Raw genomic sequence first — 43,602 nt, 5'->3', positions numbered from 1 at the left:
GCTCTGGCCGGCAGACAGCTGTACCCTGACAATCCCGAAGCCCGCCTGACCCCTGTTGAGGTCAACCATTTCATTTATACAGCCGGCGGTCTTATCTCGTATGCCGCTTCTGCCGCAGACAACCACGAACGGCTGCTCGCCGGCGCTTTCCGTGTTTCCGGGCTGACCGCCTTTCATCAGAAGCTGGCGGACAATCTCCGGCAGCTTGCGGCAGCGGTCGAAGCGGAAAAAGAGCTGCTGCAGGGCGGAGGATTACAGTATTGGCTATCCAAGCAAATGAAAACCGGCCATTCTTCGAAAAATTCTGCTAACAACCAAAAATAGTCATAGATTCAAATAAAATGCTATGATATGCTTACGGGGTAATCTAATCATATCGGGGAAGGGTGATTGTTGTGTCAGAGGCAATTCTTAAGAATCAAGTGATTCAGAAGGCATGGGAGGATCCAGGTTTCAAACAGAAGCTGCTTGTAAATCCGAAGGAAGCCATCAGGGAAGCACTAGGTATTGATCTGCCCGACCATATTACGCTCAAAACGGTAGAGGAAGGCTCTAATGAGTTCTACCTGGTCATTCCGCCAAGTCCGTCCTCCGGTGTTATGAAGACGGATGTCACCCTCCTCGGTTCCTGGTAAGCATACAACACGTTTCAGACTTCACAGGGAGCCTGAACCTTCCGGAGGCTTTGCCAGCGGCAAAGTCGTGACGGATTCGGTTCCGGCTCCCTTTTGGCTTTCGAAGCGGACCTCGCCCGCCATGGCTTCAATAATCCGGAAGGTTACCATCAGGCCAAGGCCCGTCCCCTTCGTTTTATTGGAGAAGTACGGCTCGCCGAGCCGGTTCAGCACCTCGCTGTCCATCCCCTCCCCGTCATCCTGAATGTGAATATACACATAATCGCCGACACCATAAGCAATCATATGGATTGTACCCTCATCCCCCAGTGATTCAATGCTGTTCTTAATAATATTAATGAATGCCTGCTTGAACTTGGAGGAGTTGCCCTTTACCCACAGGCCTTCTCCGGCCTCCATAATCATTTTGCCCCCGTTCAGATGGCACAGCGGCAGCATAATACTCTCGATGTGCTTGAATTCCTCCCGGACATTAAGGATCGAGACCTGCTCGAATTCCGGCTTGGCAAAGGTAAGGAAATCCGTGATGATATTGGCCGCACGGTCCAGCTCACTGAGCGCCATTGATAAGTACTGCTCTTCACTCCCGCTTGCTTTCTCACTGAGAAGCTGAAGGAATCCTCTTGTCACCTGCAGCGGATTGCGCACCTCATGAGCTACTGATGCGGCAAGTTCGCTGATAATCTCCATCTTCTCGGAACGCTGCAGCTCGTTGTTAAACAGCTCCAGTTCCTGAGAATACCGGACTACCTGCCGGTGGTTCAAAGCCAGCCTGCGGCCCAGAATAACAATCAGCGAGAGAATGAATACAACGAGCGCCCATTTCCAGTAGAACAGATCATAATCACCATTTTTGATATAATACCAGACCAGCTCCGCCACACCAGTCAGGGCGGCGGTACCGAAGCCGACGGCAAAGATAATCGCATCCTTATTTTTTTTGAGCGAAAAGAGAATTACACAGGCAATCAGCAGAATAAACTGGGCAATCATAATGAAGCCGATTACAGTTGTCGAAACAAAATAGTATCCTTCCACAAAACGGTTGTCTGCCAGCGTATTAACAATCAGGAACATCATGCAGAACAGGGAATAGGCTGTCTGAAAAATGCGGAACCGCCGGATGATGGAAAAACGGCCGCTCCCGAAAATCCGCTCAAATAAAAACGTAAGCGCAGGCAGCAGAGACAGCAGCCCCAGATCGAGAAAGATCACACTCAGCGCTCCGTAAGAGCTGTAAAAAGTATAAATGAAGGGCGAATAGGTAATCGCCAGCACCCCGGTAGCCGCAATGACGACCGATAATGAAGCCGCGATGTTAAAATGCTCCCTGTCCAGAAAAAAACCGCACATGAACAGTACCAGCGCCACAAAAATAAAGGAGCCGCCGAGAATGACGTCGATCAGTCCGTTTTTAACGTATTTGCGGATCAGCTCACTATGCTCGCCGACTTCAATAATGTCCTTGACTCCGATCCGCTCCTGCAGTGTCGAAGTCCAGATATACATCGTTTTACCGTTATCTTCGCCTGTAAGCGGTATGAGCAGGGAATAATTATCCTTGATATAGCTGCGGTCGGCCTCCAGAACAAGCCGGTCCTCCACAAATACTTTGATGTGCAGAGCATAGAGCTTTTCGATGTAAACAGCAGGCGACGCGTAGTGTGAGTCCGGCAGCTCAATCCGGGTCCAGGCTGAAGAGATTCCGTCCGGAAGATCGCCTGCCGGCTTGGCTTTTCCGCTGCTGAACCAGTCTACCTGGCTCCCGACCGGAAGCTCAAGTCCTGTATCCCCCGTCCGGCTGCCCCACTGCATCTGCCACTCTGTAATTTCATTTGCGGGATAACGGCCTTCCCCGGAGGCTGACAGCGACCCGAACGTCATTAGAAGAAGCAGCAGCATCGCTGTTATATGTACACTTTTACCAATCAAGCGCATGCAAGCACCCCAAAAGAAAGTAGTAGTATTGCAGGAATCACAGCTAGTATTTCGCCCAGCACTGCCCTTATCCCTTCAAAAAAAACGGATTTCATTTCTATTTATTGTGATCAGCTGGTAATTTTACCACAACCTCGGTCCCCTGGCCCTTTTTACTATAGAAATGGATCGCCCCGTTCATTGCTTCGATGATCCGGAAGGAGACCATCAGGCCGAGGCCTGTTCCCTTGGTCTTATTCGAATAGAAGGGCTCCCCCAGCCTGGCCAGCTCGCTCAGCTTCATGCCTTCGCCGTTATCCACCACACTGATGATAATATGCTGGCCCGACTTCCAGGCCGATACTTTGATCAGACCGTCTTCCTGCAGCGCTTCCACGCTGTTCTTAATCAGATTAATAAAAGCCTGCTTGAACTTGGCGGGACTGCCCAGCACAAAAAGCTCGTCCTGCAGATGCAGTTCAATGGTTCCGCCCTGCAGATTAGCCAGCGGCACCAGAATACCTGCAACATGCCGCAGCTCGCCGGACACCTCAAATACGTCAACCTCTTCCATCCCAGGCTTGGCAAAGGTAAGAAAGTCAGTAATGATCACGGAGGCCCGGTCCAGCTCCTGCATCGCCATATTCAGATATTCCTTCTCTTTGCTGGCGGATCGTTCACCCAGAATCTGCAGGAACCCGCGCGTCACCTGCAGCGGATTGCGTACTTCGTGGGCTACAGAAGCGGCGAGCTCACTGATGATCTCCATTTTTTCGGAGCGCTGGGCGGCATTATTGAACTGCTCCAGTTCCCGCGAATAGCTCAGCGCCTGCTCATAATTTCTGGTAAAGCCGCGGCCGAGAATGACGATCAGCGAGAGAATGAATCCAACCACGCCCCATTTCCACCAATAGAGATGAAACGGGCTGCTGGACGAGAAATACAGCACCAGCTCGCTGAGCGAAATGACCGCAAACAGCGCGAAGCCGCTTGAAAAAATCACAGCATCCTTATTCCCTCTGTAGGCATAGACAACCGCCAGCCCCAGCAGATAGAGCAGCTGTATGATCATCAGTATCCCTGTGACATTGACCGTCAAAAACGTATACAGATTGTCCAGCCGGTATGACAGCAGCGTGTTCAGCAAGAGGAACAGCAGGCAGAAAACTGAAAAACCGAGCTGTATATTACGGAAGCGGACCAGGTGCCCTCCTCTTCCCGGTCCAAAAATCTGTTCAAAATATAAGGTAAAGGCAGGCAGCAGCATAAATAAAGCCACGTCAAAGACAGATTCGGTCAGATGCTCCCGGCTGCCCATAATAAGTGCAAGAAAAGGGGAGTATGTGATAAACAGAACCCCGAATGCAAAGATTACAACCACCAGCCAGTACCCGCCGGAGAACATCTTTATCTTCACAAAAAACAAACAGGCCAGCAGGACAACCGCCATAAACATCAGCGAAGTCCCCAGGATCACATCCACTAAATCCTGCTGGATATAGAGATTCATCAGTCCGTCATAATGACCTAATCTGATCTGTCCGCCTACCCCGAATCCTCTGTCTCCGCCGGTACTCCACAGATACAGCGGCCCGTCGCCCTGAGTGTCTGAGATAGGAATAAGCACCTTGCTGCCGTTAAAATTAACTGTCTGTCTGGAATCATAGATAAGCCCGTTATTACGATAGGCTTTCAGGGTGGTTCCGTATACTTTATCAATAAGCAGCGCTGTATACTCCTCAGTCTCCGGTATGTCAAAACGCAGCCAGACTGCATCCGCACCGGCGGGCGGCAGCGGCCTGTCTGAATCTGCTGATAACTTCAGCCATTCCTCTTCCGGGGCAGCAGCGGCTGTTTCCTCTCCCGGATATGCCCATTTTTGTTCCCAGTTAAGCAGAACCCTATCCTGCCCGCTGCTCCGCCCGGCAGCAAATCCTGCAATCACCAGAATGGTCAAGAGCAGAAGCATGAACAGGACGGCCACTCTTTTTGGTGATGCCAGCTTCATTTTGACTCCTCAATAAATCATAAGTTGGATTTTATTAGTTCGTATGATTCTTATTTTCGACAACCTTCGCACTTTCCCTGCCTATATTGGCAAATTCCCGCGAAATCCCCGTTTTTATTTCACCGGCGGTTAATCGCGCTGGATAATGATTATATTAAGAAGGCTATATATTAGAAGGCGCAGATTCGCAGCCGTTTAATCGGGTATAGAACTACTATAGAACAGGGCAAGGAGGTCCGGCAATGAGTGAACAGAAGAAATCCGGCGCCGGCAGAGAACCGGATGCAGATAATCTTGTGACTGAACGCGATATTGATGAGGACTTTGGCCTCTTCCAGGAGGGATCATATCCGGGTGCACTGCCGGAGGAGGACCAGGAAGCAGCCATTAATCACGCTGTGCCCGATGAGGGACAGACTAAAGCTTAAAGGAGCTGAACGGCTATGGGTAATGAGTTCAATAAAACTGAAGCCGATTTTGCATATGAGCGTTATCAAAAAATGGGCGGCGTCACTCCAGAGCAGGATATTCCGCTGGATGAGTTGCGTCCGCTGGGTACTATTACCGAACAGGGCATCAGCGGTGTTACACTCGACACGGAGCGCCAGCCGCTGGAATCAGCGCTTGCCAGCCACGAGCCCGTTCACGAGAGACCCGTTGATTTTGTTGACGGTATAGCAGACGTTGGCTCAGATCCGGCGCTTGAAGGTGATTCCATCCTGGCCGCAGACATCGGGGCCAATGAGCCTGAGCCGGCACTTGGACGCAGGGCCGACCGCAACGCCGGCGTTATTGCCTCTTCTGCCCCGCAGCGTGATGAGCTGCTGGAATCCGATGCGGTTTTTGCTGCCGGAGCAGCCGGATTAACCGGCAGCGTTATCGATTATGCCGACGATGAGGAAGCTTATGGGGATGACGGGGAGCAGCCGCTGGAGGATATTCCCGATGCGGACGAGCTGCAGCCCGGTACAGCAGTAGACCCGGCAGCCCCTCCTGTCGATGCGATGCCAGGTACAGATGTGCTGAACGGCTCCACCGGTGAAGAGGATTAATGAATGTGTAAAAGGCCAAAAGCAATTCCGGAGATGATCCTCCGGTGCTTTTGGCCTTTTTTTGTTATCGGATATAGAGCTTATAAAGGGCCTGCCGCTTCCGCATCCGCGGGCCCACCGTGAGAACGCGCTTCGCTGACCTTGGCTTCCAGCTTGCGGACCTTAACGAGCAGTGCAGCCACAAGCAGGATCAGCCCGTTGACGACGAACACCCAGCGGATCGGGATAAAAGCGCCCAGCAGACCGCCGATAATCGGACCGGCCATGGTTGCCAGCTGTGAGGCTGCCTGATTCAGGCCGAAGGCCCGGCCGCGGAAGCCCGGTTCAATGGTCTGGACGATCATGGCATTGACTGACGGAAGCACCCCGGCGTAGAACAGGCCGTAGGCAAACCGCAGAATGGCAAACTCCACATAGCCGGAGACGAAATATTGCAGGATGTTGCCGATTCCTCCGCCGATAAGGCCGATGAACAATATGAATCCGAAGCCCTTACGGCTGCCGATCCTGCCCCATTGCGGTGCCATTATTACCGTCGCTATGCCGACTGCCGAGAAAACAATCCCCGAGCTTAGCGAGGCCGTATTTCTGGAAATCCCCATATCGAGCAGATAAATCGGCAGCAGCGGCTCCAGAATCATTACAGAGAATGTACTAATGCCGGCTAAAAAGAGCAGTGTAATAAAAGCTTTATTCTTGGCCGCCTCACGGATGTCATCACTGACGCGCGACCTCGGTGCAGACCGGTTAAAATTCTCTTCCTTGGCGAAAAAGGTGGCAATCAGCGCGGAGACAAGCACGATCACCGCCGAGAACAGAAAGGCGCTGCGGTTGCTCGAATAATAGCTGACCACGCCGCCGATCAGCGGGCCGATAATGCTGCCGGTCGCTCCTGCCGTAGACATGATACTGAGTGCATAGCCGGTCTTCTCTTCCGGCGTATTGGTCGCTACCATAGCAATCGCCGCCGGAACGAATCCCGCCAGCAGCCCCTGCAGCACCCGGACAACCAGAAATACATATGGATCATGCACAAAATAATTGATTAAATAAAGCGCAGCCAGACTGAAGCCCGAGCGGATCAGCATCGGCTTGCGCCCGTATTTGTCGGCCAGCGATCCCCAGTAAGGCGAAATCAGCGCACTGGCCAGAAAGGTAATCCCAAAGCTTACGCCCGACCAGATCTCCAGATGGCTGGTTACGCCGAGCTGGTCACTAAGAAAAATCGAGAGGAACGGAATCGAGATCGAATAGGCGGTACTGCAGAAGAACACACCGATCCAGAGCACAATCAGATTCCGCTTCCATGAAAATGCCAAGCTAACCACCGTCCCTTCTGTTATTCCCTGAAGCCTCTACCATATTAAACCTATTTTTCCGCCCTGCCAAACTCTATCTGCATCAAGTCTTTGCATCAGCCGGGACAAACCATGTATGATGAAGGTTGAATTCACCAGAATAACCAAGATAAAAAGGAGAGATTTATAACGTGAAGCGCACAAGAAAAGTACCCGTTATCCTGCTGCTGATGATGACCCTGCTGATGGTTTTTGCAGCAGGCTGCGGCAATTCGGCTACCAATAATGCAGGTAATGCCGGTGGTAACCAGGCCAGCCCTGCTACGCAGGCTCCAACCGAAGGTGTTCCTTCAGCTACAGCCAGCCATCCGGTTGTTACTATTGAAATGGATAACGGCGGCATCATTAAGGCCGAGCTGTATCCTGAGGTTGCCCCGAATACCGTTAACAACTTTATCTCGCTGATTCAAAAGGGCTTCTACGACGGAACGATCTTCCACCGCGTTATCCCCGGATTTATGATTCAGGGCGGTGATCCGGAAGGTTCCGGGATGGGCGGTCCGGATTATAGCATTGCCGGCGAATTCCTGGCGAACGGCTTCACCAATAACCTTCAGCATACCGAAGGCGTTCTCTCTATGGCCAGAGGCCAGGATGTGAACTCCGCCGGCTCGCAGTTCTTCATCATGGCTGCCGATTACCCGAGCCTCGACGGCAGCTACGCCGCCTTCGGTAAGGTGACAGAAGGCATGGATGTAGTTCAGGCTATCGTCAGCCTGCCGCGCAACAGCTCTGACCGGCCGGATACGCCGCCGGTAATGAGTAAGATTACAGTGGACACACTGGGTGTTACTTACCCGGAGCCTGACAAAGCGGAATAATCTCCCTTTAGCCGGCGCAACTTACTTGTACAGCATAGAAGCCCGTCTCCCGAACAGTTCAGGAGACGGGCTTCTTCTAATTGCAGCTATCTTCTGCTGATGGCATGATGGGGATTACGCAGGAAGGTGCTGCGGCTTCTGCGCAGCAATTCAATCCGCTCTTCCGCCAGGCGGTCTGCCGCCACGTAAGCCGGAATTCCGTTCGTGCGGGAAATCTCCAGGACGCGTGTAATGCTGCCGTATATCTTGGCGATCTGCTTGAAGGCGCGATCCTTATTATAACCATTCAGCTCATCAGCAATGTTGATGACGCCACCGGCATTAATGACATAATCCGGAGCATAGACAATCCCCAGCTCATGCAGGGCATCCCCGTGGCGGGGCTCCTTAAGCTGGTTGTTGGCTGCACCGGCTACTACCTTTGCCTTAAGCAGCGGCAACGACTCATCATTGATGGTTGCTCCAAGCGCACAAGGTGCATAAATATCGCAGTCCACACTGATAATATCAGCCGGATCAACAGCTCTGGCCCCATAGGCCTCCACCGCACGGGCTACCGCATCCTTGTTAATATCGGTTACGATCAGCTCCGCGCCTTCCTCATGCAGGTACTTGCACAGTGTAAAAGAAACATTGCCTACACCCTGTACAGCAACCTTTCTGCCGGCCAGTGAATCACTGCCGAAGGCCGCTTTGGCTGCCGCCTTCATTCCCTGATATACCCCAAAGGCCGTAGCAGGCGACGGATTGCCGGAGGAACCATAGGTAGCAGAAATTCCGGTTACGTAATCAGTCTCCTGATGAATAATATCCATATCTGTCTCAGTAGTCCCAACATCCTCAGCCGTGATGTAACGTCCGTTAAGTCCTTGTATGTATCGTCCGAAGGCGCGGAACATTGCCTCATTTTTGTCCTTTTTCGGGTCGCCGATGATGACTGTTTTCCCGCCGCCCAGGTTTAGCCCGGCCACCGCATTCTTGTAGGTCATTCCTTTGGCAAGCCGGAGCGCATCTATCACCGCTGCTTCCTCATTCGCATACGTCCACATTCTTGTCCCGCCCAGCGCAGGCCCTAGTGTTGTGTCATGAATTGCAATGATTGCCTTTAATCCCGATGCCTTGTCCTGGCAAAATAAAAGCTCCTCGTAATCGTCCCGCTCCATTGCTGCAAACAATTCCATTATGACCATTTCTCCTGTCTTATCGCATTATGCGTGTTACGTTTCATAACAAAGCTAGTACAGACAACTTTTATTGTCAAGTTCATTTGTCCCTTTTGTTGGGAAATTCTATAAATCAACGCCGATAACGCACATATAACTCACGTTAAATGTCATTAATATAAGTTAACTAAATACATGTATTTAAAAAAGAGGCGTATTCACGCCCCTATTCCCAGTAAGCATCCGGCCGGTATTCAATTTCCGACTGTACAACAATACTTAGACATCCCGAAGCCTCGTTATATTGGACGGGATTATCCCCGACATAATACCAATGCTTGATTACCGGCCCCTCCGCCGGCTCCTCGAAGCGGAATACGTTCAGCTCGGAGCTTAGTTCCACCACGGCCGTTCCTTGGGCAGATGATACACCGTAAATCTTAATCAGTGTCAGCTCTCCCTCCGGATCAAAAGAATAAGTCAGCCCGTCAGTACTGCTGACCAGCATCCGCCCTGTTACCGAGTGCTTCACCAGTACCCTTTCCTGCTGCTGCATTTCCGGCTCCCTCCTTCAACATATAATGGTGCAGAACGGGTTATTACAGCTCTGATTACGGCAGATCAATAACCATGACCAGAACATCTTCCTCTGCCGCCAGCAACAATTCATGTACCTCTTCAATGCGGGCCGAATCCCCCGGCTGCAGGACCTGCTGATCCGGCAGCTGAAGCCGGCCTTCAATCAGATAAATAAAGCAACGCCGCCCTGCTTCCTGACGGAACGCTAATTCCCGGCCTGACACGGCCCGGCCCAGATAGATCGTCATATCCTGGGCGATGTCTACAATCTCCGGTCCATGCTCCGGCGCCACTACGGGCAGCAACCTGCCCTCAAGCTTAGCCGGATCAAACCTACCGGTTGTATAGGAAGGGGCCGTACCGCGGTTACGCGGCATGAACCACAGCTGCAGCAGCCGCACAGGCTCTGTATCCGAAGGGTTATGCTCGGTATGGATCGCTCCGGTTCCTGCCGACATCCGCTGGACGCCGCCAAACTCTGTCTCCGCCACATTGCCCAGATTGTCCTCATGGCGCAGCCTGCCGGACAATACGATGGAGACAATCTCCATGTCGCTGTGCGGATGGGCTCCGAAGCCTCTGCCCGGCGCAATCGTGTCATCATTACAGACCCGCATCGGGCCAAAGGCGGTGTTATCCGGATCATAGAAATCCCCGAACGAGAAGCTGTGGCTGCCCTTCAGCCAGCCGTGATCGAACTGATGCGCGGATGCCGCAGAATAAACCTTGATCATAAGCGTCCCCTCCTGATTGTCTGGTGAATTCGGGTTAGTCCAAGTTATACTGCACAATTCTTTCCTGCAGGCATTAACAATAATATAGCAGAAACTACGGGAAACCAAAAATAGCGGCAGCCGCCGGAGCTGTTGACGGGCCAGGTGTGGCGTGGCAGCTGATGGCAGCGGACTTGGCGCCATAGATGAAAGTAGCGTAGTAAACTCCAACAATGCCGGCCTCCAACGGTCCAATAAAAAAAGGAGCAGCCAGCTTACGCCTTCTGCTCCTTTCCTTGATCCACAGGGACCTCCGCGTACCCGGCGGTTACCTGCCTTACAGGCGCCACCGTTCACCGCTCTCCTGCTGCTGAATATCCTTATCCTTCAAACCCATTCCACCGGGTCACTTCCTCCAGCGGCAGCCTGGCTGTAGAGCGCCCTTCTGCCGCCGCCTTGCCGAGGGAGATCAGCATCACGGGCTCATAACGTTCAGAAATGCTGAACAGCTCGCGTAATTTATCAGGAATAAAACCGCCCATAGGCACAGTATCATATCCCCTTGCTTTGGCTGCAAGCATCAGCTGCATGGAGACCAGGCCGCCGTCGACCAGGGCAATTTCCTTGAGCTTCTGAACCGGCATAGCGGAATAGCCGTCTTTGCTGCGCTTAGCCATTGCTGCACCTATCTCTGCAGTAACGTATCCGGCTGCCTCAGCGTACTCATATATTTTCTCCGCATTGCGGTAAGCTTCGATATCCCCGATAACGGCAATTGTAACAGACGCATCGACAACCTGCTGCTGGTTATAGGCAATTGGCAACAGCTGCTGCTTAAGCTCCTGATCCGTAATCACAATAAAGCGCCAAGGCTGCAGGTTGGATGAGGACGGGGCCAGAATGGCTTCCCCGAGAATTTCTTTAATTTCCTCATCGGAAATTTTCCAGGACGGGTCATATTTCCGTACCGAATGCCGTTCCCGGATCACCTTACTAAACTCTACTTCTGTTCTCAGTTCTGCTGTCATTATCTAACTCCTCCTCTTCCTAATCCGGTTAATCGTATTCTGTGTATATAAAAGCACAGTTAACTGTAATTAATTACGCACAGTATAATTCACAAAAAAGCATCCTGTCAACAACCAGACTTGCGCACCATATCGGCGAGCGAATATTTTTCCAGCACAGCCATCATACTGCGGTCCATTTCCGCAAAAATATCGCTGCAGGCGTCTATCATCCGCTCCCCAAGCGCATTACCGCACATCGGGTCGTTCCCCGCTTTGCTGCACACTTCGCCCGCTTCAAGCGCCTGATAGATTTCGGCAAGCGTCAGCTCTTCAGGATCACGGTTTAGCCCGTATCCGCCGTCCCGGCCTTCTTTGGTCACCAGAATCTGCGCACGCGTCAGTTTGGCCATCGTCTTTCTCAGCAGCGTCGCCTCGGAGGAGAGCAGCTCGGCCATTTCACAGCTTGAACAGGTATCGCCTTTACGAGCCAGAACCACGAGCGCCTGCAGCACCAGTCCGAAGGATTTATGTTGAACAGCCCCGCTGCTGCTTATTTTTGTCATGCCAGTGCTCCTTTCTGACACATTGTTGTAGGTTAAGTATAGAACGCAGAACCCTTTTTAGCAAAAAGAAAGCCCCTGCCGGATTTCATCACTGCTCCCGGACAGAGGCTTACTGCTTATACATATAAATAGTCAGCTATATTAACCGTTAAGCTTGTTAAAAAAAGACTACAGCTTGGCGATCGTTTCAGTCAGCACAGGGACAATCTGTGATTTGCGGGATACAACGCCTCTAAGCAGCGCTTTGTTGTCATCCAGCTTCACATTGTACGCCTGCTCTACCGCTCCGGCAACACGGCCGAGTGCCAGACCAACGGAGTCGTTATTCAAAATATCAGTTACCACGAACAGGAACAGGTCCAGTTCTTTTTCAGCAATAATGGCTGTTAGAGCTGCTTCCAGCTCCGCCTGCTTGGAGAGAACATCGTTCACATCAACTGCGTTGACTTGGGCGATTTCTACCTTGTAGGCTCCCATTTTGAATTCTTTGGCATCCAGGGTGATCAGTTGGGCAATGCTCTTGTCGCTGAGGTCAGCTCCTGCTTTGAGCATAGCCAGGCCGTATTCCTCTGCGTTTACGCCGGCGATTTCAGCCAGCTCACGCGCAGCAGCTACATCCTGCTCGGTGCAGGTCGGCGATTTGAACAGCAGGGAATCGGAAATGATTGCGGACAGCATCAGGCCGGCGATTTCTTTGGAAATCGCTACACCGTTTTCTTTGTACAGCTTGTTCAGGATAGTCGCGGTACAGCCTACCGGCTCAGCACGATAGTACAGCGGGTGCGCTGTTTCGAAGTTGGCGATCCGGTGGTGGTCGATTACCTCAACTACACGGACCTGCTCAATTCCGTCTGCGCTCTGCTGGCGTTCGTTATGGTCAACCAGAATCACCTGAGCGGCTTCTCCGGCAATATTTCCTACGAGACGGGGTGCAGCCACGCCGAATTGATCCAGCGCAAACTGAGTTTCCCCGCTTACTTCTCCCAGACGTACCGCTTCAGCATCCCAGCCCAGTTCTTTCTTCAGTGCCGCATAGGCAATTGCTGAACAGATTGTATCCGTATCCGGATTTTTGTGTCCAAAGACGAGTGTTTTTTCCATTTCCAATCTCCTTACTTTGTTTTTTGTGAATAATATACCATACATTGATAGGGACAAGCCAGAGACCGGCCCGGAAGATTGGAGTGGAACAAGCCGGTCAGACTGATGCGGACAACCCGCAGGCTAGATCCCTTTAATTACGGCCATCGGTTTGCACTTGGCTACAACATCGGCCAGGCCGGCTCCCGTAATGCTGTCGATAATCTGGTCAACATCCTTGTAAGCCTGCGGACATTCATCGAGGATGGTGTCCAGAGAACGGTGATTAACAGTAATCTCCTCATCCGTGCCTACCCGCAGCGACTGGCTGAATTCGTCCACAGTCACTGCAAGGCGGGTTGCTCTTCTGGAGCGCACCCGGCCGGCTCCGTGGCAGATGGAATAAAAGTTCTTCAAGCCCTCCTCGCGGCCGAGCATAATGTACGAAGAGGTACCCATGGAGCCGGGAATGAGCGCCGGGTGTCCCGTCGCCTTGTATACCGGCGTGTTCAGGAAATGCCCCGGCGGCAGCGCACGGGTTGCCCCTTTACGGTGAACCAGCATCGGCTGCCCGCGGTGGAATTCTTTTAGCGCATAGTTATGCATCAGGTCATACAGCACCGGCATTTCGAACTGCGGACCATACAGGCCGCGGAAGGCCTCCTGCACCCCGTATGCAATCATATGCCGGTTCGCTACGGCAAAATTCAGTGCAGAATACATCAGGTTCAGATACGCCTGGCCTTCACGGCTGCTGATCGGCGCATAGTTCAGATTCGGGTCAGGGTTGGTTACTCCCCACAGATGCATCGCTTCCTTAATTGTCTTCGTGTGCTCCCGTCCAACCATCGCCCCCCAGGCACGCGAGCCGGAGTGGATCATCACCACAACACCGCCGTCATACAGGCCCCACTGCGCTGCCAGCTCCCTGTGCTCCTCAGCGATTTCCAGATACTGAATCTCACAAAAATGATTACCGCTTCCCAGCGTCCCGAGCTGGCCATGGGCGTTTTTACGGATTTTGGGCGGCAGCTGCTCCAGCGCGGCATGATCATAACGGAAGTTACTTTCCTCCACATGGGTGATCCATTGCTGAGAGGGGATATATTTCTCCGGCAGACCGTTAAGGCCGTTTCGCACAACCTCCATAATATCGATGTCGGCGTAGTTACTGTTGACGCGCTCATTGGTCGGCACATATTGTTCAATGGCTTCGATCAGTCTGCGGCGGACCTCCTTGTCCTGTAAATCCCGCTTATGCAGCGGCGTTGTGTGCACACGCATCCCGCAGCCGATATCCACACCGACAATCGAAGGCGAGACCATCCCGTCCTTCATGTTCCACACCGCCGTCGTGCCGATGCAGGTTCCCACGCCGACATGCGCATCCGGAGTATAGCCCATATATTTATTGCGCGGAATCCGCAGATTGTTGTCAGCCATCTCAAATACTTTGTCTTCAAATGACTCGTAAATCTCCTGATTGGCAAAGACATGCAGCTGCCCGTGCGGGAGCTCCAGCTCATAGTGGTTGCTGCCGTGCGATTTCATATTCACTTCCATTATTACTCCTCCTATGTGCTTGTTATATAAAAAAGCTGCCGGTCTGCGCTGTCTCTGCTTCCGCCTGTACATAAACAGGCAGCATCGAAACTTGCACAATCCGGCAGTTCTATCCGTTGTCCCGGTACTGCAGCACGGCTATGCCGTGTTTCAGTTAATGCAGACTATTCCTAAACCTCTGCTCCTTGTGAGAGGGAGAAAGGGGGAGTTGACGGGATGAGACGGATTGCTGCCGGATGGATAAAGCCTGCCCTCCCTCCTCGCCGTTTGGGTGCGGCGAAAAGTGCGGGTACAGGGTTAGCTTAGGATCTATTGCCGGGATTAGGGCTTGCGCTGATTGCGGAGCCGTATCTTGTTCCAGATCACAACCTGTAACCGACTGTATACCACGCACTGCTTCCTGCTCTATGTTCGGCTCTATGTTCTGCTCGTTCCGTCTCAATACTGTACTCATTACTCTCTCTCCTTTCAGGGAATAGGGGATTAAGACGCCGCTGCGCCACGGATTAAAGGGATTTTTCCCTTTCCTTTCATCGTTTGGCTCGCCTGGCACTCAACATTTAGTAACAACAAAAAGGCTGCGTAACGCCGCCTTCCTCTCCGCCCTGTACTTAAGGAAAAAGAGAAAGGCTGCGATGCACGCAGCCTGAGATCCCGGTTATTGCGCCATAGATACTTCGGCAGAATCAAAGCCGCCTGATCCAAGGCAAGGGAGTGCTGCGTGAAACCTGAGTATCCTCAGTGTAGGAGTCAACTGCCTGACGTTCATAAGGTATAACCGACTCTAGTCCGAAGTATTGATTCATTCGTTCATCCCTGTTCAGCGTCAGCATTGTTCCTGTTCCTCCCTAAGCCGTCTTCGGCGAAATTTGTAGCCAGCTTACCATGTATTCCCAGACATTGTCAACCGCCAGAATAACTAGTTCTGCCGGCCTCTCATTCCCTTCATCTAGTAGCGCCCCCTTTAGCCCCGTCCGATTCCATACTTCGGCATTTCACGGCTTGTCTTAGGCAGCGGATCCGGAACGGCCAGGCAATCCAGCGGCTCATTATCTCCGAACAGCCCGGGATTCCCGGCCAGCATTCCGCTAAGGATGGCTGTAGTCTCCGCTGCACCGCAGATCATAACAGGGGAATTTCCAAATTCTCCCTTGCGCAGTGCTCCGCCTTGCTCCAGCACATGCTCCACCTTCCAGAAATGCTGTGACCATGACAGCCCGCAGTGCCTGCGCGAAGGTACGGCGATTTCTTGTCCATCCGGTGTAACGGTGTACAGCTGCTCCGGTTCATCGGTCATCCGCCCGGGAATGTCCAGCCATTCCTCAATGCCGTGAATGAACGTATTACGCCGCAGATCCACGCCCAGCAGCATGATTTCCGCCTTCCGGTCCAGCAGCTTGCCGTAAGCAGATCCGCGGGCACACGGAGTATCCCACCGGTGATCTCCAGCGGTAAAATCTTCAGCGTCCCGGCCCAAAGCAGCCACAGAATGGGTAGGATGCCATGAACGTACGACGCCTGGACGCTTCCGGAACAATTCCGGCAGAACACCGACACAGGACGGTGAGTCCTGTACAGTGAAACGCGGGTTGGCTGCATTAATATAAGACCAGGTATGCGTAGGGAGGACAAGCAGCCCGTCCTGCATGTATTCGGAAAGAACATTCAGCACAGTATCTGCGCCCCCCTCCACAGGTCCGATACTCTTTAATGAAGAATGGACCAGCAGCGTTCCTTGGGGATTAAGATTAAGCTCCTTCAGCTGTTTGAGGAGACTGTCTTTCGTATGCATTGGCTTACTCTCCTTTTCGCGATCATTCACATTCCTCCGCGGCTTTTTGCAAACTCCGCTTGCAATCCTCTTAGTTTACTATTAAAATTATAGTTACTTAAATAAATTCACCACATAGACTACACATAAATTTACCGTTACCTTACCACAATATTTCATCACAGCTTCACCACACATTTCCCGAGGAGGTTATACCATGAGTTTAACATTAAAAGGCCTTCACCATGTATCCGCCATTACGGCCCGGGCGCCGGAAAACTATAAATTCTACACTGAAGTGCTGGGACTGCGGCTGATCAAAAAAACAGTCAACCAGGACGACATCTCCGTCTATCACTTGTTCTACGGTGACGAAGCCGGCAATCCCGGCACCGAGCTGACCTTCTTCGAGCTTCCCAATGCCGGACGCAACCGGGACGGCAATAACAGCATCTCCGCACTGTCGCTGCGCGTATCGAATGACAAAGCACTGGATTACTGGAAGGAACGGTTCACAGCCTTAAACGTGGACCATGACGCCGAAACCGCTGAACGCGGCGGCCGTCTTACACTCGGCTTCCGCGACCATGAAGGCCAGCGGTTCATGCTGGTCTCTGACCAGCATAACCAGGGTGTTGCCGGCGGCACTCCCTGGCCGGCCAGTCCGGTTCCGGCGGAATACGGCATCACCGGCCTTGGACCGGCTCACCTGACTGTCGAAGACGCCGAGCCTACAACGCTTGTCCTGCAGGATCTGCTCGGCTTCCGCCGCAAAGGCAGCTATCCTTCACCGGTGGCCGGACAGCCGGACATTGTCGTATTCGAGACCGGTGAAGGCGGCTCCGGCGCTGAAGTGCATCTGGAGGAGCGCAGCGATCTGCCCCAGGAGCGTCTGGGCCGCGGCGGCGTGCATCACGTCGCCTTCCGGGTAGACAATGAGACGGAGCTGAAGCTATGGATTGAGCGTATCCGCAGCGTGCAGCTGCCCAATTCCGGCTTTGTGGACCGTTTCTACTTCCGTTCCCTGTATTTCCGTGAGCCCAACGGCATTTTGTTCGAGCTGGCTACGGACGGACCGGGCTTTGCCACCGACGAGCCGCTGGAGCATCTCGGCGAATCGCTTGCCCTTCCCCCGTTTCTGGAAGCAAAACGGGAGCAGATCGAAGCTCATCTCAAGCCGCTGGATACGCGGCAGCAATCATAACCCCGGCCTGGCCTGCATACAGCAGTCCCTGCCCATACGAAACAGCTGCGTTCCATACCGGAACGCAGCTGTTTGGCTTGGCGGTCAGCTCTCTGACCAGGTGATGGTGAAGATATTGAAGCCGGGGCGCGCAGTGGACGGCTTGCCGGTAATCGAGACCGGGCTTGTGCCGCCCAGCCGGCCGGTAATCTTGACTGTTGTCGCCGACACCGTCTGCGAGGCATTGTCCAGCCGTTTGATTTTGACATATTCATTATATACAAAACCCATCGTCTCCAGCGATTCCTGGGTCGAATAGCTGAAGGCTGCCTTCTTGACGCCGTCAGCATCCGTGTCCAGTGTCGTTGCTATGATAGCATCGCCCGGTATCGGAAAGTCCTGCGGCAGATTGGCCGGGCGCACCGTGCTCTCTACAGGCGCCGCAGCGCCTGAACCGGCACCTGTGCCTGTACCGCTGCCTGTGCCTGCAGAAGCTCCCGCTTCCGCACCGCTGCCGATCCGTACTTTGTAATTCACCGCATCATACGTAATCGGCACATCCAGCGCATCGGCTACCGAGCGGATCGGCAGATACGTCAGGCCCTCGTAGGTAATCGGCCTGAGCGTTTTACCGTTGCCGTCTCTCAGCCAGTATGGCGTGCCGTCCACAACCACTCCAATGCTGTTGTTCAAATAGGCTTTAATCTCCTGGAGCTTGGCTCCGGCGTATACACCGGCTGACCCGGTCAGTGCCATTCCTGCGGCAACTGCCGCTATCAGCCATTTTTTATTCATTTTCATAATTAGAATCCTCTCCCGTCTATTAGGATGATAGAGCAAGAAACGCTGCGTCTTAACCTATTTACCACCGGAAGAAGCTCTCCAACCTGATATCAGGCTTAATTAACGTACAATATCCAGCAGCTGCGCCAGCTCACGGATTTCATAGGTCGGCCCCGCAGCGGTGCTGTTAGCCTTTGCCAGTGGATTGAACCAGCACGTATCAATGCCGTAATCCATACCGCCCCGGATATCAGAGGTCAGCGAATCACCGACGATCAGCACCCTGCTCTTATCGGACAGGCCAAGCTTGTCAAAGGCATAATCGAAAATTCCGGCCGCAGGCTTCTGATAACCCGCCTCCTCCGAAATAATGATCTGCTCAAAGGTATCCGCCAGCGGCGAGCCCTTGATTCTTGACAGCTGCACATCCTTAATCCCGTTCGTAATAATCGCCAGCCTGCAGCCCTCAAGCGCCCCGCACAGCTCAGCCGCCCCCTGGATCAGGAATGTGCCTTCACCCAGAAAACGCAGGTATGCCTCGCTGAACTCCTCCGGATTATACTGCAGATTATGCTGTGTAAACAGCCGGTTGAACCGCTCTACACGCAGCGCCGCCGAGGTAACCTTCCCCGCTTCCAGATCTGCCCACAGTGCCCGGTTAATCTCCTGATAGCTGGCAGCATATTCCTCCGCCCCCGCCGGCAGCCCGAAGTGGGTGAACACCTTCAGAAACGCCTGCCCTTCAGCCATTCCATAGTCAAACAGCGTATCGTCCGCATCAAACAGAATTACATCGTATTTCATCAGCAACCTCCAAATTTTATGTATAATCGACAAGGTAACACCCTCTGCGATATAATCGAGACAGCCCTGCACATAAGATAATTTATCGTGGAACATCTTAAGCCTATCTTTCAAAAAAATCAACGGTGGTGATTGTCATTTTTTACGTTTTGGCATTTCTGGTATCGTTTTGCATCGTTTATCTGCTCATTCCTCCGCTTGGCAGGCTTGCGTTCCGGCTTGATTTTGTGGACAGGCCCCGGGAGGATGTTGAGCGCAAAATCCACAGGGAGCCTATTCCCCTGACAGCCAGCTATGCGATATTTATCGGTTTTTTCATTACATACCTGCTGTTTGCCCGTGATTTCTCGCTGGAGACGCTCGCCCTCTTCATCGGCGGGGTGCTTCTGCTTACTATAGGAACCATCGATGACTGGTACAAGACCAAGGGTAAGGACTTCCCGGCAATGCCCAAATTCATTGTGCAGATTGCAGCGGCTATTCTTGTATTTCTGTCCGGCAATGCTTTTACCGGCTTTATCAATCCGTTCTCGGGGGATTATGTCTCCCTGCCGTTTATTCTGCAGTTCATTCTGACTATAATCTGGATCTTCGGTGTTACTACAGTAATTAACTTCTCTGACGGCATGGACGGACTGGCCGGCGGGCTTACAGCGATCTCAGCGGTTACTTTGTTCATCGTTGCAGTTACGAAAGGGCAATCCGCTTCCGCAATCATGGCGATTTCCCTCGTGGGTGTCACACTGGCTTATTTACGCTTCAACAAAGCCCCGGCCAAAATCTTCATGGGGGATGCCGGCGCTACCTTCATGGGCTTCATTCTGGCCGTTATCGCACTTGACGGGGCGTTCAAGCAGGCTACGATGCTGTCCCTGTTCATCCCGATCCTGGCGCTTGGCGTGCCGATCTTCGACAATATTTTTGTCGTGATCAAGCGGTTCATTCAGGGCAAAGCGATTTATCAGGCCGATGCCAGCCAGGTGCACTACCGGCTGCTCAAGGCCGGCCTGAACCAGAAGCAGGTTGTTGCCGTGCTCTATCTGGTCAGTGTCTGCCTGTCGCTGTCATCGATCATTCTGCTGCTGATCGAAACCTAAATAACAGCGGGCTCTGTCCGCTGAAGACAACAGAAACACCTCCCTCGAACAAGACGAGGGAGGTGTTTCTGTTTCAGCCCGGCTCCTGCTCAGCCGTTCTCCTGAATGAAATCATATAGACGGCGGTAAATCTCTACAATCTCGGCCATCGGCATCCGGACCAGTCCGCTTGAGGACGGTGCAACAAATTCGCGCACACCGTCAACCACAGGCTCCGCCTTTTGAAAGCCCCAATCGGCCTTGGATTTGCGGCTGAACTCCGTATAGACTCCCTTACCCACAAAACAGGCAATCTGCGGACGGTACTCCTCCAGCTTGCCGCGCAGCAATTCCCGCCCGGCAGCATATTCCTCACGGGTGATATCCTCCGCGCCCACCGTAGGGCGTGCCACAATGTTTGTGAACCCGTAGCCCAGCTTCAGCAGCTCTCCGTCCTCCGCAGCGTCGTACAGATGCGGAGTCAGGCCGGACTGCTGCAGAATCCGCCAGAAATGATTGCGCGGATTCGCATAATGATGCCCCAGCTCCCCGGAGCGGATGCTCGGATTGAAGCCGATGAATACAATCTGCAGGCCGTTCTCCAGGTGATCCGGCACTTCTTCCATGAACAGCCCTCCCAGAATCAGTTATTCTTCCGCAGACTCCAGTTCAGTAGTACAATCTGCCGGAACCTTTTCCGCAAGCCAAACTTCATTACCTGCATAATAAAAGGTTACACCGGAATCCGCTGCCTTAACCGTATCTATTGTAAGCAGCACAAGCTCTCCTCTGCGGCGGCCGGCCAGGGATGCAAAATGCAGACCCTCTGACAGATGGACGTACTGGCGTCCCATCGGCTTCAGACCCTCTCTTAAAATGACAGAAAGCGCACTCCGGTGTGTTCCGTGATAGAGCGCTGCCGGGGGCTGTCCGGGAGGATAAGCAACCTTGGTATGACTGTGTCCGTACCGCGCCTTAATCCGCTCCCCTTCAATGGAGAAGCGCTGTTTCTCACAATTCCTGACCGTCTGCCGGATATCCGCCTCTGTAACGCCTGACCATTTGGGCGCGGATGTGATTACGTCCAGCAGCTCTTCCAGCAGGCAGGAGCCGTCCTCCGGGTCAAGAATTAATCCGTATTGCTCCGGCGTATGCCGCAGCAGCTTGGTCATATATTTACTGAGGGAAACCTCAGCTTTAGTATCTAACATCTTCTAACTCCCCTTTTCCTGCTACAGCCGGGGATCAACCGGATCAGACTCCAGTGCAAGGGCAGCGAGTACACATTCATGCACCCGGTCCAGCGGCTCCCTGCGGATGAACCGGTTAACCGACTCCACGCTGAGCGCGCATTCCATCAGGGCATGGCGCTCCTTCTTGCCTGTCTTGCGCTGCTTGAGCCGTTTCAGGTTGTCCGGCTGCAGATAATCAATTCCGTAAATAATATGAAGGTATTTTCGCCCTCTGACTTTTATAGCCGGCTGTATCATATGCTTCCCGTTCCTGCTGATAAAGCGGTCCGGCTTGATGACAATCCCCTCATGTCCATCCTCTGTGATGTCCTCCCACCACCTGATGACATCCGCTTCATCAGCCTGGCTGGAGATAACCCGGTATTCGGTCTCCATGAACAGCGGCGAGATGCCGGCCAGAAGACCGGCATGCTCCATATGCCAGACATGGCTATGGTCAAAGAAGCTCTGCCCGCTATGCGCCAGCGTATGAAACGGAGCAATCCGGACACCGTCAAGCCCGCTGACATCCCAGCAGTACTGCTGAAACGCCTCACGGAACACCCGGGCATTATGGAGCTTTGCCTCCATCTCCTGCACCCAGCCGGATACATCCCGGCCTGCCGCTTCGGCCTGCTGCAGCTTATGCAGCAGCTGCTCACGGTCCAGCTCGGCCGCTTCGGCAACGTGGGCATACTGAGTCGCAATCAGCTCGCGTGCCTTGAGGTTCCACGGAATAATCTCGGCGTCCAGCAGCAGCAGCTCCGTATTATATTTGTTAAAATAATCTGCCTGCACCAGATCGGCGTTCAGCCGGGCCAGCACCTGCAGCTCGGTCTCCCTGTCAAAAAATGCCCGGCCGGTACGGGTATAGATCGTCCCCAGCGTAGGCCGCCCGACATAAGAGACCGCAGCCTGCTCATCTCTGAACAAAAGCAGGACTGCCCGGCTGCCCATATGCTTCTTCTCAGCCACCATTGTTGTAACTCCCTGAGAGCGGAAGTAATCAAAGGCCTCCTGCGGATGCTCCAGATAAGCTTCATCAGCCGATACAGCCGGGGTTGGGCTCATTGTCGGCGGTATGTATACCAGCTCCTCAAGCGGCACCGTGAAATGGGAGACGCTGTCGATTGCCGCCTTCACATAATCACCGCGTACCGACAGCTCACCGTAAGCATCCGTAAAGACCGAATAGCCGTTGACCAGTCTGCTGAGGTTAGGCGGGGACAAGCGCCCGCGCTCCCAGCGGATCAGAGGACTATCAGGATCGAGCGCATAATCGCGCTGCGCCTTGACGCTGACAAACTGCTGCTCCGGGTAGCGGTAAGCCGTAAGTGAACCGCCAAATACCGCTCCCTGATCAATGTTAATGGTGTTGTTCACTACTTCCGGGTACGGCCGCGGATCATGCCCCCAGACAATGAGCTCACCTGATTCGTGGCCGGTGTACCACTCCCTGCGCACCGGCGCGCCTGTACGATCCGTACCATCGGTATCTCCGTAACGGCAGAAATCCTGAATCCGCCGTGACTGCCTTCCGATGTACTCATCACGGATTCCGGCATGGGTGACGACAAGCCGCCGCACTCCGTCCCGGCACATGACCAGGTGGGAGGGCGCAGCCAGCAGGAACTGTCTCAGCTCTTCCTTTAAGGCTGCTGCCGCATCGATGCCGTTCTTCTGAGCATACCGGCCCAGCTCCTCTGCAAATTTCTCGTCACCGTGACTAAGGGTCACATTGCGTCCGCTAAGGTAACGGGCGATCTTCCAGCCATGGTTGCTGTCTGTCATCCGGGCGATTCCCGCATCACAATGCCGCTTCCAGAAGCTGATGGTATCCAGCGATTTCGGCCCGCGGCTCATCACATCGCCGACTGAAACCAGTGTCCTGCCTTCCGGATGCCTGTACAGCCCGGACTCATCCGCAGCGTAGCCCAGCTCACCCAGCAGCTCCAGCATTTCATCATAGCATCCGTGGATGTCGCCAATGACATCAATCCCTGCCCCAATGTCAGCCAGAAGCGGATTCTCCCTGCGGACAAACTGCACCGCCTCCGGCTCCTTCAGCATATATACAAAGTCGAAGCCCTCTTCACGGAGCCCGCGCATAGAGCGCTTGAACTGGCTGTACTGGCTCTTAACCCGCGCTCTTCCGCGCGGCTGCTCCCGGTCCTTATCACGGGCAAGCAGCGTCTGCTCGGGTATATCCAGCACCCAGGCTACACAGGGCACATCACATGCAGCGGCCAGATCTATATATTTCCGTCGGTATTCCGGCTGCAGATGGGTAGCATCCACCACCGTCAGCCTGCCCAGCCTGCTGCGCATTGAAACCACGGTATTCATCGCTTCAAAGGCCAGGTTCGACAGCTGCTGATAATCATGGTAGATGATATCTGCCTCTTCCCGGGGCCGCCCCTTCCAGTCCAGGAACTCCACATCACCGACCATGATCCGGTAAGCATCGGAGGATACGATTTCCGTCTCAAGCAGCACCCCTTCAGCTGCCAGTCTGCCGAGCAGGGTGGTTTTACCGCTGTTTGACGGCCCGACTAACACGACAATTCCTCCATGCGGGAACGGGATAGTCCGCTGTGCTTCCTTAATATCCGTCATTACAGGTGTTCTCCTTTCTTAAATACCGCCATCTGCGTCGGGTATCCGAACGCTTCGGACAATTCCCCGATTCCTGTCAGTTCAGCCGTATAACCGTAGTTCCTTGCCCAGCGTCCGCACCAGGCAGAGAAGGCTTCGCGGCCCCACTCAAATCGGTGATCGTTATGCCGGATTTGCTCCTCTTCCATCCCGTAGACAGCGTTGTAATCCTTGTTCGGAGTCGTAACAATCAGCGTCTTGGGGCTATATTCCCGGAGAATATTATCCATCACCCGGTCCAGCCGGTATTCCTCGATATGCTCAATGACCTCACAGAGAATCATAACATCCTTGCCGCGCAGCGACTCATCAAAATAAAACAGCGAGCCGGTCACCGGCTCCGGCATAACCGTCCCCGCCCTGCCTTCCAGCTTGGCGAAGCGGTCCAGCGCCCGCAGCTGTGATGCAGCCGAAGGCTCCACCGCCTTGATCTCTCGAACGCCCGGCACAGTGCTGAGCCTTGCAGACAGCTTACCTTCCCCCGAGCCAAAATCCACAATGCTGGCCTTGGCGGCCAGTTCTTCAACCGTACGGGCAATAGCCGCATAGCGCAGGTCATTCAGCCGGACCCTCGGCTCCTTCAGCTCCTCTTCCGCCGGCCCATTGGAGACGCCGGGCACCGGAACCTCCGCGGCAGATGCGGATGCAGGCATTTCCGCTGCACTGCGCAGTTCTTTTGCCGCGGCCTCTTCATACTGCCTTATCGCTCCGGCAAAACGCAGCGTGCGCCTGAGAATGAGACCGCGCTGCGGATGCTGCTCCAGCCAGCCTGCCCCGTAGCGCCGGATTTTGTCCACCTCATCATCGCTGATGTAATAATGCTTATAGTCATCCAGGGCAGGAATCAGCACGAACAGCTGCTGAAGTGCAGTCTGCAGCGTCTGCCGCCCATTAAGCCGGATGTACCGGGCCGAGCTTCGTGTTTTCAAATCAAAAGAATACTCCGCATCTCCGCGCTCTATCGAAACCTCATAGCCAAGGGCGGTAAACAGCTCTTCCACCGTCCGGTCCGGCAGATTGGAGGCAACAGGCCCGAAGCTTAGCTCAAGCTGCAGCGGCTCCTTCACCCAAGGCACATAAGCCTCCTTCGGTTTGCCGTTCAGCGCCGTACCCAGCGCCCCCCGGATGTAAGTGCAGAACAGGCTGCTGGTTACAAATTCCCGGTCATTGATATATTGAGTGATGTCATTGTGTGCCTGCGAATCTCCCTTCACCAGCTCCACCGGATCAGGTGTTACATAAATAACCGCTTCAGTCTCCTCTTCAGAGGAGGATATAAAAACAATACGGACTCTTGCATCCTTTTCAGTCCGGTCGTACAGGTTATTCGGGTTTTTGGCCAGCAGATGGGACAGCATGCCCGCTCCCGCTCCACTCGCCCTGATAATTAAGTGCATCTCTAGTTCCCTCCATAAGCGTTGCCTGGCGGCCTCCTGACCTCTTGTAATGCTGCAGTCCAGGAACTTTCCTCACCCCAAACTTCCGCCAGTGCGCTGTAAAATAGTACGTCCAGTTGTTCATCAGGTACACCGTAAGCTGCTTCAAACAGGGAAGCCGATTTTTCAAAATAGGCAATTAACTGCTCCAGATAGTTATTTATAACCTCAATCCGGGGCTCTATACTCAGCTCTTCACCGGACATTTTGCGGGTCAGCAGCTGATTGACAGCCTCCCGCAGCGGTGTTCCCCCGGGAATCAGCGTCTCTACGAGCATGGAGAATTCCAGCGGCGGGACCTCATTAAATTGCTCAATCCAGGAGCAAGCCAGCAAAGGGCGGAGGACATAAAAGTATTTTTTGATTTTGACCTCGCTGCCCTGCAGATAGGTCCGGTAGTTGCCTTTAGCCATATTCAGATAATGATAGATACCCGACTTGGGCGAAAAACCCAGCGGCGAGATCCGGCGGAGGCTTTCCGCCACCGAATACTTTTCTTCATAGCGGATACCGGACTGCAGCCACTCCAAGAGCGGCGGGTTGGATTTGCGGAACAGCAGCAGTGCCTTTTTCAGATCCCAGCCGTTTATGTCCAGCAAATTACTGATCGGCCGTTCTATGACATCCCTTGGTTCAAAAATCGACAGATACGCTTCAGGCCTGCGGATATACAGGAAACGCACATCATAATCACTGTCCTTGGAAGGAAACCCCCAGGCCCGGCTGCCTGATTCGCAGGCATATAGAATCCGCACATTCTCCTCCGCCTCAATGGCCCGAAGCTGGCGTATAATCTCCAGTTGAATTTCTGTCATGTATTCGTCCTCCCTTTTGCTCAAAAAAATACAAAAAAGCCATGGACTCCGTCGTCCATGGCCTTATCCCGGTATGCAGCTAGCTGTTAGTTACGTATTGCGGCTCCCGGTAAACAAAGGTGCCGTCAATAAATAATCTGCTGCTGAAACCAGATTATGCTCCAGGGAGGACAGGGAGACTGAATACAAGCAGGGATTCTCGGGATGCATAAGATTCTCAAAGCTATTATTGATGCTGAACGCATTCTTGTAAGTATTCATCTGCCGCTGACCTCCTTTAATGTTTGGTTTGATTTATGATTTTGCCCACACATCATCACCTGATGTTAGCATTTTCCAACAGCATAAGCCACAGCTCCAGCTTCTGTCAACCTCAACACTATGGAAGAACCGCCCTGATTGCCGGAGTGAGATCTTCTTCGCGCAGCATGACATGATCTATTCTTCCTTCCTTGAAGTCCAGCTTCACCTGATAACCACCCTCAGAGTTAGTATAGAATCGTCCCCGGTCAAGTATATCCTTAATCGCCTCCGCATCTTGAACTACAGCTGAACGGTGCTCAGTACGGGCCAGCTGCAGATGGCGCTCAGGATCATAGCGGTCATTGCCGGTGAGCCGGCTGAAATATTCGTTCGGAATGATTTCTGCTGATTTCACATCTCCCGGAGTAATACGGATTTTGTCCGCATAGCCCATTTGCTCAAGCCGCTCCGTCAGCTCACTGAAGGAATGCTTCCACTCATAATCGGAGAAGTAAGGATAGTCTGCATCAGGCTTGCCGATAATCTGAATGCTTGAATAAGAACGTTGTCCGCCCGTCTGGTCATCATAGCTCATATTCATAATTTCCCTTTTCAATATTTCTTTAAGCTCGTTAACCTGCTGCGGGTCGGAGATAATAAGCGCCTTGTTGTAATCGCTGAAACGTAAGCCTTCTATCTCTTTATCAAGCTGGAATAGTCTATACAATGTATTTTTATACCCTTGGCTTTCCATCACCGTCCTCAGCTCCGGTTCAAAGCCGGCTACAGGAACCTGGTAGGATCGGTTCAATGTCCGGCCGTTATTCAGCTTGTAAGTCAGATAAAATTCACGGTATTCCCCTCCCTGCGGACGAGGCTTAGCGCTTGCCATAGCCTGATGCAGCTTGCGGACAGCTTCAACGTAGTTCTTATCCCCGATGAAGGGATTCACTTTATCTGTAAAGGGATAGGCATTGTTCCAGTAGGCGTCGTATGTTGAATAGTTATCTGAAACAAACACACCCTCAACCTTGTCCGCAGCCGGTACCTTGTTCTCATAACCGGTGATTCCGGAAACCGGAATGTACAGCACAAGCCCCAGCAGCGCTGTATATCCGGCAAACTCCAGCGATGCCTTGCGGGTCAGAATCAGCCATGTTTTACGGATAAGCATCTCCGCAGCAATATAACCGACCAGAGCACCGATCAGATGCCCGGCGATAATCCAGCCAAGCTGCTGCTGCCGGAGGTGCGCAAAATAAGTGCCTGAGATCAGCACTGCACAGAACATAACCCCCGCCTTGAACAGCGGATTAAAATACGTAAAGGCAATCGCCTGACCCGCCTTCTCCCCGTTGCGTTTACGGTACAGCAGGAAGGACAGGGCAAACAAAAGGACAGAAAGCGCCGAATAGAGCCACAGGTAGCCGGCGGTGAACGGATTGGTTTTGACATAGATCATATGCAGCAGCGGAGACCAGACATCATTCCGGCCTCTGAATCCATACCATGCAGGGTACCCGTACAGGTACATGCTGAAATGTTCATTCACCAGCATGAGCAGCACGGCGGGCAGAAGCAGAAGGACATAGATCACAACCCCCTGAAGCACGGATTGGCCGGTACAGATGCCGACAAACACACTGAAAACAAACAGAAACAGTGTAAGAACCGTCATTGTCAGGCACCATTTCCCCACATCTGCCCAGGAGTAAATATACATGTTGCTGTCAAGTGTCCTCACCATTCCGGTGACGGCAGCAGTCAGCCAGACCGGTGTGAGTACCAGAATCAATCCGCTTACCGTATGGGACACCAATAGGTGTTCCCGGCGCAGCGGCAGGCTGTGCCACAGATCGGAGGGCGCCTTGGCCTGCAGATAACGGAACAGGAACAGGGCTGCCGCAACCGGCACCGTAACGGAGAACAGCATCTGGATCTCTCCGCCGACGAAGAACAGATTGTCTAATGAACGGCGCTCCAGATTAGGATCATTATTCAGAAACAGCTGCAGCGGCAGCCCAAATAAAAGGACGAGCGAGTAAATAATTCCGATCCAGCCGTGCTGGCGCAGGTTCTGGCGGATGACACTGCTGTTAAAGAAGAATCGGCTGCGCATCATATCCGGCATCCCCCATTTCATATATAAAGATTTCTTCAAGCGTCAGCGGCAGCAGATCAAATACATACGGTTCATACACATGAAAAGCCTGGGCGATCCGCTCACGGTCGCCCTTAACAATATACAGGCTGACACTGCCCCGCTGCTCCTGATGGAGGATCTGCAGCTTCGCTTCAAGCGCGCCGGAGTGACGCTGGTCACGGAAGGCCACCTGGATTTTATGCGTATCCGCCTTCAGATCATCCAGCTCCTTCTCCACCAGCATCCGTCCGCCGTGCATAATGCCGACATGGTCACACAGATCTTCAATCTCCCGCAGATTGTGCGAGGAGATCAGGACGGTCAGGCCGCGCTCAGCCACCTCCTGGAACAGCAGATTCTTGATCTGCCTGCGCATGACCGGATCAAGCCCGTCAATCGGCTCGTCCATAATGAGCACGTCCGGCGTACAGCTAAGTGCAAGCCACAGAGCCGCCTGGCGCTGCATACCCTTGGAGAATCTGCTCAGCTTCCGCCTCCGGTCCAGCTTAAAAGCTGCACCCAGCTCCGCGAACCGCTTCTCACTCCACGAAGGATAGACTGACCGGTAAAATGCAGCCATACTCCGCACCGACGCCTGCGGGAAAAAATACGGGCTGTCCGGCATGAAAATAATCCTCCGTTTTACATCAGGAGCTTCAAAAACAGGCTCACCGCCAATTGTAACGGTTCCTTCCTCCGGCCGGTAAATCCCGGCAAGTGTCTTTAATAGCGTAGTTTTGCCTGCGCCGTTTGAACCGAGCAGGCCATACACCGCCCCTTTCTGCACGGTCAGCGAGAGGCTGTCGACAGCCTTTTCACCCTGAAAACTTTTGCTTAATCCGCGAATCTCAATCATGCTTCTCCCCCCCACTCTTCCGTTCAAGCATCTGCCTGTACAATGCGCTTATCTCACTTTCGGTAAAACCGAGGTACACCGCCTCCGCCATCAGCCGCAGCAGCTGTTCACGCAGCTCTGTCCGCTGGCTCTCACTGCGCTCCTGCGCAAGCGGTGCCACAAAGCTCCCTTTTCCGGGCAGGGAATAAATAAAGCCTTCACGCTCCAGCTCCCGGTACGCCTTCTGGATCGTATTGGGGTTGACTGTAAGCTGTGAGGACAATGCCCTTACCGATGGAAGCTGTTCGTCCGCCTGCAGAATGCCATGCATAATCATCTCTTTAACCTTATCAGTCAGCTGCTCGTAAATTGGCTTGCGGCTGCGGACATCCAGTTCGAACATAGTCGCCCTCCTTTACTAAGATACAAATATGGTAATCTTAGGTGTGTTAACTGTACTATTATTATTAATACAGATGGGCGAATTTGTCAACGCCAAGAAACGGCCTCCTCCGCCTGGGCGGGTTAGCCGTTCTTGCAATGTAGCTATACGGCGTTTACGTGACTCTCCCGGCAGAGTCTTTTCTCTTTGGGCAGCGGCATTCTCTCCTGGCTACTCATCAGCATAGCTGCACTTTATACAACTAAAATAGACATTTTGGCGTTCCAGGCGACTTTAACTGCACTCTGTACATCTATTTCGCAGTAATTCAGGCAAACTCAGACTTTCCGCTGGTTTTAATTGCACGGAATACACTTATTCCTAAAAAAAACGAATTTGCACGTTGCTATAGTTGTAACGAGTACACTTATTTCACTTTGCGCTCTATAATATAGTGCGTGTAAGTGTTCACGGGAAGGCAGCCCAGACACAGCAAAAAAAACCGGACAGACTACGTCTGCCGGCCTCTTGTTGTATTTATCATGTCTCGGTTCCATGAACATTCTGCTTACCGCTCATCGTTCCAGAAGTTCAGAGGCTTCAGGTCCTTCGTGATGACCGCAAAGCTGTAGCCTTCCTTCTTGAAGGTCTCCAGCAGACGCGGCAGCACCTTTAGTGTCGCCTTCTGGTCATGCATCAGAATAACCGGATTGGTCTTGGATGACTGCAGCTTATGCACCTGGTTCATGACTGAATTGTAAATTTTATCGCTGTCTTCCTTGTATCTCCAGTCTTCTGAATCAACGTTCCAGTCCCATAGATGATAGCCTTGGGTCAGGACCTTATCCCGGAAGCTCTTTGTGAAGTAAGGCTTACTGCCATACGGCGGGCGGATCAGCGTCGTTTCGGCCCCGGTGATTTTCTTCAGCACTGCATTATCAGCCGCCATCTCAGCCAGCGCTGCTGCTGGCGAAGCATAGAACTTGTCCTTAACGTGGGTCATGCCATGCAGTCCAAGCCCGTGATCCGCTTTTACAATCCGCTTCACCTGTGCCGGATAACGGTTCATGTTCGGCCCGAGCATGAAAAAGGTTGCCTGCGCTTCATATTTGTCCAGAATGTCCAGCAGCTGCGCGGTTGTCGCCGACGGCCCGTCATCAAAAGTCAGATACAGGGTACGCCCTTTGACAGCTGCTGTACCTGCCGGAGCAGGCAAGCTGACAGTCTGAGGCTTCAGCTTATCTCCATACTGCTTCACAAAGTCGTCATCGCTCATTACGGCTGATGCATCCCTTACTCTCAGCAAATATTTATCTCCCTGAAAGGTAATGCTATATCCGAGATAGCTGCTTATCTTCAGCGGAACCATCAGGCTGCCGTTCTTCAGGAAGGTGCTCACGGCTATAATGCTGCCGTCCGGGAGCTTCAGGCCTTTGCCGGCACTAAGCAAACGCACCGATTTATTCCCGGCTGTAACGGATATACCGTCCGCAAGACCGGTAAGTGTCCATTTCAGCTCGGCAGCCAGCGTCCGGAGCGGAACGTAATAAGTATTATTAACAGCTATTGCTTCGATCTCCGTCAGCTTGTCATTAACACCCAGCTTCAAGACCGGTCCTGCTCCCGCTGCCTGTGCAGCAGGCTGTACTATACCACAACATAAGAATAAAGACATTACTACAAGCATTACTTTTTTAAGCACCAGCAGGATCTCCAATCTATGTATATTTGACTCTTACTCTACCATACATAGATATAACTTAATTTGAGAGATTGTAACCGCGAGCCTAAATTATTGTCACTTTTTCACGCTGTGATATATGACACAATGAAATCTTTTACCAATAACTGCGCAACTTTCGTCGAATACTGTCACACCAACAAAGAAAGCGGTTAATCAGCACTATTTTTGAGCATTATAATTGTGACGAATTTAGCAACATTTGATCAAGTTTGAACAAATGTTGAACAACCTTAAAATTAGCTTAAAGCCCGTCGCTACAGTGATCTTTGTCATACCTCGTTGTACCTGTAACAAATTGATCACATATTATTAACTTGATCGCCATTTTTAAGGCTTAATGTAGCTTAATTTACATAATATGTATTTTGCAATCTGGGTAACTAATTCTTACTATATATACAGGTTAATCTTTGCCCGCAGCATGAACGGCTAATGAAAAGAATTATTGAAGGAAGGAGTTCTATATGAAAAAAAAGGGACCGTTATACGCTTTGTTTCTCAGCCTGCTCTTTATTCTGCCGGGATGCAGTTCGCTCGCCGTACTGAATCCTAAGGGCCCGGCTGCACGGACGCTTTCTGACACGATCATCCTCTCTATTGTAGTGATGGCATTTGTCCTGGCAGTTGTCTACATCTTATACATCTTCGTCCTGGTGAAATACCGGGCAAAGAAGAGCAATGAAGGCTACATTCCTGAACACGAGGAGGGCAATAAGGTTCTTGAAGCGATCTGGATTATTATCCCGATTATCATTGTAGCCTTTTTGTCTGTGGTGACTGTAAAGTCCACCCATGCGGTCGAGAATGTTGCTAACGAGTATCAGGATCAGAAGCCGCTCGTCATTTACGCCTCTTCCTCCAACTGGAAATGGCATTTCAGCTATCCTGAAGAAGGCATTGAGACGGTTAACTACGTGAACATTCCCGTACACCGTGCAGTAGAATTCAGACTGTACTCCTTCGGGACCATCACCAGCTTCTGGGTACCGCAGCTTGCCGGACAGAAATACGCAATGAGCGACATGCTCACCTATCTTAACCTGTCTGGTGATACCGTAGGGTCTTATATCGGAAAGAACTCGAATTTCAGCGGTAAAGGCTTTGCCCATATGGAATTCGAAACGCTGGTTATGACCGATGCGGATTATAAGGACTGGGTTAAAGAAGTGAAGGAGACAGCACCTGCGCTTACTGAGGATGAATTCAAAGGACTGCTGGCTGCCGACCATCTCGGACGCAAGACTTACTCCTCTACCCATCTGGATTTCAGCCCGCCTCCAGGCGATCACAGCGAGCATATGAGCGGTGACGGTATGGAAATGGATATGCACAACGGCGGTGAAGAGCACGAGGATAACAAGGAAATCCATCCTTCCCCGGCACCTTCCAGCCAGACGGAGTTCGACAGCAATCCTGCCCCTGAGGTAGAAGAGCCGCTGCCTAGCTCGCCTGTCGAATAGCATACTCACGAGTAACAGACAACCATGGAGCTAACAGCTCTTATATAGCATGAAACATGCTACAGCAACAACCTGAAAGGAGCCACCCTAATGGATTTAGAGAAATTTAAGGTTCACGGCGAACCCTTGATTTATGGAGCCATGATCAGCATCGCACTTGCCACCATCGGGATTCTCGTCGGGTTGACCTACTTTAAGAAGTGGGGCTATCTCTGGCGTGAATGGCTTACTACTGTGGACCACAAGAAAATCGGGGTTATGTATATCCTTGCTGCCCTCCTGATGCTCTTCCGCGGTGGCGTCGACGCCATGATGATGCGCCTGCAGACTGCAGCGCCCGAAATGAAATTCCTTGATGCACAGCACTATAATGAGGTCTTTACCACCCACGGCCTGATCATGATCCTCTTCATGGCCATGCCGTTTATTATCGGTCTGATGAACGTCATCATTCCGCTGCAGATCGGCGCAAGAGACGTTGCTTTCCCCCGGCTCAACGCTGTCAGCTTCTGGCTCTTCTTTTTCGGAGCGATGCTGCTTAACATCTCCTTCGTCATCGGCGGTTCCCCGGATGCAGGCTGGTCCGCATACTTCCCGCTGGCGAGCCTGGAGTTCAGCCCGACCGTAGGTAACAACTACTATTCTCTGGCTCTGCAGATTTCCGGTATCGGTACGCTTATTACAGGGGTTAACTTCATTGTTACTATCCTCAAAATGCGTGCTCCGGGCATGACCCTGATGAAGATGCCGATGTTCACCTGGTCTGTACTGATTACAAACGTTATTATCGTCTTCGCTTTCCCTGTGCTTACCGTAGCACTGGCACTAATGATGTTCGACCGCCTGTTCGGCTCACAGTTCTTTACGATGGCCAACGGCGGGATGGATATGCTCTGGGCCAACCTGTTCTGGGTATGGGGACATCCTGAGGTATACATTGTCATTCTGCCGGCCTTCGGTATATACAGTGAGATCATTGCCACCTTCTCCAAAAAGAACCTGTACGGATATACCTCCATGGTATTCAGTATGGTTATCATCTCGCTCCTGTCCTTCCTGGTATGGGCTCACCATTTCTACACCATGGGTCAGGGCGTAATGGTCAACAGCTTCTTCTCCATCACCACGATGGCGATTGCTGTTCCGACCGGGGTCAAAATATTTAACTGGCTGTTCACCCTGCGCAAAGGGCGAATTACCTTTACTACACCGATGCTGTACACGCTGGCCTTTATCCCGATCTTTACTATCGGCGGGGTTACCGGCGTCATGCTGGCGATGGCCAGTGCCGATTACCAGTACCATAATACGATGTTCCTGGTAGCGCATTTCCACTATGTTCTGATTCCGGGCGCAGTGTTCGCCGTTATTGCCGGATTCCACTACTGGTTCCCGAAAGTATTCGGCTTCCGTCTGAACGAACGTCTCGGCAAGCATGCCTTCTGGTGGATCATTATTTCCTTTAACGTAACCTTCTTCCCGCTGTTCTTCCTCGGCCTGATGGGGATGACACGCCGGATGTACACCTATTCGGAAGAGACCGGCTTCGGTCCGCTGAATATGCTGTCATTCGCCGGAGCGGTAGGTCTGTCTATCGGCTTCCTCCTGCTGGTGTACAACATCTACTGGAGTACCCGCTACATGCCGAGAGATACAACAAGCGATCCGTGGGATGGACGTACCCTGGAATGGGCTACACCAAGTCCGATCCCGGCTTACAACTTTGCAATTGTGCCTAAGGTTAAATCCCTGGATCCGTTCTGGGAATCCAAACAGAAGAACATTCCGCTGTTTGAAGACAAAATTACCAAGATTCACTTGCCTAACAATACCGGGAAGCCGTTTATCCTGGGTGTAATCTTCTTCTTCCTGGGCTTCTTCCTCGTATTCAGCATGTGGATTCCGGCTATTGTCGCCGGTGTCGGTGTCATTGTTATGCTGGCAGCGATGTCCTTTGACCAGGATCACGGCTTCTACGTATCAGCTGAAGAAGTTATTGCGACTGAAAAGAAACTGCGGGGTGAGACTGTATGAAGATAGATGCGTCGAAGCCGCTGGAATATTCAACAGAAGAGAACAGTAATAAGATCTTTGGCTTCTGGGTGTTCCTCGGAGCTGAAATCCCGCTGTTCGCTACATTGTTCACTGTTTACTTCGTTATGGTTAACCGTTTTGCCGACGGACCGAGCGGACCTGAGATCTTTGAAATCGGCCCCTTGCTGGTATCAACCTTCCTGCTCCTGACAAGCTCGTTCACGATCGGTCTGGCGGTGCACGCCATGCGCCACGGCTACAAAAAAGCCATGATGTTCTTCATGGCGATTACACTGCTGATGGGTCTGGGCTTCATCGGCATTGAAATTGAGGAATTCCTCACCTACGTTCATGAAGGGGCAACTCTGCAGACCAGCGGCTTCCTGTCCAGTCTGTTCGTATTGCTCGGAACCCACGGTGCCCACGTCAGCTTCGGCTTCCTGTGGGGAGTAGGGATTATGATTCAGTTATGGCGCCGCGGGATTACTCCTGCTACCGCCAACAAAACTTTTATCTTCTCACTGTTCTGGCATTTCTTAGACGTAGTCTGGATCTTCATCTTCAGCTTCGTCTACCTGAAAGGAATGATGTGATATGATAAAGCAACTGTTTCCGATCCGTCATGTAATGGGCTATCTGGCCTCACTGGTCCTTTCAGCCGCTGCGCTGATTGTCATTTACGGCGATCTGTCCCACACAGCCAATGTGGTGGTTCTGACGATCACTGCACTTATCCAGGCTTCCCTGCAGCTGTTTGTGTTCATGCACATCGGCGAATCGGCAGATACCAAGAAAGAACTCTATCTCAACATTGCCTATGCTTTGTTCGTAGGTCTGATCACCCTGTTCGGTACCCTCTTCATCTTCGTATGGGGCTGGTACGCCTAAGCCTTACAGCTTAATCCCGCTTCATGATAGAACAGCCTGCTTCCGTTTAGCTACGGAGCAGGCTGTTTTTTTGGTATGTATGCAGCTAGTATTTTTCAACAAACCTTCAGCCCGGATTCAACCAACTTTCAGCGCAGGCTCAGATGCCTCTCAGCTAGCGGTTCTACAATGTAGATATTCACAGCAGCACAGCAAGCTGATCTACATTGCAGCACCCATACCAATAGCAGAGGATGAAGAAGAATGAGTAAAAGAAACGGAATGAAGGGTTTTGTTGTCGGAGCCGCGGTAACCGCCTCGCTCGCCATGTCAGTATCAGCTTATGCTGATACCATTACGAAAAAGATTGCCGTTACCTTTGATGATATTGTTGTAAGCCTGAACGGCCAGGAAGCCGCTCTGAAGGATGCCACCGGAGCCACAGTGGAGCCCTTTATCTATAACGGCACCGTCTATCTGCCGGCCAGAGCCATTTCGGAAGCAGTGGGACTGACAGCCAGCTACGATAAAACTACCAAGACCGTCAGCTTGACCTCTGCTGAAGATCTGACAGGCTCCTCCGCTGAGGATAACGCCGGCCCCGCGGATGCCGCCAGCCCGGGAAGCGCAACCTATCTGCTGGAGGGCAGTACAGCAAGCAGATCCGGCGAAACAATCACTGCCGCCACGACTGACTCCTCCGCAGTAAAGGTCACTGCTAACGGGAATCTGACCCTGAATAATGTTACCCTGACTAAAACAGGAGGCACCTCCTCTGAGGATGACAGCAACGATTACGGTCTGAACGCCGCGCTTCTCGCTGCAGGCGGCAGTATTGTCACCCTGAATGACTCTTCTATTACAACCGCTGCAAACGGTTCAAATGCCGTATTTGCCAGCGGTGCCGGCTCAACAGTCAATGTATCCGGTGTAACGATCACAACCGCTCAAGACTCCTCACGCGGACTCGATGCCACCGGTGCAGGCACTATCAACGCCACGAACACTAATATCACTACTGCCGGCACACATTCTGCCAGCATTGCTACTGACCAGGGCAATGGAACAGTCAACGTCACCGGCGGCACTATGAAGACAACCGGCACAGATTCTCCGGGAATCTACTCCACGGGCACAATCTCTGTCACAGATGCGCTGATCACGGCTTCTGCTTCCGAAGCTGCTGTAATTGAAGGCAACAATACTATCACTTTAAAGAACACCAACCTGTTCGGAGCCGCAAAGAGCGGAATCATGTTATATCAGGGCTTCTCGGGTAATGCCGAGGCGGGTACAGGCACCCTGACGATAACGGGCGGCTCGCTTACCGCGTATGCCGGACCGCTGTTCTATGCCACTAATACCGATGCAGTCATTAATCTGAAGAACGTCGGTCTGACCGGCACATCAGGAATCCTTCTGGCGGCAAAGGCTGATAAATGGGGCACTGCAGGCTCTAACGGCGCTACAGTGACTCTTAATGCCGATGCCCAGCCTCTGAGCGGTGATATTACTGCCGACAGTATCAGTAAGGTTACAGTTGTTCTCACGAACGGCAGTTCACTCAGCGGAGCAATTGATACCGCAGATACAGCCAAAGCTGTATCACTGACGCTCGACGCCGGCAGCACCTGGAATGTTACCGCTGACTCCTACCTGAGCACATTAACCGACAGCGACTCCACTTTGTCCAATATCATCGATAACGGGCACACTATTTATTATGATGCATCCGCAAGTGCCAACAGCTGGCTGGCCGGAGCGACGATTACTTTGAGCGGCGGAGGGCAGCTGACTCCGGTATCCGCTTAAGACTGCAAGTATTCCGTCAGGTGATGACAGCAGACAGCCCCTGGAACATGATTGTTCTCAGGGGCTGTCTGCTGTCTATATGAAGCTGATAATCCATTTACGTTATAGCTTGAACCTTGCAAGCTCCTTCTGCAGGTCCTCAGCAAGCTTAGCCAGATATTGGGCAGACATGGACATCTCGCCCATTGCTGACAGCTGTTCTTCACTTGCAGCGCTGGTGTCCTGAACATCCTCCGCACCTTTGCGGGAAGCATCACTCACCCGCTCCATCGCCTCCATCACCGACTGCGATTCTTCGGAGACATGCTTAACTGCAATCCTGATCTGCTCTGTCTGCAGAGCAGCTGACCGGATTGCCGACTGAATCTCGGCAAAAGCCAGCGAGACCGCCTCACTCTGCGCCACACCCATCGCAACCCGTTCTGACCCGGCTGTCATTGATTCCACTGCGCTGCCTGTCTGCTGCTGGATATCTTTAATAATCCCTGTAATCTGCAGGGAGCTGTGTCCGGTCGCTTCAGCCAGCTTGCGGATTTCTTCGGCTACAACTGCGAAGCCGCGCCCGTGCTCCCCGGCCTTGGCCGCTTCAATGGATGCATTCAGCGAGAGCAGGTTGGTCTGGGCGGCAATCTCATTAATTGTAGTAATAATAGTATTAATTTGCCCGGAGAGGCTGCCCAGATTGCCGACAATGGTCTGTGTGGCGGCAACACTGGAGCTGATCTCACTCATCCGGGTAATAATGCTGTTCACGGCCTCGGCACCATGCTCTGTTGAAACAGCTGCACCGTTCATCAGCTCACCCATTTCCTTGCTGCTGTGCTCCACTGCGGCAATATCCTCTGCCATCGTCTGCACCGATGCTGTGGTTCGGTTAATGCTGTCCGACTGAGCCTCGAAGCCGGCAGCAATGTCACTGGAGGCCTCTGCAATCAGCTGCGAGGCGAGCGCGGTCTGCTCTGCACTCGCACTCATCTCCTCAGAAGAAGCCGACAGCATTTCTGTACTCTCCGAGATGCCCTGCATCATCCGCTTTAGACTGGCGAGCATAGCGTTAAAGGACCGGTTAATCTGGCCGATCTCATCTTTCGAGGTATAGGCCGCCGTTACTGTCAGGTCCCCTTGCTCCGCAAGGTTCATAAGAGCTTGAAGCTCCTTCAGCGGCTTCGTAATCAGCCGGGAAATAACGATACTGATGGCAATGCACAGTACCCACGCTGCAGTAATCAGGATCACGCTGACGGTTCTTGAGGTTCTGGCATCGCCCAGGGTGAGCTCGTTATGCGTTCTCGCATCGGCAATCAGCGAGGCCGAAGCATCGTCCAGCAGACTGACCATCCTCTCGCGCAATGCACTGAAGGCACTCCCGGCAAAGACCTGATAGCCCTCTTCGCTCAGATTTTTGCCTGCCAGCTGTAGGATATTATCGCGCTGTGTCCGGTAGTCCTGAAGGAGCGACATATATTCACTGATTCCATTGCTCACTGCCTCATTGCTGAATTCAACGGCTTTCAGTTCTGTCATCAGTTCATTGTTCTGCTCAATCCGGTTCTGAATCTGATCTGCGAGCTTCATGCTCTGGTCAGCAGCCTTGGTCAGCAGGTTCTCCAGGAGAAATGACTCGATCGTCCGGTTATTGGCACGTATTTCAGTAACCAGATAGATAGGAAGCAGACTCTGGTTATAGGTCTCCTGCGAACGGTCAGCCAGTTTATCAGTAAACAGGACCCCGGTCAGACCGACTCCGACCACCAGGATTACAGCAACAGCTACAAGAACTGTCATTTTAAATTTAACTTTTAAATTCCTCATTATCCTTATTCCCGCCTTCTCCCAAGCTTGCTATTTAAACTATATCGGCGAAAAAAGTCGAATTATGATGCATATTAGAAAATAATGTCGAAATACGCTTGGTTTAGCAGCTCATTCGGATACAGGCAAGCCTATTCCTTAAGCAGCCCGTATTTCCGGCGGAAACGTTCCAGCACACTGGTCCAGCCTCCGGCCAGCACAGCCAGAAAGAAGACATTCGATACGGCATGGGCCAGATCAAAATAGAAGCTGGAAGCGTAAGCGGCAGCCACCAGGCCCCAGCTAAAAGCGTCCGGCAGGCTGATAATGTACCAGATGTTCATGATCCAGCCGAACAGAAAACCCCAGAGAAAGCCGAACAGCAGCATTCCGGCACGCTTCCTCATCCACCAGGAATTCCGCAGCCAGCCGGTGCTGAGACCGGCCATTCCCCAGGCGAACATCTGCCATGGCGTCCATGGGCCTTGTCCGAAATAGATATTAGACACAAGCGCAGCCACTGCTCCGATGATAAAGCCCGCTTCCGCCCCGAATACGTAGGCAGACAGCATAATAATTGCCGACACCGGCTTCACGCTGGGCAGCGCCGCGAACGGAATCCGGCTGACTGCGGCGATTGCCGACAATACAGCCAGCAGCACCAGCTCCCTGGACTCCAGCCTGCGGCGTTCCAGGCGGAGAAAAACAGGCAGCAGCGCCGCCCCGAGCAGCACCAGGCTGAGAAGCATATAGTGACGGTCCTTCAGCGCGGCCATAAGTGCCAGTCCTGCCAGAAATAGCGCCACAGCCATAATCAGCGGGAAGCGTAAACGTGCCATGCTGTCATCACATCCTCAATGGTCAAAGCCGCCGGCAGCAGATCACGCACCATGCGGTTGACTGCAGTTGTATAGAAATAGTTGCTGCTGAAAAACGCCTCCGGACTTCCCTCAGCCGTAATACTTCCATCAAACAGCAGTGCACAGCGGGAGGCATACCGCGCAGCAAACTCTACATCATGAGTTACAACAGCAATACTCATCCCCTGGCTCCGCAGCAGTGCAAGCAGGCCGGCAAACCGGACCTTCGCAGCCGGGTCAAGCCCTTTGGTCGGCTCGTCCAGCAGCAGCACTGCAGGCTTAAGCAGCATCACCATGGCCAGGGCCAGCTTCTGCTGCTGACCGCCGCTGAGGTCATGCGGATGGTTCTCCAGCACCTGACCAAGCTCAAACACCTCTGCCAGCCTGCTGATCTCCCTCCCGGCCTCATCCGGTGCCAGGCGGGCAGCCGCAGCCATATGCTGCAGCTCCTCCCTTGCGGTATCGTAGCTGAAATACAGCAGCGGATTCTGGGCCAGGAAGCCGGCGGTTATCCCGGGGGCCGCTACCACCTTGCCCCGCTGCGGCTTGACCATCCGGCTCAGTACATGCAGCAGCGTGGACTTTCCGGCGCCGTTACCGCCAAGGACGGCCAGCAGCTCGCCCTGATACAGCGTCAGATTAAGCTTGCGGAGCACCTCCCGTCCTTCCTTCTCATAGCGGAAGGTAACCTCCTTCGCGCTCAGCAGGGGAAGCTTCTTATCCGGCTTGTGCGGATGCATTATTTCAGAGTCATCACCGGGCACAAGAGCGGCAGCCGGGATACATGCAGGGCCGGCTACTCCGCTTCCAGGGAGACCCAGCGAGGCTGCCGCCGCGTAGTCATGCAGCCAGCGGCGGCCCTCACGGACTGTCAGCGGTATGAACCCCGGACGGCTCAGGCTGTTTTCCTGTGCCGGCAGTTCCAGATACAGACGGGCTGCAGTCGGCATATAGGCTTGTACTGCCAGAGCTTGTTCCTCACCCGCTCTGGAGACAAGCTCGCGGGGAGGACAGGCTGCCTTCAGCACCCCGTTCTCTATAAGCAGTACCCGGTCAGCGAGCGGAAGCACCTCCTCCAGGCGGTGCTCACTGATAATAATCGTCATCGACATCTCTTCATTCAGCCTGTGCAGGGTCTGGATGAATTCACGTGCCGCAACCGGGTCGAGCTGCGAGGTCGGCTCATCCAGCAGCAGCAGCTTCGGCTGAAGCAGCAGAACGGAGGCCAGATTAAGCAGCTGCTTCTGTCCGCCGGAGAGCTCATGCACCGGCTTGTACAGCAGAGGTTCCAGTCCGAACAGTCCGGCCATCTCCGCCAGCCTGCTCCGCATCACCTGCGGCGGGTAGCCGAGATTCTCCATTCCGAAGGCCAGCTCATGCCAGACGGTGTCCATGACAATCTGCGCGTCCGGATTCTGAAACACCATCCCGATCTCTGCTGCAGCCCGTTCAGCCGGCAGCCCGGCCAGCGTCAGTCCTGCATAACGGACTATGCCGCTTCCTGTCCCTACAGGAGTAAGCTCGCGCTTCAGCTGGCGCAGGAGCGTCGTTTTGCCGCCGCCTGACGGACCCATAAGCACTATAAACTCTCCCTCTTCTACTGTGAAGGTGAGCTCATGGAGCGTGTCCCGTTCAGCTCCGGGGTAGCGGAAGGATAAGCCTTCCGCCGCGATGATCTCCATAGCCATATCTCCTTTCCTTCCAAGCCCGCCGGTATCAGCACGAACAGGCAGAAGCTCGTATACATCAGTGCTTCTCCTCCGCCGAACACAAGAGGCCTCATACGCGGATAGATTTCAAATGTCCCATAGCCCAACATCCAGAGAATCAGCGGAATTAGCCCGCTGATTACAAGCAGCAGGAGTGCGGTTGTGTCCAGCCGGTCCAACACGAAGGTTGAATACGTAGTGCGTCTGCGGATACCGTACCCCCGTGCCTTCATAGAATCTCCCGTCTGCAGCGCTTCCTCCAGCGACCAGGTCAGCAGCACCTTCATCAGGGTCATACCATCGCGCATTCTTTTACGCAGACTCCCCTTAGACACATCAATTCCCCTGAACCGCTGGATCATTGTAATCTCGTGCAGCCTTCTCTGGAACAGGGGGATGAACCGGATCGCCATCAGAGTCAGCAGAGCCGTCTTAGGAGCAGCTGCGGCAAAGGCATACATGAATTTATCTGTTGTTACTGTGTAGTTGTAAGAAAGGAATACCATAAAAATTGTAAGCAGCACCAGCATCATAATCAGTCCGTACAGCACAGCCTCCAGTGTAACGGGCTGATCCCACAGGTAGAACAGGATGTGCGCCCCCCTGTGCGAGAACAGCGGATTCAGCAAGGCTACAGAGCCGGCCATCAGCAGATAGAACGGCAGCCCGCGCAGCAGCTGCTTGCCCTGTCCTTGGAGCAGCAGCAGAAGCATGACGCCCACAAGCTCGGTAATCAGGAAGAGCGGATGCATAAGCAGCGCGGCGAACAGCAGCAGGCCGGCATAGTAGAGCAGCGCTACCGCAGGATGCATGGCGCGGAAGCCGCTGCTCATGGCGCCTTAGCTCCGATGTCCTTGCCAAGGTCCAGGGTATAGAGCCACTCTATTGTATCCCCGGGCTGCACCTTGTAGCTTCCGGCGCTTTTGTCCGGGAACTCCCCGTTCACCCTGTACATCCAGCCGCTCTCCGCACCATAATCCAACTCATATAGATTGTCTATTCCTTCGACATAGGCAAAACCCTTTGCTCCCTGAAATTCCATCTGGATCTTCTGCTGGCGGGTAATCCGCTTCAGCAGATCCAGCACACTTTCGCCTTGCTTGATTTCGAACGCCGCCGGCGCAAGAATCACCCCGTGCCCGTCATCTCCCGTTATGGAGATGACCGCTGTGTCCGCTGCAGCGGCGGGCTGTGCAGCCGCTGCTGCCTTGGCCGTCGCCGCCGGCGACGGCGTGACTGCCGGCTTCGCAGCGCCGGCAGAGGGTCCCCCGGCAGCGGACGGCTTCGCCGCTGCCGGTGTGGCCGAGCCGGCGCCCTTAGCGGGCGGCGCCGCAGCTGTGGCCGCCGGACGGGACGCGTCCGGCGGGGCTGTGCCTGCGGGGCTGCTGCCCGCAGGCGGTGTAGCCGGCGCGGCGGCTGCGGCCGCTGCCTGCGAGTAGGGAGTGTGCGCCGCTGCGGGGGGCGGCGGGTGCGTTCGCCGCCGGCGGGGGCGGGGGGTGCGCTGC

The 43,602-nt window shown here is 53.1% G+C and carries 40 protein-coding genes and 1 pseudogene; 12 read left to right on the top strand and 29 right to left on the bottom strand.

The window, feature by feature from the left end:
- Window positions 1-324 (top strand): annotated as a pseudogene (locus BN3772_RS11790) (hypothetical protein); the annotation flags it as partial.
- Window positions 325-395: 71 nt separating this feature from the next.
- Complete coding sequence (locus tag BN3772_RS11785) at window positions 396-635, top strand: NHLP leader peptide family RiPP precursor (RefSeq protein ID WP_042199609.1); 240 nt, start codon at window positions 396-398, stop codon at window positions 633-635.
- 21 nt (window positions 636-656) lie between these two features.
- On the opposite strand, the gene BN3772_RS11780 is transcribed toward BN3772_RS11785, so the two are convergent.
- Window positions 657-2,573, bottom strand: a complete 1,917-nt coding sequence (locus BN3772_RS11780) for a sensor histidine kinase (protein WP_052380473.1) — start codon at window positions 2,571-2,573, stop codon at window positions 657-659.
- A gap of 97 nt (window positions 2,574-2,670) precedes the next feature.
- Window positions 2,671-4,560, bottom strand: a complete 1,890-nt coding sequence (locus tag BN3772_RS11775) for a sensor histidine kinase (protein WP_042199608.1) — start codon at window positions 4,558-4,560, stop codon at window positions 2,671-2,673.
- Window positions 4,561-4,802: 242 nt separating this feature from the next.
- Here BN3772_RS11775 and BN3772_RS11770 point away from each other — a divergent pair, with 242 nt between their 5' ends.
- Both BN3772_RS11770 and BN3772_RS11765 read left to right on the top strand, forming a co-directional pair.
- The gene (locus BN3772_RS11770; RefSeq protein WP_042173185.1) at window positions 4,803-4,988 is read left to right on the top strand and encodes a hypothetical protein; all 186 of its coding nucleotides are present in this window, start codon (window positions 4,803-4,805) and stop codon (window positions 4,986-4,988) included.
- A 15-nt stretch (window positions 4,989-5,003) separates the two neighbouring features.
- Window positions 5,004-5,612, top strand: coding sequence for a hypothetical protein (locus BN3772_RS11765; protein WP_042199607.1), 609 nt, complete (start codon window positions 5,004-5,006; stop codon window positions 5,610-5,612).
- Window positions 5,613-5,692: 80 nt separating this feature from the next.
- On the opposite strand, the gene BN3772_RS11760 is transcribed toward BN3772_RS11765, so the two are convergent.
- Window positions 5,693-6,931: an MFS transporter gene (locus tag BN3772_RS11760; protein WP_042199605.1), complete on the bottom strand. Its 1,239-nt coding sequence runs from the start codon at window positions 6,929-6,931 to the stop codon at window positions 5,693-5,695.
- A gap of 209 nt (window positions 6,932-7,140) precedes the next feature.
- On the opposite strand from BN3772_RS11760, the gene BN3772_RS11755 reads away from it, so the two are divergent.
- Entirely contained in the window at window positions 7,141-7,791 is a 651-nt protein-coding gene (locus tag BN3772_RS11755) for a peptidylprolyl isomerase (RefSeq protein WP_042199624.1), read from the top strand.
- Between the two features lie 86 nt (window positions 7,792-7,877).
- Here BN3772_RS11755 and BN3772_RS11750 read toward each other — a convergent pair whose 3' ends face one another.
- The 9 genes from BN3772_RS11750 to BN3772_RS11710 all read right to left on the bottom strand — a co-directional run bounded on the left by BN3772_RS11750 (window position 7,878) and on the right by BN3772_RS11710 (window position 16,254).
- Window positions 7,878-8,972 carry a Leu/Phe/Val dehydrogenase gene (locus BN3772_RS11750; RefSeq protein ID WP_042199603.1) on the bottom strand — a complete coding sequence of 365 codons (1,095 nt, stop codon included), beginning with the start codon at window positions 8,970-8,972 and terminating at the stop codon, window positions 7,878-7,880.
- A 208-nt stretch (window positions 8,973-9,180) separates the two neighbouring features.
- Window positions 9,181-9,510: a hypothetical protein gene (locus BN3772_RS11745; protein ID WP_042173177.1), complete on the bottom strand. Its 330-nt coding sequence runs from the start codon at window positions 9,508-9,510 to the stop codon at window positions 9,181-9,183.
- A gap of 55 nt (window positions 9,511-9,565) precedes the next feature.
- Complete coding sequence (locus BN3772_RS11740; protein ID WP_042199602.1) at window positions 9,566-10,267, bottom strand: pirin family protein; 702 nt, start codon at window positions 10,265-10,267, stop codon at window positions 9,566-9,568.
- Between the two features lie 359 nt (window positions 10,268-10,626).
- A complete protein-coding gene (locus BN3772_RS11735) occupies window positions 10,627-11,274 on the bottom strand; it encodes a nitroreductase family protein (RefSeq protein WP_042199600.1) in 648 nt (215 codons plus the stop codon).
- 107 nt (window positions 11,275-11,381) lie between these two features.
- Window positions 11,382-11,819 (bottom strand): RrF2 family transcriptional regulator, encoded by a 438-nt coding sequence (locus BN3772_RS11730; protein ID WP_042199598.1) that lies wholly within the window; start codon window positions 11,817-11,819, stop codon window positions 11,382-11,384.
- A 168-nt stretch (window positions 11,820-11,987) separates the two neighbouring features.
- The gene (locus BN3772_RS11725; RefSeq protein WP_042199597.1) at window positions 11,988-12,920 is read right to left on the bottom strand and encodes a manganese-dependent inorganic pyrophosphatase; all 933 of its coding nucleotides are present in this window, start codon (window positions 12,918-12,920) and stop codon (window positions 11,988-11,990) included.
- Between the two features lie 123 nt (window positions 12,921-13,043).
- Complete coding sequence (locus BN3772_RS11720; protein ID WP_244444727.1) at window positions 13,044-14,462, bottom strand: RtcB family protein; 1,419 nt, start codon at window positions 14,460-14,462, stop codon at window positions 13,044-13,046.
- Window positions 14,463-15,148: 686 nt separating this feature from the next.
- On the bottom strand, window positions 15,149-15,295 hold the full coding sequence (locus tag BN3772_RS30615; protein ID WP_157643584.1) for a hypothetical protein: 147 nt from the start codon (window positions 15,293-15,295) through the stop codon (window positions 15,149-15,151).
- A 131-nt stretch (window positions 15,296-15,426) separates the two neighbouring features.
- Window positions 15,427-16,254, bottom strand: a complete 828-nt coding sequence (locus tag BN3772_RS11710) for an AAC(3) family N-acetyltransferase (RefSeq protein WP_042199595.1) — start codon at window positions 16,252-16,254, stop codon at window positions 15,427-15,429.
- Window positions 16,255-16,450: 196 nt separating this feature from the next.
- On the opposite strand from BN3772_RS11710, the gene BN3772_RS11705 reads away from it, so the two are divergent.
- Window positions 16,451-17,437, top strand: a complete 987-nt coding sequence (locus BN3772_RS11705) for a ring-cleaving dioxygenase (RefSeq protein ID WP_042199594.1) — start codon at window positions 16,451-16,453, stop codon at window positions 17,435-17,437.
- Between the two features lie 84 nt (window positions 17,438-17,521).
- On the opposite strand, the gene BN3772_RS11700 is transcribed toward BN3772_RS11705, so the two are convergent.
- Together BN3772_RS11700 and BN3772_RS11695 are read right to left on the bottom strand one after the other, a co-directional pair.
- Window positions 17,522-18,217: a hypothetical protein gene (locus BN3772_RS11700; RefSeq protein WP_052380472.1), complete on the bottom strand. Its 696-nt coding sequence runs from the start codon at window positions 18,215-18,217 to the stop codon at window positions 17,522-17,524.
- 102 nt (window positions 18,218-18,319) lie between these two features.
- The gene (locus BN3772_RS11695; RefSeq protein WP_042199593.1) at window positions 18,320-19,003 is read right to left on the bottom strand and encodes a YjjG family noncanonical pyrimidine nucleotidase; all 684 of its coding nucleotides are present in this window, start codon (window positions 19,001-19,003) and stop codon (window positions 18,320-18,322) included.
- Between the two features lie 137 nt (window positions 19,004-19,140).
- Here BN3772_RS11695 and BN3772_RS11690 point away from each other — a divergent pair, with 137 nt between their 5' ends.
- Window positions 19,141-20,100, top strand: coding sequence for an MraY family glycosyltransferase (locus BN3772_RS11690; protein ID WP_425280434.1), 960 nt, complete (start codon window positions 19,141-19,143; stop codon window positions 20,098-20,100).
- Window positions 20,101-20,189: 89 nt separating this feature from the next.
- Here the strand turns inward: BN3772_RS11690 and BN3772_RS11685 are convergent, their stop codons facing one another.
- The 10 genes from BN3772_RS11685 to BN3772_RS11645 form a co-directional block, all read right to left on the bottom strand.
- Entirely contained in the window at window positions 20,190-20,705 is a 516-nt protein-coding gene (locus BN3772_RS11685) for a mismatch-specific DNA-glycosylase (protein WP_042199591.1), read from the bottom strand.
- Between the two features lie 21 nt (window positions 20,706-20,726).
- Window positions 20,727-21,290 (bottom strand): RNA 2'-phosphotransferase, encoded by a 564-nt coding sequence (locus BN3772_RS11680; RefSeq protein WP_042199589.1) that lies wholly within the window; start codon window positions 21,288-21,290, stop codon window positions 20,727-20,729.
- A gap of 21 nt (window positions 21,291-21,311) precedes the next feature.
- Entirely contained in the window at window positions 21,312-23,927 is a 2,616-nt protein-coding gene (locus tag BN3772_RS11675; RefSeq protein WP_042199587.1) for a polynucleotide kinase-phosphatase, read from the bottom strand.
- Entirely contained in the window at window positions 23,927-25,363 is a 1,437-nt protein-coding gene (locus tag BN3772_RS11670) for a 3' terminal RNA ribose 2'-O-methyltransferase Hen1 (protein ID WP_042199586.1), read from the bottom strand. Before BN3772_RS11670 ends, BN3772_RS11675 begins: the two co-directional genes overlap by 1 nt.
- A gap of 2 nt (window positions 25,364-25,365) precedes the next feature.
- A complete protein-coding gene (locus BN3772_RS11665; protein ID WP_042199585.1) occupies window positions 25,366-26,217 on the bottom strand; it encodes a nucleotidyltransferase domain-containing protein in 852 nt (283 codons plus the stop codon).
- Window positions 26,218-26,307: 90 nt separating this feature from the next.
- Window positions 26,308-26,478, bottom strand: coding sequence for a hypothetical protein (locus tag BN3772_RS30610; protein WP_157643583.1), 171 nt, complete (start codon window positions 26,476-26,478; stop codon window positions 26,308-26,310).
- Between the two features lie 118 nt (window positions 26,479-26,596).
- A complete protein-coding gene (locus BN3772_RS11660; RefSeq protein WP_042199583.1) occupies window positions 26,597-28,582 on the bottom strand; it encodes a DUF6449 domain-containing protein in 1,986 nt (661 codons plus the stop codon).
- Entirely contained in the window at window positions 28,557-29,459 is a 903-nt protein-coding gene (locus tag BN3772_RS11655) for an ABC transporter ATP-binding protein (RefSeq protein ID WP_042199582.1), read from the bottom strand. Before BN3772_RS11655 ends, BN3772_RS11660 begins: the two co-directional genes overlap by 26 nt.
- Window positions 29,452-29,841, bottom strand: coding sequence for a GntR family transcriptional regulator (locus tag BN3772_RS11650; RefSeq protein ID WP_042173141.1), 390 nt, complete (start codon window positions 29,839-29,841; stop codon window positions 29,452-29,454). The genes BN3772_RS11655 and BN3772_RS11650 overlap by 8 nt, the downstream gene beginning before the upstream one ends.
- A gap of 547 nt (window positions 29,842-30,388) precedes the next feature.
- Window positions 30,389-31,429 (bottom strand): polysaccharide deacetylase family protein, encoded by a 1,041-nt coding sequence (locus tag BN3772_RS11645; RefSeq protein WP_244444726.1) that lies wholly within the window; start codon window positions 31,427-31,429, stop codon window positions 30,389-30,391.
- 599 nt (window positions 31,430-32,028) lie between these two features.
- Between BN3772_RS11645 and qoxA the strand changes: the two genes are divergently transcribed.
- From qoxA to BN3772_RS11620, 5 genes are all read left to right on the top strand, one after another.
- Window positions 32,029-33,024, top strand: a complete 996-nt coding sequence (gene qoxA, locus BN3772_RS11640; RefSeq protein ID WP_042199581.1) for a cytochrome aa3 quinol oxidase subunit II — start codon at window positions 32,029-32,031, stop codon at window positions 33,022-33,024.
- 90 nt (window positions 33,025-33,114) lie between these two features.
- Window positions 33,115-35,058, top strand: a complete 1,944-nt coding sequence (gene qoxB / locus BN3772_RS11635) for a cytochrome aa3 quinol oxidase subunit I (protein ID WP_042173137.1) — start codon at window positions 33,115-33,117, stop codon at window positions 35,056-35,058.
- Window positions 35,055-35,651 (top strand): cytochrome aa3 quinol oxidase subunit III, encoded by a 597-nt coding sequence (gene qoxC / locus BN3772_RS11630; RefSeq protein WP_042199579.1) that lies wholly within the window; start codon window positions 35,055-35,057, stop codon window positions 35,649-35,651. Before qoxB ends, qoxC begins: the two co-directional genes overlap by 4 nt.
- Before the next feature lies 1 nt (window position 35,652).
- Window positions 35,653-35,946 carry a cytochrome aa3 quinol oxidase subunit IV gene (gene qoxD / locus BN3772_RS11625; protein WP_042199578.1) on the top strand — a complete coding sequence of 98 codons (294 nt, stop codon included), beginning with the start codon at window positions 35,653-35,655 and terminating at the stop codon, window positions 35,944-35,946.
- A 243-nt stretch (window positions 35,947-36,189) separates the two neighbouring features.
- Window positions 36,190-37,737: a beta strand repeat-containing protein gene (locus tag BN3772_RS11620; protein ID WP_042199577.1), complete on the top strand. Its 1,548-nt coding sequence runs from the start codon at window positions 36,190-36,192 to the stop codon at window positions 37,735-37,737.
- Window positions 37,738-37,839: 102 nt separating this feature from the next.
- Here the strand turns inward: BN3772_RS11620 and BN3772_RS11615 are convergent, their stop codons facing one another.
- From BN3772_RS11615 to BN3772_RS30605, 5 genes are all read right to left on the bottom strand, one after another.
- Entirely contained in the window at window positions 37,840-39,549 is a 1,710-nt protein-coding gene (locus BN3772_RS11615) for a methyl-accepting chemotaxis protein (RefSeq protein ID WP_042199576.1), read from the bottom strand.
- Between the two features lie 131 nt (window positions 39,550-39,680).
- On the bottom strand, window positions 39,681-40,367 hold the full coding sequence (locus BN3772_RS11610; protein WP_042199575.1) for an ECF transporter S component: 687 nt from the start codon (window positions 40,365-40,367) through the stop codon (window positions 39,681-39,683).
- The gene (locus BN3772_RS11605; RefSeq protein WP_042199573.1) at window positions 40,343-42,070 is read right to left on the bottom strand and encodes an ABC transporter ATP-binding protein; all 1,728 of its coding nucleotides are present in this window, start codon (window positions 42,068-42,070) and stop codon (window positions 40,343-40,345) included. The genes BN3772_RS11610 and BN3772_RS11605 overlap by 25 nt, the downstream gene beginning before the upstream one ends.
- Window positions 41,986-42,930, bottom strand: coding sequence for an energy-coupling factor transporter transmembrane component T (locus tag BN3772_RS11600; protein ID WP_052380471.1), 945 nt, complete (start codon window positions 42,928-42,930; stop codon window positions 41,986-41,988). The genes BN3772_RS11605 and BN3772_RS11600 overlap by 85 nt, the downstream gene beginning before the upstream one ends.
- Window positions 42,927-43,602 (bottom strand): DUF4430 domain-containing protein (locus BN3772_RS30605; RefSeq protein ID WP_157643582.1); only part of this gene is annotated, 676 nt, incomplete at its 5' end. The genes BN3772_RS30605 and BN3772_RS11600, both read right to left, overlap by 4 nt.

Origin of the sequence: Paenibacillus camerounensis (genome assembly GCF_000723885.1) — a bacterium.
In the GTDB taxonomy this organism is placed as follows: domain Bacteria; phylum Bacillota; class Bacilli; order Paenibacillales; family Paenibacillaceae; genus Paenibacillus_AQ; species Paenibacillus_AQ camerounensis.
Note: the sequence above shows the minus strand (reverse complement) of the source record. Positions and strands in the feature narration are given on the sequence as shown.

Bases quoted from the DNA above. Each gene is read 5' to 3' on its own strand.
- BN3772_RS11615 (WP_042199576.1), bottom strand. From the start codon at position 39,549: ATGAGGAATTTAAAAGTTAAATTTAAAATGACAGTTCTTGTAGCTGTT.
- BN3772_RS30610 (WP_157643583.1), bottom strand. From the start codon at position 26,478: ATGAATACTTACAAGAATGCGTTCAGCATCAATAATAGCTTTGAGAAT.
- qoxB (WP_042173137.1), top strand. From the start codon at position 33,115: ATGGATTTAGAGAAATTTAAGGTTCACGGCGAACCCTTGATTTATGGA.
- BN3772_RS11755 (WP_042199624.1), top strand. From the start codon at position 7,141: ATGATGACCCTGCTGATGGTTTTTGCAGCAGGCTGCGGCAATTCGGCT.
- BN3772_RS11710 (WP_042199595.1), bottom strand. From the start codon at position 16,254: ATGCATACGAAAGACAGTCTCCTCAAACAGCTGAAGGAGCTTAATCTT.
- BN3772_RS11600 (WP_052380471.1), bottom strand. From the start codon at position 42,930: ATGAGCAGCGGCTTCCGCGCCATGCATCCTGCGGTAGCGCTGCTCTAC.
- BN3772_RS11650 (WP_042173141.1), bottom strand. From the start codon at position 29,841: ATGTTCGAACTGGATGTCCGCAGCCGCAAGCCAATTTACGAGCAGCTG.
- BN3772_RS11605 (WP_042199573.1), bottom strand. From the start codon at position 42,070: ATGGAGATCATCGCGGCGGAAGGCTTATCCTTCCGCTACCCCGGAGCT.
- BN3772_RS11665 (WP_042199585.1), bottom strand. From the start codon at position 26,217: ATGACAGAAATTCAACTGGAGATTATACGCCAGCTTCGGGCCATTGAG.
- BN3772_RS11780 (WP_052380473.1), bottom strand. From the start codon at position 2,573: ATGCGCTTGATTGGTAAAAGTGTACATATAACAGCGATGCTGCTGCTT.
- BN3772_RS11655 (WP_042199582.1), bottom strand. From the start codon at position 29,459: ATGATTGAGATTCGCGGATTAAGCAAAAGTTTTCAGGGTGAAAAGGCT.
- BN3772_RS11720 (WP_244444727.1), bottom strand. From the start codon at position 14,462: ATGGAAGTGAATATGAAATCGCACGGCAGCAACCACTATGAGCTGGAG.
- BN3772_RS30615 (WP_157643584.1), bottom strand. From the start codon at position 15,295: ATGCTGACGCTGAACAGGGATGAACGAATGAATCAATACTTCGGACTA.
- BN3772_RS11695 (WP_042199593.1), bottom strand. From the start codon at position 19,003: ATGAAATACGATGTAATTCTGTTTGATGCGGACGATACGCTGTTTGAC.
- BN3772_RS11745 (WP_042173177.1), bottom strand. From the start codon at position 9,510: ATGCAGCAGCAGGAAAGGGTACTGGTGAAGCACTCGGTAACAGGGCGG.
- BN3772_RS11750 (WP_042199603.1), bottom strand. From the start codon at position 8,972: ATGGAATTGTTTGCAGCAATGGAGCGGGACGATTACGAGGAGCTTTTA.
- BN3772_RS11685 (WP_042199591.1), bottom strand. From the start codon at position 20,705: ATGGAAGAAGTGCCGGATCACCTGGAGAACGGCCTGCAGATTGTATTC.
- BN3772_RS11730 (WP_042199598.1), bottom strand. From the start codon at position 11,819: ATGACAAAAATAAGCAGCAGCGGGGCTGTTCAACATAAATCCTTCGGA.
- BN3772_RS11675 (WP_042199587.1), bottom strand. From the start codon at position 23,927: ATGACGGATATTAAGGAAGCACAGCGGACTATCCCGTTCCCGCATGGA.
- BN3772_RS11770 (WP_042173185.1), top strand. From the start codon at position 4,803: ATGAGTGAACAGAAGAAATCCGGCGCCGGCAGAGAACCGGATGCAGAT.
- qoxD (WP_042199578.1), top strand. From the start codon at position 35,653: ATGATAAAGCAACTGTTTCCGATCCGTCATGTAATGGGCTATCTGGCC.
- qoxA (WP_042199581.1), top strand. From the start codon at position 32,029: ATGAAAAAAAAGGGACCGTTATACGCTTTGTTTCTCAGCCTGCTCTTT.
- BN3772_RS11620 (WP_042199577.1), top strand. From the start codon at position 36,190: ATGAGTAAAAGAAACGGAATGAAGGGTTTTGTTGTCGGAGCCGCGGTA.
- BN3772_RS11660 (WP_042199583.1), bottom strand. From the start codon at position 28,582: ATGATGCGCAGCCGATTCTTCTTTAACAGCAGTGTCATCCGCCAGAAC.
- BN3772_RS11700 (WP_052380472.1), bottom strand. From the start codon at position 18,217: ATGAAAATGAATAAAAAATGGCTGATAGCGGCAGTTGCCGCAGGAATG.
- BN3772_RS11680 (WP_042199589.1), bottom strand. From the start codon at position 21,290: ATGTTAGATACTAAAGCTGAGGTTTCCCTCAGTAAATATATGACCAAG.
- BN3772_RS11735 (WP_042199600.1), bottom strand. From the start codon at position 11,274: ATGACAGCAGAACTGAGAACAGAAGTAGAGTTTAGTAAGGTGATCCGG.
- BN3772_RS11610 (WP_042199575.1), bottom strand. From the start codon at position 40,367: ATGGCACGTTTACGCTTCCCGCTGATTATGGCTGTGGCGCTATTTCTG.
- BN3772_RS11775 (WP_042199608.1), bottom strand. From the start codon at position 4,560: ATGAAGCTGGCATCACCAAAAAGAGTGGCCGTCCTGTTCATGCTTCTG.
- qoxC (WP_042199579.1), top strand. From the start codon at position 35,055: ATGAAGATAGATGCGTCGAAGCCGCTGGAATATTCAACAGAAGAGAAC.
- BN3772_RS11670 (WP_042199586.1), bottom strand. From the start codon at position 25,363: ATGCACTTAATTATCAGGGCGAGTGGAGCGGGAGCGGGCATGCTGTCC.
- BN3772_RS11740 (WP_042199602.1), bottom strand. From the start codon at position 10,267: ATGATCAAGGTTTATTCTGCGGCATCCGCGCATCAGTTCGATCACGGC.
- BN3772_RS11705 (WP_042199594.1), top strand. From the start codon at position 16,451: ATGAGTTTAACATTAAAAGGCCTTCACCATGTATCCGCCATTACGGCC.
- BN3772_RS11725 (WP_042199597.1), bottom strand. From the start codon at position 12,920: ATGGAAAAAACACTCGTCTTTGGACACAAAAATCCGGATACGGATACA.
- BN3772_RS11765 (WP_042199607.1), top strand. From the start codon at position 5,004: ATGGGTAATGAGTTCAATAAAACTGAAGCCGATTTTGCATATGAGCGT.